The 57,056-nt window shown below is 75.2% G+C and carries 52 protein-coding genes and 1 pseudogene (1 of these 53 running past the window's edge); 14 read left to right on the forward strand and 39 right to left on the reverse strand.

The features are described from left to right. Nucleotides 1–91 precede the first annotated feature (91 nt). From M8330_RS15045 to mraZ, 17 genes are all read right to left on the reverse strand, one after another. Nucleotides 92–886: a DivIVA domain-containing protein gene (locus tag M8330_RS15045; protein ID WP_250827994.1), complete on the reverse strand. Its 795-nt coding sequence runs from the start codon at nt 884–886 to the stop codon at nt 92–94. 257 nt (nt 887–1,143) lie between these two features. Further along, nucleotides 1,144–1,446: a YggT family protein gene (locus tag M8330_RS15050; protein WP_250056345.1), complete on the reverse strand. Its 303-nt coding sequence runs from the start codon at nt 1,444–1,446 to the stop codon at nt 1,144–1,146. A 163-nt stretch (nt 1,447–1,609) separates the two neighbouring features. Then, nucleotides 1,610–2,110 carry a cell division protein SepF gene (locus M8330_RS15055; protein ID WP_250056347.1) on the reverse strand — a complete coding sequence of 167 codons (501 nt, stop codon included), beginning with the start codon at nt 2,108–2,110 and terminating at the stop codon, nt 1,610–1,612. Nucleotides 2,111–2,169: 59 nt separating this feature from the next. Continuing rightward, entirely contained in the window at nt 2,170–2,889 is a 720-nt protein-coding gene (locus M8330_RS15060) for a YggS family pyridoxal phosphate-dependent enzyme (protein WP_250827995.1), read from the reverse strand. Further along, a complete protein-coding gene (gene pgeF / locus M8330_RS15065; RefSeq protein WP_250827996.1) occupies nt 2,886–3,644 on the reverse strand; it encodes a peptidoglycan editing factor PgeF in 759 nt (252 codons plus the stop codon). The genes M8330_RS15060 and pgeF overlap by 4 nt, the downstream gene beginning before the upstream one ends. A gap of 4 nt (nt 3,645–3,648) precedes the next feature. Then, nucleotides 3,649–4,860, reverse strand: a complete 1,212-nt coding sequence (gene ftsZ, locus M8330_RS15070; RefSeq protein WP_250828039.1) for a cell division protein FtsZ — start codon at nt 4,858–4,860, stop codon at nt 3,649–3,651. A 270-nt stretch (nt 4,861–5,130) separates the two neighbouring features. Next, the gene (locus M8330_RS15075) at nt 5,131–5,880 is read right to left on the reverse strand and encodes a cell division protein FtsQ/DivIB (protein WP_250056353.1); all 750 of its coding nucleotides are present in this window, start codon (nt 5,878–5,880) and stop codon (nt 5,131–5,133) included. Between the two features lies 1 nt (nt 5,881). Then, entirely contained in the window at nt 5,882–7,324 is a 1,443-nt protein-coding gene (gene murC, locus M8330_RS15080) for a UDP-N-acetylmuramate--L-alanine ligase (protein ID WP_250827997.1), read from the reverse strand. Then, on the reverse strand, nt 7,321–8,406 hold the full coding sequence (gene murG, locus M8330_RS15085) for an undecaprenyldiphospho-muramoylpentapeptide beta-N-acetylglucosaminyltransferase (protein ID WP_250827998.1): 1,086 nt from the start codon (nt 8,404–8,406) through the stop codon (nt 7,321–7,323). The genes murC and murG overlap by 4 nt, the downstream gene beginning before the upstream one ends. 27 nt (nt 8,407–8,433) lie before the next feature. Beyond that, on the reverse strand, nt 8,434–9,720 hold the full coding sequence (gene ftsW / locus M8330_RS15090) for a putative lipid II flippase FtsW (RefSeq protein ID WP_250827999.1): 1,287 nt from the start codon (nt 9,718–9,720) through the stop codon (nt 8,434–8,436). Nucleotides 9,721–9,905: 185 nt separating this feature from the next. Beyond that, complete coding sequence (locus M8330_RS15095) at nt 9,906–10,937, reverse strand: Mur ligase family protein (RefSeq protein ID WP_250828000.1); 1,032 nt, start codon at nt 10,935–10,937, stop codon at nt 9,906–9,908. Beyond that, nucleotides 10,934–12,022 (reverse strand): phospho-N-acetylmuramoyl-pentapeptide-transferase, encoded by a 1,089-nt coding sequence (gene mraY, locus M8330_RS15100; protein ID WP_250056363.1) that lies wholly within the window; start codon nt 12,020–12,022, stop codon nt 10,934–10,936. The genes M8330_RS15095 and mraY overlap by 4 nt, the downstream gene beginning before the upstream one ends. A gap of 128 nt (nt 12,023–12,150) precedes the next feature. Then, nucleotides 12,151–13,767 carry a UDP-N-acetylmuramoyl-L-alanyl-D-glutamate--2,6-diaminopimelate ligase gene (locus M8330_RS15105; RefSeq protein ID WP_250828001.1) on the reverse strand — a complete coding sequence of 539 codons (1,617 nt, stop codon included), beginning with the start codon at nt 13,765–13,767 and terminating at the stop codon, nt 12,151–12,153. Between the two features lie 22 nt (nt 13,768–13,789). Continuing rightward, complete coding sequence (locus M8330_RS15110; protein WP_250828002.1) at nt 13,790–15,592, reverse strand: peptidoglycan D,D-transpeptidase FtsI family protein; 1,803 nt, start codon at nt 15,590–15,592, stop codon at nt 13,790–13,792. Between the two features lie 128 nt (nt 15,593–15,720). Further along, on the reverse strand, nt 15,721–16,368 hold the full coding sequence (gene ftsL / locus M8330_RS15115; protein WP_250828003.1) for a cell division protein FtsL: 648 nt from the start codon (nt 16,366–16,368) through the stop codon (nt 15,721–15,723). Continuing rightward, nucleotides 16,365–17,381 carry a 16S rRNA (cytosine(1402)-N(4))-methyltransferase RsmH gene (gene rsmH / locus M8330_RS15120; RefSeq protein ID WP_250828004.1) on the reverse strand — a complete coding sequence of 339 codons (1,017 nt, stop codon included), beginning with the start codon at nt 17,379–17,381 and terminating at the stop codon, nt 16,365–16,367. The genes ftsL and rsmH overlap by 4 nt, the downstream gene beginning before the upstream one ends. A 309-nt stretch (nt 17,382–17,690) precedes the next feature. Further along, nucleotides 17,691–18,110 carry a division/cell wall cluster transcriptional repressor MraZ gene (gene mraZ / locus M8330_RS15125; protein ID WP_250828005.1) on the reverse strand — a complete coding sequence of 140 codons (420 nt, stop codon included), beginning with the start codon at nt 18,108–18,110 and terminating at the stop codon, nt 17,691–17,693. 581 nt (nt 18,111–18,691) lie between these two features. On the opposite strand from mraZ, the gene M8330_RS15130 reads away from it, so the two are divergent. The 3 genes from M8330_RS15130 to M8330_RS15140 are packed head-to-tail and all read left to right on the forward strand — an operon-like array spanning nt 18,692 to nt 23,365. Further along, a complete protein-coding gene (locus M8330_RS15130; RefSeq protein WP_250056532.1) occupies nt 18,692–19,630 on the forward strand; it encodes an AAA family ATPase in 939 nt (312 codons plus the stop codon). 1 nt (nt 19,631) lies between these two features. Further along, on the forward strand, nt 19,632–20,942 hold the full coding sequence (locus M8330_RS15135) for a DUF58 domain-containing protein (RefSeq protein ID WP_250828006.1): 1,311 nt from the start codon (nt 19,632–19,634) through the stop codon (nt 20,940–20,942). Beyond that, nucleotides 20,939–23,365, forward strand: a complete 2,427-nt coding sequence (locus M8330_RS15140; protein WP_250828007.1) for a transglutaminase TgpA family protein — start codon at nt 20,939–20,941, stop codon at nt 23,363–23,365. The genes M8330_RS15135 and M8330_RS15140 overlap by 4 nt, the downstream gene beginning before the upstream one ends. A 156-nt stretch (nt 23,366–23,521) precedes the next feature. Here the strand turns inward: M8330_RS15140 and M8330_RS15145 are convergent, their stop codons facing one another. From M8330_RS15145 to M8330_RS15180, 8 genes are all read right to left on the reverse strand, one after another. Next, nucleotides 23,522–23,992: an SCO2097 family morphological protein gene (locus M8330_RS15145; protein ID WP_308196044.1), complete on the reverse strand. Its 471-nt coding sequence runs from the start codon at nt 23,990–23,992 to the stop codon at nt 23,522–23,524. Nucleotides 23,993–24,248: 256 nt separating this feature from the next. Then, complete coding sequence (gene dinB, locus M8330_RS15150) at nt 24,249–25,466, reverse strand: DNA polymerase IV (protein ID WP_250828008.1); 1,218 nt, start codon at nt 25,464–25,466, stop codon at nt 24,249–24,251. 108 nt (nt 25,467–25,574) lie between these two features. Next, nucleotides 25,575–26,330 carry a methyltransferase gene (locus M8330_RS15155; protein WP_250056383.1) on the reverse strand — a complete coding sequence of 252 codons (756 nt, stop codon included), beginning with the start codon at nt 26,328–26,330 and terminating at the stop codon, nt 25,575–25,577. Between the two features lie 43 nt (nt 26,331–26,373). Beyond that, a complete protein-coding gene (locus M8330_RS15160; RefSeq protein ID WP_250828009.1) occupies nt 26,374–30,606 on the reverse strand; it encodes a DNA polymerase III subunit alpha in 4,233 nt (1,410 codons plus the stop codon). Between the two features lie 269 nt (nt 30,607–30,875). After that, nucleotides 30,876–32,132 (reverse strand): endonuclease, encoded by a 1,257-nt coding sequence (locus M8330_RS15165; protein ID WP_250828010.1) that lies wholly within the window; start codon nt 32,130–32,132, stop codon nt 30,876–30,878. A gap of 128 nt (nt 32,133–32,260) precedes the next feature. Next, entirely contained in the window at nt 32,261–32,812 is a 552-nt protein-coding gene (locus M8330_RS15170; protein ID WP_250828011.1) for an SAV_6107 family HEPN domain-containing protein, read from the reverse strand. A 10-nt stretch (nt 32,813–32,822) separates the two neighbouring features. Further along, nucleotides 32,823–33,188 (reverse strand): DUF6504 family protein, encoded by a 366-nt coding sequence (locus tag M8330_RS15175; protein ID WP_250828012.1) that lies wholly within the window; start codon nt 33,186–33,188, stop codon nt 32,823–32,825. A 156-nt stretch (nt 33,189–33,344) separates the two neighbouring features. After that, entirely contained in the window at nt 33,345–33,839 is a 495-nt protein-coding gene (locus M8330_RS15180) for a hypothetical protein (protein WP_250056393.1), read from the reverse strand. Between the two features lie 81 nt (nt 33,840–33,920). Here M8330_RS15180 and M8330_RS15185 point away from each other — a divergent pair, with 81 nt between their 5' ends. From M8330_RS15185 to M8330_RS15195, 3 genes are read left to right on the forward strand one after another with little or no spacing between them, the layout of a single operon-like run. Then, nucleotides 33,921–34,466, forward strand: coding sequence for a YbaK/EbsC family protein (locus M8330_RS15185; RefSeq protein ID WP_250828013.1), 546 nt, complete (start codon nt 33,921–33,923; stop codon nt 34,464–34,466). Further along, nucleotides 34,463–34,933, forward strand: coding sequence for an MOSC domain-containing protein (locus M8330_RS15190; protein WP_250828014.1), 471 nt, complete (start codon nt 34,463–34,465; stop codon nt 34,931–34,933). The genes M8330_RS15185 and M8330_RS15190 overlap by 4 nt, the downstream gene beginning before the upstream one ends. Nucleotides 34,934–34,986: 53 nt before the next feature. Beyond that, complete coding sequence (locus M8330_RS15195) at nt 34,987–36,324, forward strand: phytoene desaturase family protein (RefSeq protein WP_250828015.1); 1,338 nt, start codon at nt 34,987–34,989, stop codon at nt 36,322–36,324. A gap of 84 nt (nt 36,325–36,408) precedes the next feature. Here M8330_RS15195 and metF read toward each other — a convergent pair whose 3' ends face one another. Further along, on the reverse strand, nt 36,409–37,302 hold the full coding sequence (gene metF / locus M8330_RS15200) for a methylenetetrahydrofolate reductase [NAD(P)H] (RefSeq protein WP_250056403.1): 894 nt from the start codon (nt 37,300–37,302) through the stop codon (nt 36,409–36,411). Between the two features lie 87 nt (nt 37,303–37,389). On the opposite strand from metF, the gene M8330_RS15205 reads away from it, so the two are divergent. Continuing rightward, a complete protein-coding gene (locus M8330_RS15205) occupies nt 37,390–38,535 on the forward strand; it encodes a polyprenyl synthetase family protein (RefSeq protein WP_250828016.1) in 1,146 nt (381 codons plus the stop codon). A 22-nt stretch (nt 38,536–38,557) separates the two neighbouring features. Here the strand turns inward: M8330_RS15205 and M8330_RS15210 are convergent, their stop codons facing one another. Both M8330_RS15210 and M8330_RS15215 read right to left on the reverse strand, forming a co-directional pair. Continuing rightward, nucleotides 38,558–39,037 (reverse strand): ribonuclease domain-containing protein, encoded by a 480-nt coding sequence (locus M8330_RS15210; protein WP_250828017.1) that lies wholly within the window; start codon nt 39,035–39,037, stop codon nt 38,558–38,560. A 22-nt stretch (nt 39,038–39,059) separates the two neighbouring features. After that, nucleotides 39,060–39,437: an Rv2175c family DNA-binding protein gene (locus M8330_RS15215; protein WP_250056409.1), complete on the reverse strand. Its 378-nt coding sequence runs from the start codon at nt 39,435–39,437 to the stop codon at nt 39,060–39,062. Nucleotides 39,438–39,596: 159 nt separating this feature from the next. On the opposite strand from M8330_RS15215, the gene M8330_RS15220 reads away from it, so the two are divergent. Then, nucleotides 39,597–41,660 (forward strand): PASTA domain-containing protein, encoded by a 2,064-nt coding sequence (locus M8330_RS15220; RefSeq protein ID WP_250828018.1) that lies wholly within the window; start codon nt 39,597–39,599, stop codon nt 41,658–41,660. Nucleotides 41,661–41,718: 58 nt separating this feature from the next. Here the strand turns inward: M8330_RS15220 and M8330_RS15225 are convergent, their stop codons facing one another. Further along, nucleotides 41,719–43,026: an MFS transporter gene (locus M8330_RS15225; RefSeq protein ID WP_250828019.1), complete on the reverse strand. Its 1,308-nt coding sequence runs from the start codon at nt 43,024–43,026 to the stop codon at nt 41,719–41,721. A 185-nt stretch (nt 43,027–43,211) separates the two neighbouring features. Between M8330_RS15225 and M8330_RS15230 the strand changes: the two genes are divergently transcribed. Continuing rightward, nucleotides 43,212–43,415, forward strand: a complete 204-nt coding sequence (locus tag M8330_RS15230; RefSeq protein WP_250828020.1) for a hypothetical protein — start codon at nt 43,212–43,214, stop codon at nt 43,413–43,415. 208 nt (nt 43,416–43,623) lie between these two features. Continuing rightward, a pseudogene (locus tag M8330_RS22705) lies at nt 43,624–44,541 on the forward strand (FIST signal transduction protein); the annotation flags it as partial. Nucleotides 44,542–44,799: 258 nt separating this feature from the next. Here the strand turns inward: M8330_RS22705 and M8330_RS15240 are convergent. From M8330_RS15240 to M8330_RS15250, 3 genes are all read right to left on the reverse strand, one after another. Beyond that, the gene (locus M8330_RS15240; protein WP_250828022.1) at nt 44,800–45,714 is read right to left on the reverse strand and encodes a deoxyribonuclease IV; all 915 of its coding nucleotides are present in this window, start codon (nt 45,712–45,714) and stop codon (nt 44,800–44,802) included. A 49-nt stretch (nt 45,715–45,763) separates the two neighbouring features. Beyond that, nucleotides 45,764–46,756: a threonine aldolase family protein gene (locus M8330_RS15245; protein ID WP_250828023.1), complete on the reverse strand. Its 993-nt coding sequence runs from the start codon at nt 46,754–46,756 to the stop codon at nt 45,764–45,766. Nucleotides 46,757–46,892: 136 nt separating this feature from the next. Continuing rightward, a complete protein-coding gene (locus M8330_RS15250) occupies nt 46,893–48,293 on the reverse strand; it encodes a class II 3-deoxy-7-phosphoheptulonate synthase (RefSeq protein WP_372490230.1) in 1,401 nt (466 codons plus the stop codon). A 97-nt stretch (nt 48,294–48,390) separates the two neighbouring features. On the opposite strand from M8330_RS15250, the gene M8330_RS15255 reads away from it, so the two are divergent. Beyond that, complete coding sequence (locus M8330_RS15255; protein WP_250056417.1) at nt 48,391–49,212, forward strand: DUF1028 domain-containing protein; 822 nt, start codon at nt 48,391–48,393, stop codon at nt 49,210–49,212. Between the two features lie 2 nt (nt 49,213–49,214). Continuing rightward, a complete protein-coding gene (locus M8330_RS15260; protein ID WP_250828024.1) occupies nt 49,215–49,874 on the forward strand; it encodes a hypothetical protein in 660 nt (219 codons plus the stop codon). A gap of 29 nt (nt 49,875–49,903) precedes the next feature. Here the strand turns inward: M8330_RS15260 and M8330_RS15265 are convergent, their stop codons facing one another. Genes M8330_RS15265 through M8330_RS15275 form a run of 3 tightly spaced genes read right to left on the reverse strand, consistent with a single transcriptional unit; the run spans nt 49,904 to nt 52,156 of the window. Continuing rightward, nucleotides 49,904–50,821: a hypothetical protein gene (locus tag M8330_RS15265; RefSeq protein WP_250828025.1), complete on the reverse strand. Its 918-nt coding sequence runs from the start codon at nt 50,819–50,821 to the stop codon at nt 49,904–49,906. Then, entirely contained in the window at nt 50,818–51,348 is a 531-nt protein-coding gene (locus M8330_RS15270; protein WP_250056423.1) for a flavin reductase family protein, read from the reverse strand. Before M8330_RS15270 ends, M8330_RS15265 begins: the two co-directional genes overlap by 4 nt. Before the next feature lie 25 nt (nt 51,349–51,373). Further along, a complete protein-coding gene (locus M8330_RS15275) occupies nt 51,374–52,156 on the reverse strand; it encodes a lysophospholipid acyltransferase family protein (protein WP_372490232.1) in 783 nt (260 codons plus the stop codon). A gap of 173 nt (nt 52,157–52,329) precedes the next feature. On the opposite strand from M8330_RS15275, the gene M8330_RS15280 reads away from it, so the two are divergent. Then, nucleotides 52,330–53,157, forward strand: a complete 828-nt coding sequence (locus tag M8330_RS15280; RefSeq protein WP_250828026.1) for an alpha/beta hydrolase — start codon at nt 52,330–52,332, stop codon at nt 53,155–53,157. A 4-nt stretch (nt 53,158–53,161) separates the two neighbouring features. Next, nucleotides 53,162–54,109, forward strand: a complete 948-nt coding sequence (locus M8330_RS15285; RefSeq protein WP_250828027.1) for a hypothetical protein — start codon at nt 53,162–53,164, stop codon at nt 54,107–54,109. Here the strand turns inward: M8330_RS15285 and M8330_RS15290 are convergent. From M8330_RS15290 to M8330_RS15305, 4 genes are all read right to left on the reverse strand, one after another. Next, entirely contained in the window at nt 54,042–55,151 is a 1,110-nt protein-coding gene (locus M8330_RS15290; RefSeq protein WP_250056426.1) for an ROK family protein, read from the reverse strand. The genes M8330_RS15285 and M8330_RS15290 overlap by 68 nt on opposite strands. A gap of 5 nt (nt 55,152–55,156) precedes the next feature. Then, complete coding sequence (locus M8330_RS15295) at nt 55,157–56,098, reverse strand: ROK family glucokinase (RefSeq protein WP_250056427.1); 942 nt, start codon at nt 56,096–56,098, stop codon at nt 55,157–55,159. Continuing rightward, the gene (locus M8330_RS15300; RefSeq protein ID WP_250828028.1) at nt 56,095–56,586 is read right to left on the reverse strand and encodes a hypothetical protein; all 492 of its coding nucleotides are present in this window, start codon (nt 56,584–56,586) and stop codon (nt 56,095–56,097) included. The genes M8330_RS15295 and M8330_RS15300 overlap by 4 nt, the downstream gene beginning before the upstream one ends. Nucleotides 56,587–56,691: 105 nt before the next feature. Beyond that, a protein-coding gene (locus M8330_RS15305; RefSeq protein ID WP_250056429.1) for an SRPBCC family protein crosses the window boundary here: on the reverse strand, nt 56,692–57,056 show its 3' portion. Its footprint extends 73 nt past the window's final position; the window shows 365 of its 438 coding nt (coding positions 74–438); the start codon falls outside the window, past its right edge — the gene reads right to left on this strand; it ends in the stop codon at nt 56,692–56,694.

Genomic DNA, 57,056 nt, shown 5'->3' on the forward strand with positions numbered 1-57,056 from the left:
CTGGGGGGGCGGGCGGGGGCCTGTGGTCCCCCCCGCGCCCCCCCCGGGGCCCGGCCCGGGGCCCGCCCCTCGACGGTGTCGCAGGAGGGACTCAGCCCTCGTCCTCGCCCAGGATGGAGCGCAGGCGCTTCGGCTGGTGCGACTCCTCCGCGTACGGGGTGTCGCCCTGGCCCTTGAGGGCCTCGAGCTGCTGGGTGAAGTAGCTCTTGAGGCGGGAGCGGTACTCGCGCTCGAAGGAGCGCAGGTTCTCCACCTCGCCGGAGAGCCGGTCCCGCTCGCGCTCGAGCTCGCCGAACATCTGCTGGCGGCGCTCAGCGGTCTCGGAGTCCAGCATGGAGGCGCGGGTGCGGGCGTCCTGCTCGAGGCGGTCCGCGGTGCTGCGGGCCTCGGTCTCGAGGCGCTCGGCCCGGGTGCGGGCGCTGCCGACGATCTCGTCGGCCTCGTTCTTCGCGTGCTCGACCATCTGCTCGGCGTTGGTCGTGGCGATCTCCAGCAGGCGGGCCGCGGCGTTGGACGCCTGGGGCACCGTCTCGACCCGGATGGTCTCCATGCCACCCACCGGCACGGCCGCGGGTGCGGGCGCGGCGGCGACCGGCGCGGGGGCCGGCTCCGGCTCGGGCTCCGGCTCGGGCTCCGGGGTCGGCTCCGGCTCGGCCACCGGCTCGGGGGCCGGCGGGGTGTAGGCCTGCGTGGCGGGGCCCGCGGCCTGCGCCTCGCTCAGCTGCGTACGCAGGTCGTTGTTCTCGCGGGTGAGGCGAGCGAGCTCGGCCTCCACCTCGTCGAGGAACTGGTCGACCTCGCCCATGTCGTAGCCCTCGCGGAGCCGGACAGGAGTAAAGCGCTTGTTGCTCACGTCCTCGGGCGTCAGCGGCATGACCTCACCCATTCAATGCTCGTGGTGCCGTGCCCCTGAGCAGCGTCGGAGGCACCTGTCGAGGAGACAATAGCGCCCTCGGTGGGGCACGTGTGACAGCCGGGGCACCCAACACGTCCAGATCCCCTCCGGATCGTGTCCGGAAGGACTCCGACACGGCTCCCCCAGCCGACTGGGAGGCACCTGTGAGACACCCGCCACCCGGGCAGGACCCGGGCGTGGCTCAGGTGTCGGGCCGACTCGCATGCCGGCTCAGGTGCGGGCGCGACTCAGAGGAAGGGGCGGATCAGCAGCGCCTGGTTGAGGGCGCGCAGGACGTACACGGCCACCAGGACGAGGATGAAGCTCATGTCCAGGGCGATGGAGCCCAGGCGCAGCGGCGGGATGAACCGGCGCAGGAACATGATCGGCGGGTCGGTGACCGAGTAGACGACCTCGAGGATCACCAGGACGACACCGGTGGGGCTCCAGGAACGGGCGAAGACCTGCACCCAGTCCACGATGAACCGGACGAGCATCAGGAACAGGAAGATGCCCAGCAGCCAGTCGATGATGGTGCCGATGATCAACACGGCCTCGTCCTCCTCGTTCTCGACGGGCCGTGCACGCGGCCCGGCACCCGTCAGGGCGTCGGTACTGCCGCCAGTCTAGGTGGACGGCCCCAGCCGGGGCCGCCCGGGTGCTGCCCCGGACGCCGCCGGGGACACTGCCCCGGGCGACGGCCCGGGGCCGGATTCAGCTCTGGTTGAAGAAGCCGTTCTCCGCCATGCGCTCCTTCTCCTCGGCCGTCACGGTGACGTTGGCCGGGGAGAGCAGGAACACCTTGTTGGTGACGCGCTCGATGGTGCCGCGGGTGGCGAAGACCAGGCCGGCGGCGAAGTCGACGAGCCGCTTGGCGTCGGCGTCGTCCATCTCGGTGAGGTTCATGATCACCGGGGTGCCCTCACGGAAGTTCTCGCCGACCGTGCGGGCCTCGTTGTAGGTGCTGGGGTGCAGCGTGATGATGCGGGACAGCTCGGACACCACTCCGGTCGGGCCGGTCGCCGGACGGCGACGCTCGGCGAGGTCGGCCACGGGCGCGGGACGCGGACCGCGGGCGGGCTGGGACTCGTGCTGGGCGTACGCCTGGGGCGCACGCGTCTCCTGCGTGTCGTCGGCCTCGTACTCGTCGTCGTACCGGCCGGTGTCCTCGACGAGACCGAGGTACTCACCGATCCTGCGCATCGCGCCGCTCATGACTTCGTCCTCCGATGATGTGTGCCTCGCTCTCGCGACGCACGGGTCCTTGGTTGAAACTAGTGGGTGGAAGGCCGCGATCCGAGGATTGCGGAGCCGACGCGCACGTGTGTCGCGCCGGCGGCGACGGCCTGCTCGAGGTCGCCGCTCATCCCTGCCGAGCACGTGGTCGCGCCCGGGTGGTCGGCCAGGAAGCCGGCGCGGATGCCGGCCAGCCGGTCGAAGGCGGTCGCCGGGTCCTCCCCCAGCGGCGCCACGGCCATGAGGCCTGCGAGCACCAGGTGCTCGCAGGCGGTCACGGCGTCGGCGAGGGCGGGCAGGTCCTCCGGCTCCACGCCGGCGCGGTCCGCGCCCACCTCCGCCCCGTCGGTGCGGCCCGAGTCGAGGCCGACCTGGAGGAGCACCTCGAGGGCGACCCCTCGCTCACCGGCGGCACGGTCCAGCCTGGCGAGCAGCTTGGCCCGGTCGACCGACTCCACGACGTCGGCGTACGCCGCCACCTGGCCGGCCTTGTTGGACTGGAGCCCGCCGATGTAGTGCCAGCGCAGCCCCAGGTCCTCGCAGTCCGCCTTCTTGTCCCGGGCCTCGGGGTGGCGGTTCTCCCCCACGTCCGTGACGCCCAGGCCCGCCAGGAGCCGGACGTCGGAGGCCGGGAAGAACTTGGTGACCACGACGAGCGAGACGCTGCCGGGCTCGCGCCCCGCGGCCCGCTCGGCGTCGGCGACCCGTGCCCGCACCCGGTCCAGGTTGGCGGCCAGCTCGGCCTCGCGGGCGCTCACGCGGCCCCCTGCTCGGCAGGCACCAGACGGACGAGGCCCGCCAGCCGCCCCGCGCCGGCACCGTCGCGCCGGTGGCTGTAGAGGTCGGCGCTGGTGCGGGTGCAGGTGGCGGCCTCGCGCAGCACGGTGACGCCGCAGCGCTCCAGCTGGGCCGCGACCCCGGCGCCGAGGTCGAGCGACGGGGTGCCCCACGAGGTGGTCGCGCGGGTCGCCGGCTCGGTCGCCACGACGTCGTCCTGCATGTCCTGCGGGACCTCGTAGCAGCCGCCGCACACGTGCGGGCCGATCCAGGCCGTGACGTCGACGGCGCCGAGGGCGCGCATCCGCTCCACGGTGGCCACGACGACCTGCCGCTCCACGCCCGCCCGCCCGGCGTGGGCGGCACCGACCACGCCGGCGGCGGGGTCGGCCAGCACCACGGGGACGCAGTCGGCGGCGCGCACCATCAGGACGAGGTCGGGGCTGGTGGCCACGATCCCGTCGGCCTCGGGCCGGGCACGGTCCGGGTCCGGCTCGGCCACGTCCACCTCGCACCCGTGCACCTGCACGAGGTCCGCCAGCTGCGCGCCGGGCGCGAGCGCGGCGAGCAGGCGCCGGTGGTTCTCCGCGACGGCCGACGGGTCGTCGGCCGAGGCGATCGCCAGGTTGAGTTCGTCGAACGGCGGCGCGCTGACGCCGCCCCACCGGTCGGTGAAGGCGACGTCGACGCCGGGTCCGCCGTCCGGCGGGCTCAGGCGGGTGCGGAAGTGGAACACGGGCTCACTTGAGGAAGTCGGGGACGTCGAGGTCGTCGTCGTCGAACTGGACCGGCTGGGGCGCGGGCCGCGGCGTGGTCGCGCGGGTCGCCTGGGTCGGCTCGGCGGACGGCCGGGCCTCGACCTGCGGACGCGCGGCCGGCCGCTCCACGGCCTCCGCCTCGCGGCGGGCAGCCTGCGCGGCGGCGACGGCGGCGCGCGTCTCCTCCTGCGTCTGCGGCTTGGTCTCCTTGCGCAGCACCGTGCCCTCGTCCCGACGCTTCGGCATGCCGCCGTCGAAGCCGGCGGCGATGACGGTCACGCGGACCTCGTCACCCAGGGCGTCGTCGATGGTGGCGCCGAAGATGATGTTGGCGTCGGGGTGCACCGCGTCGGCCACGAGCGCGGCGGCCTCGTTGATCTCGAACAGGCCGAGGTCGGAGCCGCCGGCGATCGAGAGCAGCACGCCGTGCGCGCCCTCGATGGACGCCTCGAGCAGCGGGCTCGACACGGCCATCTCCGAGGCGGCGACCGCGCGGTCGTCGCCGCGGGCCGAGCCGATGCCCATGAGGGCGGAGCCGGCGTTGGCCATCACGGACTTCACGTCGGCGAAGTCGAGGTTGATCAGGCCCGGGGTGGTGATCAGGTCGGTGATGCCGGAGACACCCTGGAGGAGCACCTGGTCGGCCTGCTTGAACGCGTCGAGCACCGAGACGTTGCGGTCGCTGATCGAGAGCAGCCGGTCGTTCGGGATGACGATGAGGGTGTCGACCTCCTCGCGGAGGCGCTCGATGCCCTCCTCCGCGGAGCCGGCGCGGCGGCGGCCCTCGAAGGCGAACGGACGGGTGACGACGCCGATGGTCAGCGCGCCGAGCGAGCGGGCGATGCGGGCCACGACGGGCGCGCCGCCGGTGCCGGTGCCGCCGCCCTCGCCGGCGGTCACGAAGACCATGTCGGCGCCCTTGAGCACCTCCTCGATCTCGTCCGCGTGGTCGTCGGCGGCGTTGGCCCCGACCTCGGGGTTGGCGCCGGCGCCGAGGCCGCGGGTGAGCTCGCGCCCGATGTCGAGCTTCACGTCGGCGTCGCTCATGAGCAGCGCCTGCGCGTCGGTGTTGATGGCGATGAACTCGACGCCCTTGAGGCCGACCTCGATCATCCGGTTGACGGCGTTGACGCCGCCGCCGCCGATGCCCACGACCTTGATGATCGCCAGGTAGTTCTGTGCTGCTGCCACGATGGCTGCCTCTCGCTGGTCGTGGTCCGGCGGTGCCTGCCGGACTCGGGTGCTGTGCTGTGCGGACTTGCTGTGCTGCTGGGTGGTGCTGGGTGCTGCCGGGTGCGCGTGCTGCGCGACGTGTGCCGAGTCGGTCGCCGGGACTCTCAACCCTGACCCTCAGCCTGAGGGTTATAGTTATGTCAACCTCGTCGTGGGCACGACAGTAGGCACCGCGGCGCCACGGATCGTGGAGCCACGCCCGGCGAGTCGGGCGTCATTTCCGACGCGGGCTCAGTCGCTGGTGGTCGGGGTGCCGGGCACCGAGACGTCGTAGACCGACGCGTCCTGCTCCAGCAGCACCGCCAGCACCTCGGCCTTGGTGGCCGAGTCCGACGACGAGCCCCACACGACCGTGCGGCCCCGGGTCATCGCGAGCACGACCTCGTCGGCCGAGCGGACCTCCACGTAGCGGACCTGCTCGGCCAGGTCGTCGGGCAGCGAGACCACCACGCCGGCGGCCTCGCGCAGCGCGGTGGCGGTGACGGTGCCCGAGGTGCGCACCGCCGGCAGCGGGTCGGTGACGCCGGCCGGGGCCGGGAACACCACGCCGTCGCCGTCCAGGGCCCGCACGGCGGAGCCGATGGTCACCGCGGCGACCGGCTCGCGCTCGGTGACGCTGACCAGGAGGGTGTGCGGCCAGCGCCGCACCACGTCGGCGGAGGCGACGGCGGCCAGGGCCTCGACCCGGCGCTCGACCGCGTCGGTGTCGACCGAGACCAGCGCTCCCCCGGTGCCGACGCCGGCGGCCTGCTCCACGTGCGAGGCGCTGAGCAGGTCGGTGCCCTCGACCTCGACGTCGTCGACGGCCAGCCAGGAGGAGAACCACAGGGCGTACACGCCGAGGACCACGAGCCCGAGCGCGAGCACGGCCAGCGCCACGAGGCGCCACACGCCGAGCCGACGGGCGAGCCGACGGCGGCGGAACAGCCGCTGCTCGCGGTCGGCCGCGGCCGGCCGCGACGGTGGGCGGGCCTGCGCCACCTCAGCCCTCCCCGGCCCCGGCACGGCCGGGGTCCAGGATCTCGAGCACCTGGGGGCCGACACCGGTGATGGTGCCCGCCCCGAGGGTCAGGACGACGTCGCCCGGCCGAGCACGCCGCACCAGCTCGGCCGCCACGTCCGCCAGGTCCGGCACGAGGGCGACCCGGTGCGGGGCCAGCGGCACCGCCTCGGCCACCAGCGCGCCGGTGACCTCGGGGTCCGGGTCCTCGCGGGCCACGTAGACGTCGGTGACGACGACCTGGTCGGCGGCGCCGAGCGCGCGGCCCATGGCGGTGCCGAAGATCCGGGTGCGGCTGACCAGGTGCGGCTGGTAGGCCACGACCACGTTGCCCTCGCCCGCCAGCGAGCGGGCTGCCTCGAGGTCGCCCGCGATCTCGGTGGGCTGGTGGGCGTAGGAGTCGTAGACGGCGATGCCGGCGGCCTCGCCCTTGCGCTCCATCCGTCGGCCGGTGCCGGTGAAGGACTCCAGCCCCGCGGCCAGTGCCGCGAACGGCAGGCCGAGCCGGAGCCCGGCGCCCAGGGCGCCCAGGGCGTCGAGCACGTAGTGGCGGCCGGGGATGCGCAGGGTGACCCGCCCCAGCTCCTCGCCGTCGAGCACGGCGGTGAAGGAGGAGGTCGAGCCCACGAGCGCCACGTCGACGGCGCGCAGGTCGGCGTCCTCGCCGGTGCCGAAGCCGGTGACGGCGAGGCCCCGCTCGCGGGCCACGTCCGCGAGGGCGGCCGCTCCGGGGTCGTCGGTGCAGGTCAGCAGCAGGCCCTCGGGGTGGAGGCGGCCGACGAACTCGGCGAAGGCGGCGCGGTAGGCCTCCTCCGTGCCCCAGGTGTCGAGGTGGTCGGCCTCGACGTTGGTGACGACGGCGGCCCAGGGCGAGTAGACGAGGAACGCCCCGTCGGACTCGTCGGCCTCGGCGACGAACAGGTCCGAGGCGCCGGCGTCGGCGTTGCGACCGGTGGCCGTGAGCACCCCGCCCACCGCGTAGGTGGGGTCGGCGTCGGCGGCCAGCAGGGCGGAGGTGAGCAGCGAGGTGGTCGTGGTCTTGCCGTGCGTGCCGGCCACGGCCAGGACGCGCCGGTCGGCCATCACGGCGGCGAGGCCGGCCGAGCGCGGCAGCAGCCGCAGCCCGCGGGCCCGCGCCTCGGCCACCTCGGGGTTGTCCTCGCGGGCGGCGGTGGTGACGACCACCGAGTCGCCGGGGCCGAGGTCGCCGAGGTGGGCGGCGTCGTAGCCGAGGTTGCAGGTGACGCCCAGCTCGCGCAGCGCAGGCAGGAAGGCGGTGTCGTTGTCGTCGGAGCCGGTGACGGACACGCCCTGCTGGGCCATGATGCGGGCGATCGCGGAGAGCCCGGCGCCACCGATGCCGACGAAGTGGACGCGGCCCAGCTCGGCGGCCGGGAGGATCTGCTCGGGGACGGGGAGCCTCATGCCGCGCTCCCCCCGGCCGCACCGGCGGCCAGCACCAGGCGGGCCAGCTGCTCGTCGGCGTCACGCGGGATGAGGCCGGCGGCGGCCCGGCTCATGGCCTCGAGCCGTGCGGGGTCGGTGAGCAGCGGCACGACGTGCTCGCGCACCCAGCTGCTGGTCAGGTCGGCGTCGTCGACGAGCAGCGCGCCGCCGGCGTCCACCACGGCGGTGGCGTTGAGCCGCTGCTCGCCGTTGCCGATCGGCAGGGGGACGAACACCGCGGGCAGGCCCACGGCGGCGGCCTCGGTGACGGTGTTGGCCCCGGAGCGGCAGACGGTGAGGTCGGCCGCGGCGAGCGCGAGGTCCATGCGGTCGCAGTAGTCGAGCACCACGTAGGGGGTGTCGGTGGGCGCCGGGTCGGCGCCACCGTGCTTGCCCTGGACGTGCAGCACCTGGACGCCGGCGGCCGACAGCGCCTGCGCGGCGCCGGAGACGGACCGGTTGAGGCTCGCGGCGCCCTGGGACCCGCCGGTGACCAGCAGGGTCGGCCGGTCGAGGTCGAGGCCGAAGAAGGTGCGTGCCTCTGCGCGGACCGCGGCGCGGTCCAGCGTGGAGATCATCCGCCGGATCGGCAGCCCCGTGTACGTGCCGTCCAGCGGGGTGTCGGGGAAGCTCGTGGCCACGGTGCCGGCGAACCGGGCGCCGATCTTGTTGGCGATGCCCGGGATCGTGTTGCCCTCGTGCACCACCAGCGGCAGGCCGCGGCGACGGGCCACGAGGTAGGCCGGCACGCACACGTAGCCGCCGTAGCCGACCACCACGTCGGGGCGCACCCGGTCGAAGACCTGCGCGGTGGCGCGCACGGCGCCGAGCAGCCGCGACGGCACGCGCGCGAGGTCGGCGTTGACCCTCCGCGGCAGCGGCACCGGCGGCACCAGCTCCAAGGGGTACCCGGCGGCGGGGACGACGGTGGTCTCCAGCCCCCGGGGCGTGCCGAGGCAGGTGATCTCGACGGACGGCTCGAGCCGCCGCAGGGCGTCCGCGGTGGCAAGCAGGGGCGAGGTGTGGCCGGCGGAGCCGCCGCCGGCGAGGAGGATGCGCATCGGGTCAGAACCTAGACGACGGGCGGGTCAGGCGCGGGCGCCAGGGTGGGGGCCAGGGTGGGGGCCGGTCTCCGGCACGGGCGTGCCCTTGCGGGCCGCCTTCCGCGCCGCCAGCGCCGCGGCGGCCGCGGGCTCCCGGCGGGCGAAGCCGACGACGAGCCCGAGCGCCGCCAGGGAGGGCACCAGCGAGGAGCCCCCGTAGGAGATCAGCGGCAGCGGGATGCCGATGACGGGCAGCAGCGCCAGCACCATGCCGATGTTGATGACGGTCTGGCCCAGCAGCCACACGACGATGCCGAAGGTGGCGTAGCGGATGAACGGGTCCACGGCGGTGGCGGCCACGCGCAGGGCGGCCCAGGCGATGACGACGAAGAGGCCGACGACCAGGAGGGTGCCGATCAGCCCCAGCTCCTCGCCGAGCACCGCGAAGATGAAGTCGGTGTGCGCCTCGGGCAGGTCGCCCCACTTCTGGATGGAGTGGCCGATCCCCTCCCCCAGGACGTTGCCGGAGGCCAGCGCGTACAGGCCGTGCGCCGGCTGCCAGCCGGTGTCGTGGAAGTCCTGGAACGGGTCCACGAAGTTCAGCAGCCGCGCCATCCGCTCGGTGTCGACGGTGGCCAGGTAGAGCGCCCCGGCGGCGACCACGGACAGGGCGATGCCGAAGTAGCGGAACGGGGCACCGACCACCCACAGCAGGCCCAGCAGGATCGCGAAGAACACCAGCGCCGTGCCGAGGTCGCGGCCCAGGATGACGAGCAGGGTCGCCAGGGCGGCGCCGGGCACGACCGGCACGAACAGGTGGTGGAGGCTGTCGAGCCGCCGCTCCTTGTGGGCGTAGACGGTGGCAGCCCACAGGATGAGCGCCAGCTTCGTCAGCTCGGCGGGCTGGATGCGGATGGGGCCGACCGGCAGCCAGTTGCGATTGCCGTTGACGGTGACGCCCAGGAAGATCGTCGCGACCAGCAGCAGGCAGCCGAGCGCGAACGCGAGGGGGGCCACGCGCTTGTAGAAGCCGATCGGGAGCCGGCTGGCCACCCAGGCCAGGGGCAGGGCGATGGCCAGCCACATGATCTGGCGCTTGACCACGGCGTAGGAGTCGCCGCCGTTGTACTTGTAGGAGTACACGCTCGAGGCGCTGGCGACCATGATCACGCCGATCACCAGCAGCAGGGCGGCGGCGCCGAGCAGCAGGTAGTACGGCGTCAGCGGCCTGGCGAGGGCGTCGGCGACGGTCTCGCGGACCGAGCGCAGCAGGCCGGTCCGCTCGCCCCGGGGTGCCGGCACGAGCCGGGTGTCGTCGGCGGTGCTGCTCACCGGCGCCTCCTCACGGCTGGGGTCGGGGCCGGGCCCCGACGGAGTGTGCACGGACGTACCCATGCGTCACACCAGTCTCAGGCGTCACCTCGCCGAACCCGCGGAGGCGGTGCCGGTGTGTCGGTGCCGGCGTGTCGGTGCCGGTGTGTCGGCGCCGGCCTTCCTCGGCGCCCGCACGGCAGGGCTCAGGACGAGGCGGAGAGCCCGTCGCGCACCGCGGCCTGCGTGGCCCCGGCGGCCCGGGCGAGGGCGGCGGCCGCCAGGGCCTGCCGCACGTGTGCCGGCTCGGCGTCCGGCAGGTCGCCCACCGCGCAGAGCTCGGCGGCGCTGGTGGAGCGCTCCTCGATGAAGGCGCGGTCGACCAGCAGGTCCTCGACCAGGCCCAGCATCGAGACCCCCGGCATGCCGAGGGTGATCCCGACGGCCCGGGCGCCCTCGACGACCTCGGCCTCGCGCACGAGGTCCTCGGTCGAGGCGTCCTCGACGTCGTAGACGCACGCCACCCGGGTGTGGGTGTAGGCGCGGCCCAGGTCGGCCGCCAGCGCGGCGGGGACGTCCTCGGCCAGGCCGGCGTAGAACTCCTCGTGCTCGGCCGCCGTGTCGAGCACGACCGCCGCGAGCGGGCTCATCGACGTCGTGCCGCGCAGCTGCAGCGCGGTGAGCGCCACCGGGAGCACGTCCCACGGCTCGGGGTCCATCACGGCCTCGACCAGCGGCAGCCCGCCGTCGCCCGCGGCGACCGTGCGGACGCCGCCGGCCAGCAGGATCGTCTCGGTCAGCCGGGCCGTGCGCGCCCGCCCGCTCCCCGCGACCACCAGCCAGGGGGTGTCGTGCTCGGGGTGCCGCAGCCGCCACGCGAGCTCGACCTCGCCCCACACCGGCACGGCGCGCGCGTGCGCCTGCACGACCAGCGGCGCGTCGGTACGCCAGTCGGGCGAGACCACGAGCAGGTCGACCTCGTCCGGCAGCACCGCCGTCGTCCCCGCGCCGAGGGCGATGCTCGCGCCGAGGACGCCGAGGAGCTCGGCCCGCTCGGCCACCTCCGCGGAGGCCTCGCCGAACTCCTCGGCCGTGCGCTCGTCGACGGCGGTGACGGTGGCACCCAGGTGCAGGAGGTTGTCGGCGGCCGCGAAGCCGGCCGGGCCGAACCCGGCGACGACCACGCGGACGCCGGCCCAGGAGTCCAGCCGGCCCAGCGTCAGCGGGTCGGGGCTCACGTGCCCGCCACCCACTCGGCGTAGAAGATGCCGGTGCCGGCCGCGACGCAGATGCCGGTGATGATCCAGAAGCGGATGACCACGGTGATCTCGTCCCACACCATCTCGAAGTGGTGGTGGATCGGGGCGATGCGGAACAGGCGCTTGCCGGTGCCTGTGACGCGCCGGGTGACCTTGAACCAGCTGACCTGGAGCATCACCGAGACCGTCTCGAGCACGAAGACGCCGCCCAGGATGATGAGCAACAGCTCGGTGCGGGTCAGGACCGCCAGGCCCGCCACCGCGGCGCCGAGCGCCAGCGAGCCGGTGTCGCCCATGAAGATCTGCGCCGGTGCGGCGTTCCACCACAGGAAGCCGAAGCAGGCGCCGGTGATGGCGGAGGCCAGGACCGCCAGGTCCAGCGGGTCCCGCACCTCGTAGCACTGGCCGTAGTCGATGCTCGACTGGCCGCACCACTGGTTGTTCTGCCAGATGTTCACGATCGTGTAGGCGCCGAAGACCATCACCGACGCACCGGTGGCCAGGCCGTCCGCGCCGTCGGTGAGGTTCACGGCGTTGGAGCCGCCGATGACCATCACGAGGATGAAGACGGCGACGACGGCGGCCGGGAGCGTCAGCCAGGACAGGTCGCGGATGAAGGAGATGGCCGCCGAGGCCGGGCGGACGCCGCGGTCGTCCTCGAGCCACGGGCTCAGCGCGAGCCCGGCGAAGACGAGGCCGACGATGGTCTGCCCGACGATCTTGGCCTTGCTGCGCAGGCCGAGGTTGCGCTGCTTGTAGATCTTGATGAAGTCGTCGAGGAAGCCGACGAGGCCGGTGCCGACGAAGAGGAACAGCAGCAGCATCGCCGAGGCCGTGGGCATCGAGCCGGTGATCAGCTTGGCCAGCAGGTAGGCGAGGACCGCGGCGGCGATGATCGCCACGCCGCCCATCGTGGGCGTGCCGCGCTTGGTGTGGTGGCTGGTGGGGCCGTCCTCACGGATCTCCTGCCCGTAGCCGAGCCGGGTGAAGTAGCGGATCGCGTACCGCGTGCCCAGCAGGGACAGCAGCAGCGAGAGCCCACCGGCCAGCAGGATGGCGCGCATCGAGGCCTCTCTCTTTCGTCCTTCGTGGTTCTCCCGGCCCCGAGGGGCCGCTGGCATTCTGGCCCACCCGGGCCGAGGGACCTACTCCTGCGACCCGCGTGACGACGCTCACGGGTGCCGGCCGCGGCTCAGCCTGCGGCGATCTCCTCCAGCAGCTCGGCGGCGACGACGCGGTCGTCGAACGGGTGCACCACGTCGCCGATCATCTGGCCCGTCTCGTGGCCCTTGCCGGCCACGAGCACGATGTCGCCCGGGCGTGCCATCCGCAGCGCGGTGGCGATCGCCTCGCGGCGGTCGCCGACCTCGAGCACCTCGGCCCGGGTCTGCGCCGGCACCTGCTCGGCACCGGCGAGGACGGCCGCGCGGATGGTCGCGGGGTCCTCGGAGCGGGGGTTGTCGTCGGTGACGACCAGGACGTCGGCGAGCCGGGCGGCGATCTCGCCCATCACCGGCCGCTTCCCGGTGTCCCGGTCTCCCCCGGCCCCCAGCACGACGAGCACGCGGCCGGTGGCCAGCGGGCGCAGCGCCGCGACGGCGGCCTCGACGGCGTCGGGCTTGTGGGCGTAGTCGACGACCACCTCGAAGCCGGGCGCACCGGGCACGCTCTCGAGGCGCCCGGGGACGCCGGCCAGCCCGGCGATGCCCGCGGCGACGGCCGCGGCGTCGAGGCCCGCCTCGGCGGCCACGGCCACGGCGGCCAGGAGGTTGGAGACGTTGTACGCGCCGGCCAGCGGCACGCCTGCGGCGAACGGCTCGCCCGTGGGCGGGTGCACGACCACGTCGGAGCGGCTCGGCGCGGTCCGCACGTCGGAGACGCGCCAGTCGCCGCGCGGCCCGTCCACGAATTCGGCCGGGTCGGCCGGGTCCGTCGGGTCGACCGCGCCGGTGCTGAAGGTGACCACCGGCAGCGTGGTCTCGGCAGCGAGCCGGCGTCCGTGCTCGTCGTCGGCGTTGACCACGGCGCGGCGGGCGCGCTCGGGGGTGAACAGCGAGGCCTTGGCTTGGAAGTAGTCCTCGACGCTCGGGTGGAAGTCGAGGTGGTCGCGGCCGAGGTTGAGGAAACCGGCGACGTCGAAGACGACGCCGTCGACGCGGCCGAGGACCAGGGCGTGGCTGGAGACCTCCATCGCGCACACCTGCACGCCCTGCTCGACCATGACGGCGAAGAGGCCGTGCAGGTCGGGCGCCTCGGGCGTGGTGAGCGCGGTGGCGACGTCGATCCCGGCGATCCGGGTGCCGACGGTGCCGACCACGGCGGTGACCAGGCCGGCGGCGGCCATGCCGCCCTCGAGCAGCCGGGTGGTGGTGGTCTTGCCCTGGGTCCCGGTCACGCCGATCATCCGCAGCCGTCGGGCGGGCTCGCCGTAGACGTACGCGCTGGCGCGCCCCAGCAGGGCCCGCGGGGAGGCGACGACGAGGGTGGGCACCTCCTGGCCCGCCGAGGCCAGGCGCTCGGCGCCGTCGGTGTCGGTGAGCACGGCGACGGCGCCGGCCTCCAGCGCCTGCGCGGCGAAGTCGGCGCCGTGGGCGCGGGCGCCCGGCAGGGCGGCGTAGAGGTCCCCGGGGCGCACGCGCGAGGTCGCGAGGGTGATGCCGGTGAGCACCGGGCCCTCGTCTTGCCCTGTGCCCGCACCACGGAGGTGGGCGGAAGGGTCGAGGTCGGTCAGGTGCTGGGCGAGGCTCGCCAGCGGGGAGCGCGGCGGGTCGAGCGGGCGGGGGTCCAGGGTGCGGGTCTCGTCAGTCACGGCCGGGCCACCCTACGAGACGTCACGAGTCGTCCCCGGTGCCCCACTCGACCGGGAGGTCGGAGGCCTTCGTGCCGGTCGGCGCGACGGCGTAGCGACGCAGGGCGTAGCCCATGATCTTGCTGAAGGCCGGGCCGGCCACCGAGCCGCCTCCGCCGCCGTTGGTCGGGCCCTGGACGACCACGTACACGGTGAAGCGCGGGTCGTCCGCGGGGGCGAAGCCGGCGAAGGAGACGGTGAAGGAGCCGTCGTAGCAGCCGCAGTCGGAGTTGGCCCGCTGGGCGGTGCCCGTCTTGCCCGCCACGCGGTAGCCCGCGACCTGGGCGCCGGGCGCGACGCCGGCGTCCGGGTCGACGACGCGCTCCATCATCCGGGCGGTCTGGGAGGCGGCCGAGGCGGAGATGACCCGGTGGGTGGTCGTGGTGCCGGTGCCGACGGTGTCGCCGGCGTCCGTCGTGGCGCTGCCCGAGACGAGGCTGGGGCTCACGTACACGCCGCCGTTGGCCACGGTGTTGACGGCGGCCGCCATCTGCAGGGCGTTGACCGACACGCCCTGGCCGAAGGCGACGCGGTCCTGGGTGACCGACGTCCACTGCGCGAGGGACGGCAGGATGCCGGCGGACTCGCCGCTCACGCCCACGCCGGTGACGGCGCCGAGACCGAACTGCTTGAGGTAGCGGCGCAGCTGGCCGTTGCCGAACTTGTCGGCGGTCAGCACGGTGCCGATGTTGGAGGACTTGGCCAGCACGCCGGCGAGCGTGAGCTGGAGGTCGCCGTGCTCCCACCAGTCGTGGATGGTCGTGCCCAGGCGCGAGAGGCTGCCGGGCACGGTCAGCTTGGTGCGCGGGGTCACGAGCCCGGCGTCGACCGCGGCGGAGAGGGTCAGCACCTTCTCCACGGAGCCCGGCTCGTAGACGTCGGAGAGCGACCGGGTGCCCAGGTCGTCGGAGTCCGCGTCGGTCGGGTCGCTCGCGTCGTAGGTCGGGTAGTCGGCCAGCGAGAGCACCTCACCGGTGCGGGTGTCCATCACCACCGCCACGCCGGACTCGCCGCCCGAGCCCTCCACGGTCTGGCGCAGCACGCGCTGGGTGTACCACTGCAGCTCGCGGTCGAGGGTGGTGGTGAGGTCCTGGCCGTCCACGGCGTCGATGGTGGTGGACTCCCCCAGCGGCGTGCGGGTGCCGCCGGCCGAGGAGTAGGTGGTGGTGCCGTCGGTGCCCGAGAGCAGCCCGTTGAACGCCAGCTCGAAGCCGGCCAGGGGCGTGGTGACGCCCTCGCTGTCCGGGGTGCCGAGGAAGCCCACCAGGTTGGCCGCCACGTCGCCGGCCGGGTACTCCCGGATCGGGTCGCGCTGAGTGGAGAGCCCCGAGAAGCCCTTGTCGGCGGCCGCGGCCACCACGGCGGTCGCCTGGGCAGCCGGCACCTCGCGGGCCACGTACTGGAAGCGGGTGTCGGTGCGCCGCAGGCGCGAGAGCACCGTGAAGTAGTCGACGTCGAGGCGGCGCGCGAGGAAGCGGGCGAGGGCCGGGGCCCGGTCCGCCTCGTTGCCCTCGTCGTCGGTGTTCACCAGCAGCGGGTCGGCGATGATCATCTTGCCGTCGGCCGACTCCGCGAGCAGCTCGCCGTTGCGGTCGAGGATGTCGCCGCGCTGGGCCGGCAGCGTCACGGTCTGCAGGCCCTCGTCCGCCGCCATCGCCGCCAGGTCACCGGGGTCGATCGCCTGGAGCTGGACCAGGCGCGCGGCGAACACCGAGAGCACCATGGCGATGACCACGAACCCCCAGCGCAGCCGGACGACCGGGCTGGCGCGACGCAGACGGGGCACGGGACTCCTCGAACGGGGTGCAGTCATCGGTGGTGCTGATGAACGGTGGTGGTGCGGGTGGTGCTGGTGGTCCTTGATAGCGCGTGGACGGGCGCGCCCCGGGGACGCTCGCCGTGCGAGGGCCCGGGTCAGTCCGTGGCGGTCGCGGCGCTGTCGTCGGTGGGCAGGGCGGACTCCCCCGCCGACGCGCGGGCGCGCTGCTTCTTCTCGGACTTCTCGTTCTTCTTCTCGGCCTTCTGCTTCTTCTCCGACTTCTTCTCCGACTTCTCGTCGGCCTTCTCGTCGGTCGACCCGCTGCTGGTCGTGGCCGGCGCGGCCTGCCACGAGGAGGGCACCCGGGTGGCCTTCTCCCGCAGGTTCAGCGACGCGCCGACCGACGCGCCGGCGACGTCACCGCTGACGGCGCCGTCGGAGAGGGAGAGGAAGAGCGGGGCGGCCGGGATCTGCATCCCGAGGCGCTGCGCCTTGCGGGCGATGGTCTCGGGGTCGCGCAGCGTCTCCAGGTCGGTGGAGAGCGCCTCCTCGCGGGCGGAGAGGGTGGCGGCCTTGTCCTCCAGCGCGTCGGCCGCGAACGCGGAGGACTGCAGCGAGGTGTTGAACATGAGCAGCCCGATCACCCCGCCGAGCAGGAGGCCGGCGACGAGCACGGCGAACGGGGCCCGCGGGGCCCGCGTGCGGACGGCCGGGACGACGCGGAGGCGGGTGCTCTCGACCGCCCGCTCGTAGGCCTGCTCGGCGAACCGGGGGACGCGGAGGGCGGAGGTCTGCTGGCTCATCGGGCTGCTCCACGGCTGGGTCGGGGGGAGGTCTGCTGGGGTCGGACCCGCTCCGCTGCGCGGAGACGGACCGAGGCGGCGCGGGGGTTGGACCGGGTCTCGGCCTCCCCCGCCTTCTCGGCGCCTCGCGTGACGAGGCGGAAGGGGGGCTCGCTGCCCTCGGGCACGAACGGCAGGTCCGGCGGGACGTCGCTGCGGGTCACCTCGGTGAGGGCCTGCTTGGTCAGGCGGTCCTCCAGCGAGTGGTAGGACTCCACGACCACGCGGCCGCCGACACCGACGACGCCGAGCGCGGCCGGCAGCGCTCGCCGCAGCACCGCCAGCTCGTCGTTGACCTCCATGCGCAGCGCCTGGAACGTCCGCTTGGCCGGGTGGCCGCCGGTGCGCCGCGCCGGGGCGGGGATCTCGGCGTAGAGGAGCTCGACGAGCTGGCCGGACCGGCTGAAGGGCTCGACCTCGCGCTCGCGGACGATCGCGCCGGCGATCTTGCGGGCGAACTTCTCCTCGCCGAAGTCGCGGAGCACCCGGGTCAGCTCGGCGGCCGAGTAGGTGTTGAGCACGTCGGCGGCGGTGCGGCCCTCGGTGCCGTTCATCCGCATGTCCAGCGGGGCGTCCTCGGCGTAGGCGAAGCCACGCTCGCGGCGGTCCAGCTGCATGGAGGAGACACCGAGGTCGAACAGGACGCCGGCGGCGACGCCGTCCGGGGCCTCGTCGGCGACCACGTCGGCGATCTCGTCGTAGACGGCGTGCACGCCGGTGAACCGGTCGCCGAAGCGCGCCAGGCGCTCGCCCGCCAGGGCCAGCGCGTCGGGGTCGCGGTCGATGCCGACGACCCGGACCTCGGGCAGGCGCTCGAGGATGCCCTCGCTGTGGCCCCCCAGGCCGAGGGTGCAGTCGACGACGACCGGGCGGCTGCCGGCGGGCGCGTCGGCGACGGCGGGGCCGGTGAGCAGCTCCACGCAGCGCTCGAGGAGCACGGGCACGTGCTCGGGAGCGCGCTCAGCGGCGGCCACGGAGGCTGCTCCTGGGCGTGTGCTGCATCGTCTCGACCCGATCTGTGCTCCGCGGGCCGGTGGGACGGCTCGCGGCTGGTGCTGGTGGGGGAAGGTGGAGGGGGTAGCCGTCGGGCCTGGTCCGTGCCCGCTCCCAAGCTCGTGCTCCGCGACCGGGGAAGGTGTCTCGGAGCGGTGCCGTCCGGTGCCGGGGAAGGTGCCCCGGGCGGCAGGTGGAGCGGGCCTGGACCAGGCCCGGCGGTGTCCCTCTTCGGTTTTCTCTGGTGCTGCTGGGTGCTGCTGGTTCGTGCTGCGACGGCCGGCGGTAGCTCAGGCCTCCGCGGGTTGCTCGTCGAGGTCCGTGAACTTCTGCTGAGCCCCGGTCTGGTACTGCTCCCACCGCTGCGGGCTCCAGATCTCGACGCGGTCACCCACGCCCACCACCACGACGTCCTTCTCCAGCCCTGCGCTCACGCGGAGGAAGAGCGGGATGCCGATGCGGCCCTGCTTGTCCGGGACCGTCTGCTCCGCCCCGCCGAACAGCACGCGCCGGTAGTCCCGACTGTCCTTGTTCGTCATGGGCTGGCTCTGGACCCGGTTGGCCTCGGTCATGAACGTCTGCTCGGGCCACACGGTCAAGCAGGACTCCTGGCCCTGCGTGATCACGAGGCCGTCGCTCAGGCCGTCCCTGAACTTGGCCGGGAGGACGAGGCGCCCCTTCTCGTCGAGCTTGGGGGTGTGGGTGCCCATGAAGAACACGTCGCACCTCCATCGGAACGCCTAGTTCCTCCACTTCGCCCCACTGTATCCCACTTTCCTCCACCGTCAACCACCTTTCCCCCCACCTCGCTCCCCCATGCCCCACCCGACCCCTGCCGCACCTGCATCAGTGCAGGTCAGCGCCGTGGGAAGGCGGTGGAGGGCGGTGGGTCGCCCCACTCCCCGCACGGCCGGTCCGGGCTCGGAGGAGCGTCGTGGACGGGGCGTGGCGGGTGGATCCGGGCCGATCGGGGGTCGGCGTGGGGGTGAGTGGGGGGCCGGCGTGGGACGTGGTGGGGGGCGGTGGGAGAGCGTGGGAGGTCGAGGGGGGGGTACGACCGGGGCCCCGATCCCCGAGGTGTCGTCGTGGCGTTGACGCCCCACGGGTTGCACCGAGGACCTACCGTGGAGCCCACCTCGGACGCGGCTCGCGCGGCCCGGGGACGAGGCCATTCCCCGTTCGGAAGGACCCCCTGCCCGTGGACTCCCCGGTCACGACCACCAGCCAGCCCGACGCCCGCCCCGCCGGCGGCGCCCGCCAGGCGGCCGACGTCCACCTCGACCTCGCCGACGTGGCCACGGTCGCCGGTGCGGTGCGGCAGAACGTGGAGCGGGTGATCGAGGGCAAGACCGAGATCGTCGACACGGCGCTCGTGGTGCTGCTGGCCGAGGGGCACCTGCTGGTCGAGGACGTCCCGGGCGTGGGCAAGACGATGCTGAGCAAGGCGCTGGCCCGCAGCATCGACTGCTCGGTGCGGCGCATCCAGTTCACCCCGGACCTGCTGCCCTCCGACGTCACCGGGGTCTCCGTCTACGACCAGGTGAACCGCCGCTTCGAGTTCCGCCCCGGTGGCGTGTTCGCCAACGTGGTGGTCGGCGACGAGATCAACCGCGCCTCCCCCAAGACCCAGTCCGCCCTCCTGGAGTGCATGGAGGAGCGGCAGGTGACGGTCGACAACACGACCTACTCCCTCGAGCGTCCATTCATCGTGGTGGCCACGCAGAACCCGCTGGAGATGGAGGGCACCTACGCGCTACCCGAGGCCCAGCGCGACCGCTTCATGGCGCGGGTGTCGATGGGCTACCCGGTGGAGAACGCGGAGCTGGCGATGGTCCGCAGCCACACCGGCGGCGACCCGCTCGGTGACCTGGAGCCGGTCACGGACGCCGCGCAGGTGCGCGCCATGTGCGACGCGGTCTCGGGCGTCTACGTCTCCGACCCGGTGCAGCGCTACGCGGTCGGCATCACCTCCGCGACGCGCCGCCACGCCGACCTGGCGCTCGGCGCCTCTCCGCGCGCCACGCTGCACCTGGTGCGCGCCGGCCAGGCGCTGGCGGCGCTGAGCGGCCGGGACTACGTGCTCCCCGACGACCTGACCGAGCTCGCTCCCCGCGTGCTGACCCACCGCCTCGTCACCACCGTGGAGGCCACCATGGGTGGTCGGGACGCCGGCGCGGTGCTGGGTCGGGTGCTGGCCGCCGTGCCCGTGCCCGACGGTCACGGCGCCTGACGTGCTCGAGGCACTGCGCGGCCTCACGCTGCGCGGCCGCGCCCTGCTGGCCGCCGGGCTGACCTGCGTCGTGGCGTCGCTCCTGCTGGGGCTCCCGGTGCTGGTGCGCTTCGGGGCGGTGGCCGCGGCCCTGCCCGTGATCACCGTCGTGCTCGTCGGCCGCACCCGCTACCGGCTCGGGCTGACCCGGCGGGTCTCCCCGGAGATCGTGCCCGCGGGCACGCCCGCGACCGTCTCGCTCACGGTCACCAACGACGCCCGGCTCTCCACCAGCGTGCTGCTGCTGGAGGACCAGGTCTCCTACGTCCTGGGCCCGCGGCCCCGGTTCACCGTGACGGGCGCCGGCCGGGCCTGGCGGCGCGAGGTCTCCTACCAGGTGCGCTCGGACGTGCGCGGCCGCCACGTGGTGGGGCCCATGACGGTGCGCGTGTGCGACCCGCTGGGCCTCGTCCGGCTGGGCCGCACGTTCACCAGCACCGCGCCGCTGGTGGTCACGCCCCGGGTGCGACCGCTCGCCCCGCACCCGGTCGGTGGGGCGTCCGCCGGCAGCGGCAACCAGCGCCCCCGCTCGTTCACCAGCGGCAGCGCCGAGGACGTCACGGTGCGCGACTACCGCCGCGGGGACGACCTGCGGCGCGTGCACTGGCCCAGCTCGGCCCGCACCGGCGAGCTGATGGTCCGCCGGGAGGAGCAGCCCTGGCAGCAGCGCGCCACCGTGCTGGTGGACAACCGCGCCGGCGTGCACGCCGGCCGGGGCGCCGCCTCCTCGCTGGAGGTCGCGGTGACCACCGCCGCCTCGGTGGCCGTCCACCTCGCCCAGCGCGGGTTCGCCGTGCGGCTGGTGACGGCCCGGGGCGAGGAGGACGGGATCGCCTGGCACGACCACGTCGCCGGCACCGACACCCGCGCGCTGCTCGAGGCGCTCGCGGTGCTGCCCACCGAGTCCGGCTCGCGGATGGCCACCGGCTGGCTGACCCAGCCCGGCCACGACGGACTGGTCGTGGCGGTCCTCGGCGCCCTGCCCGGGGAGGACACCGGCCTGCTGCGGCGCGTGCGGGCCGCGGCCGGCGCGGGCCTCGCCGTCGTCCTGGACGTCGGCACGTTCGGACCCGTCCCGCCCGAGGCCGCCACCGGCCCCGAGGCGGCGTCCCTGCTCACCGCCCAGGGCTGGACCGCCACCACGCAGCAGGCCGGGGAGCCCGTCGAGCAGGTCTGGGACCGGCTCGCCGCCCCCGGCGCCCGCAGTGCGCGGGCCACGTCCGCACCCACCGCGGGCACCACCACGGGCACCACCACGGGAGGCCCCGCGTGAAGCAGCGCCCCGGCATCGTGACCGCGCTCGTCCCGGCCCTGCTGGCCGCGGGAGCCACCTGGCTGGCGACCTGGTCGTGGCGCGGGTTCACCACCGACCCCTGGCAGCACCTGTGGCCACTGGCCGTGCTGGCGGTGCTGGTCGCCCTCGTCGGCGGGCTGGGGCGCGCCTCCGGGCTCGCCAGTCCCGTGGTGCTGCTCGGCCAGGTCGTGCTCGGGGCGGTGGCGGTCTCCTACCTGCTGACGGGTGCGTGGCTGCCCGTCGGCGCCGGGTGGGACACCCTGGACGAGACGGTGCGGCAGGCGGTCTCCGCCGCGCAGGCCTACGGCCCACCTGTGCCCGCGGAGGCCGGGCTCGACCCCCTCCTCGTGCTCAGCGGCTGGTGGTGCCTCCTCCTGGTCGACGCGGTGGCCGGGGGGCTCGGGCGCCCGGCGGTGGCGGCGCTGCCGCTCCTGGTCGTCTTCGCCGTGCCCGTGAGCATCCTGGGCTCCCAGCCGGAGTGGTGGGTCTTCGCCGGGGTGGCGGTGGCCTGGACGGGCCTGCTCTTCCTGGACGCCTCGAGCGACGTGGCGCGGTGGGGCGGCGTGCTGGACGACGGCGACGGACGGGTCGCGGCTGCCTCCGTGGACGAGCCCGCCGCGGAGCCGGGCACGACCACCGTGCACGGTCCGCGGGCCTCGGACGCGCTGGGCGTGCGCTCGGCCGGCGTCCGCGCCACCGCGCTGGGCGTGGGCACCGGTGCCGTCGTGCTCGCGCTGGCGGTGCCGGCGTCCCTGCCCGCCCTCGACGTGCACCTGCTCGACTACGGACCCGGCGCCGGCGGCGACGACGGGATCAGCATCGAGAACCCCATGACCGACCTGCGGCGCGACCTGCGGCGCCGGGACGACGTGCCCCTGCTCGACGTCCGCACCGACGACCCCGACCCCTCCTACCTGCGCGTGGCGGTGCTGAACCGGTTCGGCGCCAACGAGTGGACCAGCGGCGACCGGTCGATCCCCACCGACCAGGTCGCGGACGGGCAGCCGCTCGACGTCGCCGGGGTCGGCGCCACCGTGGACCGCACCACCTACCGCTACCAGCTCGAGGCCCGCGACGCGTTCTCCTCGCGCTGGCTGCCGACCTACGCGCCCGCGACGTCGGTGAGCGCGACGGGCGACTGGCGCTTCGACACCGCCACCGGCGACTTCATCGCCGCCGACGAGGACCTCACCACCGCCGGGCTGACGTGGTCGACCAGCGGCGTCGAGCTGGACCTGGAGCAGCAGCGGCTGGAGTCGGCCGTGGCCGTGCCCGGCGCCGTCGACCCCATCTTCACCGAGCTGCCCGACAACGTGCCGGGCATGGTCGGCGACCTGGCCCGGGAGGTCACGCAGGGCCAGACCCGCCCCTTCGGGCAGGCCGTGGCGCTGCAGGACTGGTTCCGGCAGAACTTCGACTACTCCCTGGAGAACGTGCCTCCCGGCAACGGCGTGGACGAGCTGGTCGCGTTCCTCTCCCCCGGCGAGGGCGGCCGGGTCGGCTACTGCGAGCAGTTCGCCTCCGCGATGGCCGTGATGGCCCGCGAGCTCGGCATCCCCTCCCGGGTGGCCGTCGGGTTCCTCTCCCCCGAGCAGCAGCGCGACGGCACGTGGGAGTACTCCGCCTACGACATGCACGCCTGGCCCGAGCTCTACCTCCCCTACGCCGGGTGGGTCCGCTTCGAGCCGACCCCGCCGACCCGGGCCTCCGGGGTGCCCTCCTACGCGGAGCCGACGGCGCCGGACGCCCAGCCCACCGCGTCCGCCGGGGCCTCCGACACCCCCAGCCAGCAGGCGTCGGCCCGGCCGGACCGACCCACCTCCGAGCCCACGGTGGCGCCGCGCCCCGAGGCGGCCACCCCGACCGCCGACGAGGAGCCGGGCGTCGGGCTCGCCCCCGTGCTCGGCGGCCTGCTCGGCCTGGTCGCGCTGGTCGGGCTCGCCTCCGCGCCGGCATGGCTGCGCGCGCGGCGCCGGCACCGCCGGCTGCGCGGCGGCCCGGAGGACTGGTGGGACGAGCTCGCGGACGGCACCCGTGACCTGGGCCTGCCCTGGCCCGACGGGGCTTCGCCGCGCAGCGTCGGTGCCCTGCTCGGCTCGCGCCTCGCCGACCCCGACGACGACCGGGAGCGGCCGGTGCTCGGGCCGGAGCAGAACCCGGAGGCCGCGGCCGCACTGGGCCGGCTCGTCTCCCGGATGGAGCGCTCGCGGTACGCCCGCGGCGGGTCCGGTGACGGCTCCGGCACCGAGGGCTCCGCGGACGTGGCGGTGGTCGTGGACGGCCTGGCCGCCGGGGTCCGGCGCCGGGCCCGCTGGGCGGCACGCTGGACGCCGCGCAGCCTGCTGCGACGCTCCGGCAGCACCCCGGCGGCCGACCGGGGCCCGCTGGACCGGGTCGGCTGAGGCCGCACCACCCGGGCCCTCCCGGCTCGTCCACGCGACGGGGTGGGGAACGGGCGAGGCGGGGAACGGGCGGGACCAGAACGACGCAGCCCCCGTCGGTCCGTGGACCGACGGGGGCTGCGGTGGCTCAGGAGCGCCGAGCGCTCGAGGGGCGGGTCAGAACCCGCCGTTCTGCTGGTCGCGGCGGCGGCGCCAGCGCTGCTCCATCCGGTTCATGAAGCCACCGGACGAGGCGGGCTTGGAGCGTCCGCGGGAGGGACGACCGGCGCGACCGCCGTCGACCACGCCGAGGCCACGCTTGCCGCGGGCGGGCTCACCGGCGGGGCCGGCGTCCTGCTGCCTGACGGCGGGCGCGGTGTTCTGGTTGCGGAGGGCGTTGAGGCCGACGAGGGCCGACGCCAGCATCACCACGAACCCGGCGACGCCGAGCGGGATGATGTTCGTGATGGCTCCGGCGAGCAGCACGCCGATACCGAGGACGAACACGAGGCCGGCCACGAGGGCCCGCTGCTGCGCACGACGGCGCAGGGAGGTGCCCCGCAGGGTGTGGACGAGCTTCGGATCCTCCGCGGAGAGGCCGCGCTCGATCTGCTCGAGCATCCGGAGTTCCTCTTCCGAGAGTGGCACCGTTTCCTCCCAGGTGGTGAAAGACCACCGGCCTCGTGCAGACCGGTGGCGGGGTCAAGTGTAGGCATCCGCCAGGCGACCACGGTAGGCACGAGGTGAAAATTCCCACGTCCGAGTCTGCTGGAGGGCCACCTGGGGACCATCCTGCGCCGCCACGGCCCGGTACGGCAGGTCCGAACGTCCCCTCCGGCGTCCCGCTCGCCCCACGCGTCCCGGCAGCCCCGACCGCCCCGCCGGCCCCGACCCACCCGCGGACTCAGCCCAGCAGGCTGGCCGGTCGCACCGCCGCGTCCCCGAAGCGCCGGGTGGCGCGGTCCATCGCCCGGTCGGCCTCCGACCAGCCGTGCTCCCGCTCGCCGAGCAGGTGCTGGTGGTGCACCTGCTCGCGGGGCAGCAGGTTCTCCACCCGCACCCCGACCAGGCGCAGCCGGGCCCGCTGCAGGCCGAGGGCGTCGTAGATCCCGACCGCGGCCCGGTAGACCTCCTGTGTGACGTCGGTGGCCTCGGACAGGGTGCGGGAGCGGGTGATGGTGGTGAAGTCGGCGAACCGGACGGTGATCGCGACCGTGCGCCCCGCCACGCCGGCCACCCGCATCCGCGTGGTGACCCGGCTGGTCAGCCGCAGCAGCTCGCGCAGCACCACCTCGCGGTCGTCGACGTCGCGGGAGAACGTCTCCTGCGCGCCCATCGAGCGCTCCGGGTCGCCGCCGCCGTTGCCGAACACCCCCGAGCGGCCGGGGCTGACCTCGCGCCGGTCGGTGCCCCACGCGAGCTCGTGCAGGTGGGTGCCGAGCGCGTCCCCCAGCGCCCGGCGCAGCGTGCCGACCGGCGTGTGCGCCACGTCCCCCACCGTGACCAGGCCCAGCCGGTGCAGGGAGGCACGGGTCTTCTCCCCCACCCCGTACAGCTCGCCGACGTCGAGGGGGTGCAGGAAGGTGGTGACCCGCTCGGGGGGCACCACCACGACGCCGTCCGGCTTCGCCCGCTTGCTGGCCAGCTTGGCCACCGAGACCGTGGCGGCCACGCCGACCGAGCAGGTGATCCGCTGCTCGTCGTGGATCACCGCCCGTACCTGCTCGGCGATCACCGCCGGCGGCCCCAGCCGCCGCACGGCCCCGCGGACGTCGAGGAAGGCCTCGTCCATCGAGAGCGCCTCGACCAGCGGCGTGACCCGGCGGAAGACCTCCATCACCGCCGAGGAGACCACCGAGAACTCGTCGTGGTCGGGGGCGATGACGACCGCGTCGGGGCACAGCCGCCGCGCCCGGGTCGAGGGCATGCCGGAGCGCACCCCGTACACCCGCGCCGGGTAGTTCGCCGAGAGCACCACCCCGCGGTGCCCACCGCCGACGATGACCGGCACGTCCGCGAGGTCGGGCCGGTCGCGCGTGGCCACCGACGCGTAGAACGCGTCCATGTCGACGTGCAGGATCGGCGTGGCGACCGGCTCCTGCCCCTGCACCCGGGCGGTCATCGGGCGGCCCCGGACGGCTCGGACGCCTCGGCCGGCTCGGACGGCTCGGTCTCGCGACAGGACTTCGTCCTTCCTCGACCAGCGGCGGTGGGCCGTCGGTCGAGGAGGTCAGCCCCGGGCGACCAGGTGCAGCTGCGTGGCGAGCGGGAGGTACTCGGGGCGGTCGGCGACGGCGCGCTCGAGCTCGACGAGGGCGGCGGTGGAGCCGGTCTCCAGCTCCAGCAGGTGTCCGGGGACGAGGTCGGCGAAGACCCGCACGCCGTGCACCGAGACGACCTCGAGGCCGGCGGCGCCGACCAGGTCGACGACCTCGTCGCCGGTGTAGCGGTGCCCGGTGCGGCCGGGGTCGCCGGAGACCGGCGCGAGGAGGTCCTGCGCCTGGGCGAAGTGGCCGGCCATGGCCCGGGCCAGGACGGCGGCGTGGCGCTGGGCCACGAGCAGGCTGAGGGTGCCGCCGGGCCGCAGCACCGCGCGCAGCGCGGCGAGGGCGGCGGCGGGATCGGTGACGAACTCCAGGACGCCGTGGCACAGCACGACGTCGGCGCCACGCCCCTGCGCACCGGAGCCGACCAGGTCGGCCAGGTCGCCGAGGTCGCCCTGGTGGGCGTCGACCTCGACGCCGGCCTCGCGGGCGCGGCGGGCGAGCGAGGCGAGGGCGTCGGGGCTGGGGTCCACCACGGTGACGCGGTGGCCGAGGCCGGCCACGCGGACGGCCGAGCCGCCGGTGCCGCCGCCGATGTCGAGGACGTCCAGCGCCGCCCCGTCCGGCCGCTCGAGCACGGGGGCCAGGTCGTCCCACACGACCGCGGTGCGCACGGCCGCGCGCCGCTCGCTGGTGCTGGGTGCGTTCGGGGTGCCCGCCATGACGCCCACCCTAGAGCCTGGCCCGGGGCCCGATCGACCGGGCTCATCCGGGGCTCCCCGGGCTGCGGTGCCAGAGCTTGCGGGCGACCTGCTGCGGGATCTGCTTGGCGTCCTCACCGGCGGGCTTGACGTCCGCGTACGGCGAGAGCCTGAACCCGCTGGAGTGCACGAGGACGCGGCGGCGACCCATGCCGCCGGCCGCACCGGGGCTGCGGCGGTCGGGACCGTCCGGCCCGCCGGAGCCGTCGGCAGCCGCCACCCCGGCCCCGCGCATGTCGCGATCGGAGACAGGCCCCGAGACAGGGGGCGCGGCCATGACCGGGCGCGAGGACCGCGAGGCGGCGGCCCCCTCACCGGCCCGCTCGTCACCGGGGGCGAGCGCGCCGAACCCGCCGGGCACCACGGCCATCTGCTCGCGCACGGCCTCGATGCCGTGCAGGCGCCACGTGTCGTGCAGCGCGGGCAGCTCCCAGCAGCCGGTGGCGCGCAGCGAGACGCCGCGGTGGCCGGTGCGGCGCAGCTCCCCGCGCACGACGAGCAGCCAGGAGCTGAACACGGTGGCGGCGTAGGGACCCTGGGCGTCCTCGAAGAAGGTGGCGTCCAGCGGGCCGGTGCCGTCGTCGAGGGTCAGGAAGACGACGCGGCGCCCCGAGCGGATCGGTGGGGTCTGGGTCGCGACCTTCACCCCGGCCACGAGCAGCTCGGACTTCGAGCGCTGCCCGAGCAGGTCGGTGGCGCGGGTGGTGCCGAGCTCGTCGAGGAACCGCTCGTAGGTGCTGACGACGTGCCGGGAGGCGTCCAGGCCGAGGATCTCCAGCTCGGCGCGCATCCGCTCCTCGGCGGTCATCTCGGGCAGGCCGGAGACGACGCCCTCGACCGAGGCGTCGCCCAGGTCGAGCGCCATCTGCACCGAGGAGACCGGCTCCGGCGGCGGTGCGCTGCGGGCCTGGGCGCTGGAGCGTCCCCACACGCCCTCGCGCTGGGGCACCTCGGCGCGGCCGAGCGAGCCCCGCTCCTCCCCCAGATCACGGGGGCGGACGGCGGCCCGGGCGTCCGAGGCGCCGGGCAGCTCGACCCCGCGCGCGGCCTCCCGGGCACCGGGCTCGGTGCTGTTGCGCGCGGCCGCGGCCTCGACGGCCGAGGCGGCACGGGTGCGGGCGTTCGGGGCCTGGCGGTGGCTCTGCCACGCCTTGCGTCCCGCGAGGCCGCGCCCGCGGGAGGCGCGCTCGGCCGACCGGGCCTGCCGGTCCAGCTCGGAGACCCCGAGCAGCAGGTCGCGCCGGGTGGTGGTGCCGCGCCGGCCCACGCCGTCGTCCGCGCTCAGGTCGAGGCCGTAGACGGAGTCGAACCCGCCGGCCAGCACCAGCCGCTCGACCACCGGCCGCGAGACGCGGGCGCGGTGCCAGAAGTCGGTGAGCGAGGCGTAGGGGCGGGCCGCGACGATGCGTCCGACCTCGGCCTCGCTGATCCCCTTGACCTCCGAGAGCGCGGGCCGGATGCCCCACGGGCGCCCGTCGGGGTGGCCCGGGTCGCGGGTCGGGTCGGGCGCCCACTCCTCGCGCGGCACGAGCCGCTCGACGGCGTAGTCGGTCTCGGAGGCGTTGACGTCCAGCGGCAGCACGGTGACGCCCTGGCGGCGCGCGTCCTCGAGGATCAGCCGCTTGGGGTACATCCCCGGGTCGTGGGTCAGGACGCCGGCCAGGAAGTGCGCCGGGTAGTGCGCCTTGAGCCACGCCGACTGGTAGGTGGGCAGGGCGAAGGCGGCCGCGTGCGCCTTGCAGAAGCCGAAGGAGGCGAACGCGGCCAGCACCTCCCACAGCTCCTCCACCGCCGCCAGCGGGACGTCGCGGCCCAGGGCGCGGGGGAAGAACCACGTCCGCACCTCGGCCATCCCCTCGGCGTCCCCGAGCGCGCGGCGCTTCTCGTCGGCCTCGGCGAAGGAGATGCCGGTGAACGCGGCGATGATCTCGATGACCTGCTCGTGGAAGACCACGACCCCGCGGGTGCCCTCGAGGATCGGGCGTAGCAGCGGGTGGGCGTAGCGCGGCTGCTTCCAGCCGTGCTTGACGTCGAGGTAGGGGGTGATCATGTCGCTCTTGACCGGCCCGGGGCGGAACAGCGAGATGTCGGTGATGACGTCCTCGAACGTCTCGATGCCGGACTTGCCGACCAGCTCGCGCTGGCCCGGCGACTCGATCTGGAAGACCCCGAGGGTGCGCGAGGAGGAGATCATCGCGTAGGTCGCGGGGTCGTCGAAGGGCACCTGGGCCTCGTCGTCCACGTCGACGACGACCTCCTCGGTGCGCTCGATCGCGGCCACGGCGTGCGCCATCGCCGACTGCATGCGGATGCCCAGCACGTCGAGCTTGAGCAGGCCGAGGTCCTCCACGTCGTCCTTGTCGAACTGGCTCATCGGGAACCCGGCGTAGCTGGCCTCCACGGGCGTGCGGTCGAGCAGCGTGGCGTCGGAGAGCAGCACCCCGCACGGGTGGACGGCCACGTGCCGGGGCAGGCCGTCGAGCCGCTCGACCAGCGCGAACAGCAGCTCCAGCCGGGTCTCCCCCAGCCCGCTGGCCCGCAGCTCGGGCAGCTCGGCCAGGGCCGCGCGGGCGTCGCGGGCGCGGATGTGCGGGAAGGCCTTGGCGATCGCGTCGACCTCCAGCGGCGGCATGCCCAGCGCGGCGCCGACGTCGCGCACCGCGTGCCGGACCCGGTAGGTGTCCATCATCGACACGCACACGCAGCGCTCGCCGCCGAAGCGGTCGAGGATCGCCTCGTACATCCGGGTGCGCTGCGCGGACTCCACGTCGACGTCGATGTCGGGCAGCGCCTGGCGCAGCGGGGACAGGAAGCGCTCCATCAGCAGCTGGTGGCGCACCGGGTCGACCCCGGAGATGCCCAGCAGGTAGGTGACGATGCTGCCGGCGCCCGAGCCGCGCGCCGCCACCCGTACCCCGTGGTCGCGGATGAGGTCGGTGACGTCGGCGACGGTGAGGAAGTAGGAGGCGTAGCCGAGGTCGCGGATGATCGCCAGCTCGTCGTCCAGCCGCTTCCACACCACCGCCAGGCCCTGGCTGCCGTAGCGGGTGCCGATGGCGGCCTCGCAGCGGGCGCGCAGCAGCCCGTCCGCCCCCGTCTCGCGCGGGTCGATCGCCAGCCCGTCGACGTTCGCGAGCTCGAACTCCGGGAAGTGCACCTCGCCCAGCCCGAGGTCGGCGCGGACGTCGAGGGCGCACCGCTCGGCCAGCGTGCGGGTGCGTGCCAGCAGCTGCCAGGCGCCGGACTCCCCCACCCCGGCCGCGTGCGCGACCTCGGCCGCGACCCGGCTCATCTGCGGCCCGGACTTCAGGTGCCCCTCGGCGTTGCCGCGGTCGACGTGGCGGCGGTCGAGCGCGACCAGGCGCCGTGCGGCGTCGAGGACGTCGGCCACCGCCGCGTCGCCGCGGTCGGCGTGCCGGACCTGGTTGGACAGGATGCTCGGCAGCCCCTGCTCGGCGGCCAGGTTGAGCATCCGGGCCGCGTGCGGGGTGCTGCCCGGCCCCCAGCCGCGGGTGCCGTGCGCCCCGTCGGCCGTGCCCGGCCCGCCGGCACCCAGTAGGTGCGAGACGACCTCGACGACCAGGCAGCCGCGCGGCACCAGCGCCCGCCAGCGGGCCACCTCGGCGCGCGCCAGGTCGGGGCGCCCCGCGGTGACCGCGCGACCCACCGACGACGACGGGCCCAGCAGGACGACGACGTCCCCCGCCCCGAGCAGGGCGGCGACCTCGGGGTCCTCCGGGTCGAGCACCGGGGCGCCGCGCTCACCGGCCAGGTGCGTGGCCGAGGTGATGCGGCAGACCGCCGCCCACCCGGCCCGGCCACCGCCCGGCCCCGAGGACTGCGCGAGCAGCGTGACCCGGGGCAGCCGGGCGTCGCGGAAGGCACCGCCGCGCACCGGCGTCCTGCTCCCCCGAGATCCCACCCGTGCCCCTGCGCCACCCGGGACGTCATACGAGCCGGAGGAGCGTCCCTGCGCTCCGTATGACGTCCCGCGGCGGTTCCGGGTCGGGTCGGCGGGGTGGTAGGCGAGGTCGACGCCGAGGACGGGGCTGATCCCCGCGACGTGGCAGGCCTTGGCGAACTTCACCGCGCCGTAGGTGCCGTCGCAGTCGGTGAGCGCCAGCACGTCCATGCCGTGGGCGGCGGCGCGGTCCACCAGCACCGGCGGCAGCGAGGCCCCGTGCTGGAGCGAGTAGCCGGAGGCCACGTGCAGGTGGACGAACGGGTCGGTGGGCACGTCGGGACTTCCCCTCATCGACGTCGGCTCGACCCCGGACAACGACAGGTACAACGACAGGCACGAGGCCCCCGAAGTCGCCTTCGAAAGAGCCGCGCTCCCGATCGAACAGATGTTCGATCGGGAGCACTGAAGGTAACCCCATCCACCGACACCGCGCCAACTACCCAGGTGGGTGCCCTCACCCCTCCCTCACCGCCGAGTCGGCAGCAAGTTACTGCCGACTCGGCACGGGGTGGGGAGGGAGTGGCGGGAGGGGCGGAGGAGGCTCAGCCCCAGATGGCGTCCGCCCACTCGGGGTGGTCGACGAACGGGTTCCGGTTGCCCTGCCACGTGGTGAAGATCGCGTCGTTGCGGGCCATCTCGAAGGCGTCCGGCGGGTCCTCGGCGTTCCAGGCCAGCAGGACGGAGAGCCGGCCGATGTGCGGGGCGGAGCCGTTGCCGACCAGGTCGTTGACCTCGAGGTCGGCGAAGCCGTCGTCGCCCTCGTAGCGCACCGACATGTAGAAGATCATCCGAGCCACGTCGCCCTTGACCGCGTCGCGCGGCTCCCAGGAGTCGGAGTCGGCGTAGTTGCCGGGCGCCTCACTGTTCTCGGTGCCGCCCTCGTCGAAGTCGAGGTTGCCGCGGGCGGAGTTCACCGTGACGTCGGTGGGCCGCAGGTGGTGGACGTCGGTGCCCGGCCCGGTCGTGGTGCCGAAGTCGCCGTGGCTCTTGGCCCACACGTGCTCGCGGTTCCAGTCGTCGACGCCGCCACCGTTGGTGTTCTTGGGCACCGAGTCGCCGGTGTAGAGCTCGATGACGTTGTTGCTGTTGGCCGGGTCCTCGTCGGTGTCCTTGAGCGCGTCCCAGACCTGGGAGTAGCTCAGCCGCGTGACGTCGGTGGAAATGATCTCGTGCAGCTCGGCCTCGAGCGCGGAGCCGCTCAGCCCCAGCGCGGAGGCGTAGTAGGTGTCGTCGTAGTCACCGGTGCCGCCGGTCGGCTCGCTCGTGGGGCTGCCGGTGGGGCTGCTGGTGGGCGTGGGGCTGGACGTCGGCGTGCCGGCCGCGAGCGCGAACGCGCTGGGGCTCTTCAGCCCCGGCGCGGAGAAGTAGGCGGTGAGGCTGCCGGTGACGTCGATCCTCGTCCCCATCAGGTCGGGGTTCGAGGCCAGGCCCCAGCCGCTGCGCCAGGCGCTGGTGACCTGGACGTAGAGCATCGCGTCGGTGTCGGTCTCGCCGGGGCTGTCGGCGAGCGCGAGCGCGTAGTCGTTGGGGAACCCGCTGGTGACGACCGTGTCGGTGGAGGTCGGCTGCCCGACGACGTAGCCGCGGACGGTCGCGGAGGCCCCGCCCTGGCTCGACCGGGCCTGCGCGACGGTGAGCGTCGTATCGGCCGCCCGTGCCGTCGAGCCGGGCAGGGCGCCGGTGGAGCCCGCGAGCACGGGTGCGAGCACCAGGGCCGCGCCGAGCGTGAGGGCCGTGAGGAGGGTGGCGAGCAGCGGGGCTGCGGGGAGGGGCGCCCGACGGCGCGACCGGAGGTCCATGAGCGCACTCCACCGCCTCGGGCCACGGCGCACCAGAGCGGCACAGGCTCCTGTTCTCGCACTGCACGGACCTGCAGGTCCGTGCAGTGCGAGACGTCAGGTCGCGGGCCCGGCCGACGGGCAACAGGTCAGCCCGCCATCCCCCCGACGGAGCCGCCCGCCATGCCGCCCGCCGTGCCGCCGGCCTGGGCGAGCCGCACCACGACGGGCCGGTGCGGCACCAGCCCGAGGCTCTGCTCGACGACCGCGAGGAACCTGTCGGCGTCGCGGACCAGGTCGTCGGCCTCCCGCTCGGTGACCGCGCGGCGCGAGCCCGCCTCGGCCGCGGCCCGCTTGGCGGCACCTGCGGCGAAGAACTGCGCCCACTCGCCCAGCTCGGGGGCGACCTCGGCCAGCAGCACCCAGGCGCTCTTCTGCGGGCGTCGGCGGGCGCCGGCGTCCGGCCTGGCGCGGGCGGCGAGCAGCGCCGCCGCGGCCCGCAGCGCCCCCACGTGGGCGCTCGCGTAGCGCAACGCCACGTCGGTGGCGGTCACCGCCTCGGCGATCGAGTCGGCCGAGCGCAGCAGGTAGGAGTGCGTCGTGGCCGGCAGCAGGTGCGGCGGAGGCGCCTCCACCCAGGGGCTCTCGCCCGAGCGTGCGCGCGCCCGCGTCGTGCGGGCGGGTCGTCGTGTGGTGCTCATGCGTGCCTCCTCAGTCCGCGCAGCCGACGAGCTGCCAGCGGCCGTCGGCGGTGTCGAAGGACAGCTCGACCACGCCGCCGCCGGTCACCGCGCCGCGGCCGACCTCGACGCGCCAGCACTCCCGCTCGACCAGCAGCCGCTCCAGCACGGAGCCCTCCGGTGTCTGCGCCGCCGCGGAGGGCATCGGCTCGTCGGTGCCGCGCAGCGCGTCCGCCTCGCCACTGCCCCACCAGGCGGTCGTCTCGATCCACCGGGCCAGCACGGCGCGCACCCGCCACAGCCGGCCGCGCCACAGCAGCTGGGCCGGGCCGTCCTCACCGGGCCACCCGGGCACCTCGCCGCGTCGGACCTCCACGTCCTCCTCGTACCGCCTCATGCGCACACCTCGTTCCCCGACCCTGCCATCGTTCGAACGGCCGTTCGAACTAGGAAGGACGATAGAGGGGACCTCCGACAGCGACAACCGCCTCCCCCCGAGGACGGGGAGAGGCGGTCGTGGGCGGGCGGTCGGGCCGCTCGGGGCGGGCGTACGTCAGGAGTGCACGTAGCGGCGCGTGTCGTGCAGGAAGCGCGAGGACGGCGGGGTCCAGGCCGCCACGAGGATGCCGGCGATCACCACGAGCCCGGCCACGCCCAGCGCGACGAAGGTGGCCGGCGGGGCCACGCGGATCGCGGCGCCGGTGCCGACGGCGACCAGCAGCAGCACGGCGGTGAGCGCGTACCGCGCCCACGGGTTGCCCTCGAAGAAGAGCAGCGTGAGCACGCCGAGCAGCAGCACCAGCACGATGAACAGCACCAGGGTCACCGGGAAGAACTGCGGCACCGCGATGGGCTGCTCGTCGATCAGGTAGTCCAGGCCGGCGGTCTGCACGATCTCGCGGGCCTCGCGGTGCCCCTCGGCCCAGCTGAGCACCAGGTTCCGGTTCAGCACCCGCACGAGGACGACGGCGAGCAGACCCAGCAGGGTCAGCAGGCCGAAGAGCATCAGGGTCAGTCGCACGGTCGCCGGCCGACGGGGTGCCTCCACGGATGGTCCTTCCTCTCGCCGGCGGCGCCCACCCGGGCAGCCAGGACGTCCGGCACTGCCCCTGACTCTAGGGTCAGGTCCATGAGCACGCAGAACTCCGACGGCTCCCCCACCCGGCAGCCCACCGAGGAGCACCCCGGCATCGCCCGCTTCCGCGCGGCCCACGCCGAGCGCGGGGGCACCGGGGAGGTCGTCGTCCTGCCCGAGGGCGTGCACACGGCCGCGCTGGCCGCCGAGGCGCTGGGCTGCGAGGTCGGGGCGATCGCCAACAGCCTCCTGTTCGAGGTGCCCGCCGAGGGGGACGGCCAGGAGGACAGCGGCGGCCGACCCGTCCTGGTGCTGACCTCCGGCGCCCACCGGGTCGACGTGGCGGCCACGGCGGCGCGCCTCGGGGTGCCGCGGCTGAAGCGGGCGAGCCCCGCGTTCGTCCGCGCGCACACCGGCCAGGTGATCGGCGGGGTCTCCCCGCTCGGGCACCCCGCCCCGGTCCCCACCTACCTGGACCCGTGGCTCGAGCGGCACCCGGTCGTCTGGGCCGCGGCCGGTCACCCCGCCGCGGTGTTCTCCACCACCTTCGCCGAGCTCGTGGCACTGACCGGCGCCCCGGTCGTGGACGTCGAGCCGTGAGCGACCTCCCGGTCGTCACCGCGCTGCACCTCGCCCCGCGGCACCACGCACCGACCGAGCAGGTCGACGCGATCGCGGTCGAGGCCGGGCGCGGTGTCGTCGGCGACCGCTACCACGGCAGCCGGCACCGGCACGTGAGCGTGCAGTCGGCACCGAGCCTCGCCGAGGCCGCCGGCGTCCTCGGCGCGCCGGTGGAGCCCGGCGCCACCCGGCGCACCGTCACGGTCTCGGACGGACGGGTGCCCACCGAGCCCGGGGCGGTGCTGCGCCTGGGCGACCCGGCCCGCCCCGACGAGCAGGTCGTGCTGGAGGTCGTGCGGGTCGCGGCACCCTGCGCGCTCATGGAGACCAGCGTCGGCCCGGGCGCCAAGGCGGCGCTGCGCCGACGGGCGGGCTCGGTGCTGCGGGCACTGACCTCGGGCACCGTGCGCGTCGGCGACCCGGTCAAGGGGCTGCTCGGCGACTGACCCGGCCGCTCCCCCTACCCTTCCCCCGTGAGCCGGACGGTGGGGAGCGCGCAGTGAGCAGGGTCGTCGTGGTCGGCGCCGGGCTCGCGGGGCTCGCCGCGGCCCTGCGGTGCGCGAAGCAGGGCCACGAGGTGGTGCTGCTCGAGCGCGGCACCACCCTCGGCGGGGCCCTCGGCACGGTCGCGACCGACGGCTTCACCTGGGACGCGGGGCCCGACCGGACCCTCCTGCCCGCCGTCGTCCGCGACCTGTTCCGCAAGACCGGGCGACCGCTGGAGCGCGAGCTGGACCTGGTGCCGCTCGAGGCCCACCGCGAGCACCGCTTCCCCGACGGCACCGCCGTGCGGCTCGAGGCCGGCAGGGCGGCGGCGATCCGCGCCGTCGAGACGCTGAGCCCCGGCCTGGGCCGCGCCTGGGCCGCGCACGTCGGCTCGTACGCGAGCACGTGGGAGGCCCTGCGGCCCACGTTCGAGCACCCGGTGCCCGACGCCGGCCCCGGTGAGGAGGCGGCACGCCTGCTGCGCTCACGGGCCTCGCTGGCCCGGTCGCTGCGCCGGGCGCTGCCCGACCCGCGCCTGCGTGCCGTGGCCGCACACCCGTTCGTCGCCGACGGCCACGACCCGCGCGAGGTGCCGGCCTGGGCCGGCCTCGTCACCTACCTCGAGCAGACCTTCGGCACCTGGACCCTGCCCGGGGGGCTGGCCCTGCTGGGCGAGCACCTGGCCGCGCGGCTGCCGCTGCGGGGCGTCGACGTGCGCACCGGGGTGCGCGTCACCGACCTGAGGGTCGAGCCGGGGCGCCGGGCCGTGCGCGGGGTGGTCACCGACGCCGGCGACGTCGACGCCGACGTCGTCCTGCTCGCCACCGACCCCCGCACCCTGCCGGTCGGCGCGGCCCTGCTGCCGGGGCTGCGCCGCACGCTGCCCGCCCTGCCTCCGCGCGTGGTGCACCTCGGCCTGGAGGGCAGCGAGACCCTGGACGCCGAGACCGTGCTGCACCCGGTGCACGAGGGACGACGCGGACGGCCCGGCGACCCGCTGCTCGTCGTGCGGCCCGGCGGGACGGCGCCGGCCGGCCGCACCGCCTGGACGGTGCACGTGCGGGGCACCCTCCTCGAGGACGTGCCCACGGCCCTGGCCCGGCACGGCCTCGACGTCCGCGACCGGGTGGTGGCCACGCTCGACCGCAGCCCCACCGAGCTGGTCAGCGCCTGGCACGGCACCCCGCTCGGGGTCCGCTGGGCCGGCCCGCGCACCCTCGCGCAGCGGGCCGAGGTCCGCACGGGGGTCGACGGGCTGCACGTGGTCGGCGCGCACGCCGCGGCGCTGCCCGGGCTCCCGTTCGCGGGGCTCACCGCGGCCGTGGCCGCCGAGCTGGTCGGCAAGGCCTGAGACCGGAGGCCTCGGAGGTCTCGGCGTGCGCTCGCAGGCTCGCTGCTCGCCCCCCGGTGGGTCGCCGGCCACCACCGGGGAGGCTCAGGCCCGGGTGACGTCCAGCTTCTCGAAGATCTCGCGCGTCGCGCGGGACCGGTTCAGCGTGTAGAAGTGCAGCCCGGGTGCCCCGGCGTCGAGCAGGTCCTGGCACAGCTCGGCCGCGATCGCGATGCCCTCGGCGCGCATCGAGACGGGGTCGCCCTCGTGGGCGGCGATCCTGGCCACCACGTCCTCGGGGACCTCGGTGCCGATCAGCTCGCCCTGGCGGCGGACCGCCGCGAGGTTGAGGATCGGCATGATGCCCGGCAGCACCGGCAGGTCGACGCCGCGCTCGCGCACCCGCTCGACCAGGTCCACGTAGTCGGCGGCGCGGAAGAACATCTGGGTGACGGCGAACTCGGCGCCGGCGCGCGCCTTGAGCGCGAGGACGTCGGCGTCGTGGTCCAGCGACGGCGAGGAGGGGTGGGTCTCGGGGAACGCGGCGACACCGATGCGGAACTCGCCCTTGGCTGCGGCCATCTCCACCAGCTCCGAGGCGTGGGTGAGGCCACCGGGCGTCGGCGTCCACGCGGCCCGCGGCCCGTCCTCCGGGTCGCCGCGCAACGCCATCACGTGGTGCACCCCGGCGGCGGCGTAGTCGTCGAGGATCTGCCCGAGCTCCTCGCGGGTGTGCCCCACGCAGGTCAGGTGGGCCATCGGCAGCAGCGTGGTCTCCTCGGCGATGCGCCGCGTGATGCGCAGCGTCCGGTCGCGCGAGGAGCCTCCGGCGCCGTAGGTCACCGAGACGAACGTCGGCTGGTAGGCCTCCAGCTCGCGGACGGTCTGCCACAGCTGCGCCTCCCCCGCCTCGTCCTTGGGCGGGAAGAACTCGAACGAGAACGAGCGCCGACCCTCACGGATGAGGTCGGTGAGTGCGCGTCCACGGCCGATCGTCATGCCCACGATTCTAGGGAGCGGCCCGGGGTTTCCCCGCTTCGCCGTCCACCTCCGGCGTCCGCCCGTGCACCGTCTACGGTTACCTGCGTGACCCCCGACGCCTCCCCCGACGTCCCGATTCCCGAGCAGGCCGACGCCCGGCCGTGGGACGCGGCCGCGTTCCGCGCACGGGTGCAGAGCGCGCTCGAGCAGTTCCTCGACACCCAGGCCGAGCGCCTCGCGCCGCTGGGCCCCGACGCCGACCGGCTGGTCGCCGAGGCCCGCGCCGTCGTCTCGGGAGGCAAGCGGTTCCGTGCCGCCTTCTGCTGGTGGGGCCACCAGGCCGTCGCGGGCGCGTTCGCGGAGGGAGAGAAGGAAGGCCAGGCGGACGCGGCGCACGAGGACGCCCTGGTGCGCGCCTCGGCCGCGCTGGAGCTGCTGCACGCCAGCGCCCTCGTGCACGACGACCTCATGGACGCCTCCGACACCCGCCGTGGCCGCCCTGCGACCCACCGCGGATTCGAGGCCGAGCACCGCGCCGACGCGTGGCGCGGCGACCCCGAGCAGTACGGCGCCGCGGCGGCGATCCTGCTGGGCGATCTGCTGCTGAGCTGGTCCGACGAGCTGCTGCGCACCTGCGGCCTGCCCACCGAGCGGGTCGCCGCGGCGCTGGCGGTGCTCGACGCCTGCCGCACCGAGGTGATCGCCGGACAGTTCCTCGACGTCTCCGTGCAGGCCCGCGGCCGCGCCGACGTCGACGCCGCGATGACCGTCCTGCGCTACAAGTCCGCCAAGTACTCCATCGAGCGCCCGCTGCACGTGGGGGCGGCCCTGGCCGGGGCGGACGAGGCACAGGTCCGCGCCCTCACCGGCTTCGGCCTGCCCCTGGGCGAGGCGTTCCAGCTGCGCGACGACCTGCTGGGCGTCTACGGCGACCCCGCCACCACGGGCAAGCCCGCCGGTGACGACCTGGTCGAGGGCAAGCGCACCGTGCTGGTCGCGCTGGCGCTCGACGCCGCCTCCGAGGAGGACGCCGCGCTGCTCGACCGCTCGCTGGGGCGCCCCCTGACCGACGAGCAGGTCGACCGGCTGCGCGCGGTCATCACCGAGGCCGGCGCCGCCGCCCAGGTCGAGGAGGTCATCACCGCGCTGGCCGACCGAGCCGTGGGCGTGCTGCGGAGCAGCGGCTTCGACCCGCGCGCCATCGCGGTGCTGACCCAGCTGGCCTCGGCGGCCACCCAGCGCGCCCTCTGAGCGCGGGTCGGCCGCGCGGGGCTCAGGGGCCGACGCGCAGGAAGGTCCAGCCCCCGTCGGCGGACCAGTACCACTCGCCGGCCTCGCCACGCACCAGCTGCTCCGTGCGCGGCTCGACGTCGGCCTCGGTCACCGGGTAGAGCACGTAGTAGCCCTCGGCCTTGGCGGGGAGGAGCCCCGCGCCGTTCGAGAACGGCTCGCCGTCGACACCCGTGCTCGCCAGCGTCCCGTCGGTGTGCCGGGCCATCACGTCGAGCGCGGCGTCCGGCAGGTCCGTGGCGGCCACGTAGCGCAGCCCGGACTCCGGGTCGGTCTCGGCCAGCGCGCCGGTGGAGACCACCGCGCCCTGCTCGGCCCCGCCCGTGCCGGTGGGGGTGCCCGGCTCGCGCCCGGAGATCAGCCAGATGCCGATGACGACCACCAGCACCAGCACGATCGCGAGCGCGCCCGAGGGCCCGCCCCGCTGGGGGCGGACGTTCTCGGGCTGGAGCCGGTAGACCATGTCTCGTGCGCCGTGGGGCGCCTCAGAAGGCCATGGCCTGCGCGCGGCGCTTGACCTCGGAGCCGCGGTTCTCGCGCAGCGCGTCGATCGGGCGACCGGGCAGGTCGGCGTCCAGGAAGATCCAGGCGATGCACTCGCGGTCGTCGTAGCCGTTGTCGTGCATCATCGTCAGCAGGCCGGGCAGGCCCTTGACGGGCTCCCCGGTCTCGGTGTCGATCAGCAGCGCGGGCACGCGCTGCCCGGCCTTGGGCCACGGCACGGCGCCGGCCAGCTGGTGTTCCTTGATCATGGTGCGGACCTTCGCGGGGGTCACGCCGAGGAGCTGGGCGGCCTCGGACCACTCCAGCCAGTCCTCGACGAGCACCGCGAGGTCGTGCTCGGCCAGGGGCGTCTCGCTCATGGGTCCATGCTCCCACGACCGGCACGTGCGTCCACCTCCCCGGAGCCCTCCCCGGGACGCGCCCCCGGGGCGGGGCGTCGTACGGCGTGCTTGCAGCGGCACGGAGCGCGCGGACCGTACGATTGCGGCTCACCCGAGCGAGGCGGAGAGGAGCCCGACGTGCCCGACCCGGGAGATCCCCTCCTCGGCCGCGTGCTCGACGGCCGCTACCGCGTCGACGTCGCCGTCGCCCGGGGTGGCATGGCCACCGTCTACGAGGCGCACGACCTGCGCCTGGACCGCACCGTGGCCGTCAAGGTCATGCACGTGGGTCTCGGCGACGACGGCGCCTTCGCCGCCCGCTTCGTCCGCGAGGCCCGGGCGGCCGCGCGCCTGTCCCACCCCAACGTCGTCGCCGTCCACGACCAGGGGGACGACGGCGGCACGCTGTTCCTCGCCATGGAGCTGGTGCGCGGGCACACCCTGCGCGAGGTGATCGGCAAGGAGGCGCCGATGGGCCCGGCCCGCGCCCTCGCGCTGCTGGAGCCGGTCGTCTCCGCGCTGGCCGCCGCGCACCGCGCGGGCGTCGTGCACCGCGACGTGAAGCCGGAGAACGTGCTCATCGCCGACGACGGCCGGATCAAGGTCGCCGACTTCGGCCTGGCCAAGGCCGTCGGCACCGACACCCAGCACACCGCGACCGGCGGCATCCTCATCGGCACCGTGTCCTACCTCGCGCCCGAGCTGGTCGCCGAGGGCGTCAGCGACGCCCGGGCGGACGTCTACGCTGCCGGCGTCCTGGCCTACGAGCTGCTGACCGGCCGCAAGCCGCACGAGGGCGAGACCCCCATCCAGGTGGCCTACAAGCACGTGAACTCCGACGTGCCCGCGCCCTCGGCGCTGGTGCCGGGCCTGCCGGACTTCGTCGACGCGTTCGTCGCCCGCGCCACGGCGCGCGACCGCTCGCAGCGGCCCGCCGACGCCGGCGTGCTGCTGCACCACCTGCACCGGGTGGCGCACGCGGTGGCCGAGGGCAGCCGCAGCGACCCCGAGCTCACCCAGGACCTGGCGCCGCTGCGCCTGGGCACCGTGCCCATCGCGCTGGCCGGCGCCGCCGCACCGGCACCCACCGAGCACCGCCTCGACGACTCCTCCCCCCAGGTGCTGGAGCCCGAGGAGCTCGACGACTTCGCGCGGGGCTACCCCGTGGACACCGGCGCGACCCACCGTGCCGAGGCGACGGAGGAGACCACCGTCGTCCCGTCCGTCCCGGCAGCGGCCGCCGCACCGGTGCCCGCCGTCCGCCCGGCCCCCGAGCCGCCCGCGGAGCAGCACGCCCCGGCCCGCGGGCCCCGGCGTCGTCGTCGCGGGCTGGTCCTGCTCGTGCTCGGCCTGGTGCTGGCCGTCGGCGTCGCCGCGGGCGCCTGGTGGTTCGGCTGGGCCCGCTACACGACCGTGCCGGCGGTGCTGGGCCAGACCCGGGCGGCCGCCGTGGCCGAGCTCGAGGACGCGGGGTTCGACGTCACCGTGGGCGACCCCGTCTTCAGCAACACCGTCGAGCAGGGTCGAGTGGTCTCGGCCGACCCCGGGGCCGGGCAGCGGCTGCTGCCGGGGGCGAGCATCGAGATCATCGTCTCGCGCGGCGTCGAGGAGTACCCGGTGCCCGACGTGGTCGGCTCCGCCCTCCAGGCGGCCCGGCGGGCCGTCGCGGGCACCAGCCTCGCCGTCGGCGACGTCGTCCGCCGCTACTCCGAGACCGTCGCCGAGGGCGACGTCATCTCCACCGACCCGCGGGCCGGGGTCGTCCTGCGCCCCGGCGCGAGGGTCGACCTGGTGGTCAGCAAGGGCCGCCGCCCCATCCCCGTCGGCAGCTGGGTGGGCAAGGACGCCGAGGTCGCCACCGCGCGCCTGGAGAAGCGCGGCCTCGTGGTGGACGCCTCCACGGAGGTCCACGACGACACGGTGCCCGAGGGCGCGGTGGTCTCGCAGTCCCCCACCGACGGCACCCTGTACCGCGGCGAGACCGTCTCGCTCACCGTCTCGCTGGGCCCCGAGATGGTCGAGGTGCCCGGGGTGCGCGCCCAGGGCGTCGACGCCGCGACCGAGACCCTCGAGGCGGCCGGCTTCGTCGTCGAGGTCGAGCAGGTCTCCGACTACCTCGGCCTCGGGTTCGTGTACCGCACCGACCCGTCCGCGGGAACGATGCTGCCGAAGGGCAGCACGGTGACGATCTTCATCATCTGAGCGCCACGCCCGGGGCACCGGGCGCGCTCCGGGATCACAGCCGGGCTCAGACCCTGGCTCAGACCCTGGCCGGCTCCGGGGCGACCCGGGCGAGATGACGCTCGGCCGCGCGCGCGGCCGGGTGCAGCCCGACCGCGGCCACCACCACGAGCGCCAGCAGCACGCCCCACCCCCACGTGCCCTGGCCCATGGTCAGCCACGTGAACGCGGCCGGCGCCCAGACGTTGCCGGCGGTGTAGCCCAGCTGGGCGACGCCCTGGTACTCGCCGCGACGCTCGGGGTCGGAGAGCTCGGCCTGCAGGCCCCACTGCCCGGCCGACTGCCACAGCTCGGAGCCGGTGATGGTCACGTGGCCGAGGACGAGCAGCAGCACGGTGGCCCACCCGAGCGTCTCGTGGGTGGTGAGGAGCACCAGGAAGGACAGCAGCAGGCAGGCGGCACCACGACGCTCGGAGCGCAGCGAGCTGGCGACGTCCGCCACCCCGCGCGAGGCGGCCACCTGCAGCGTCACGGCCATCACCGTGTTGAGGCCGAACAGCACGGCCACCAGCTCGCGCGGCGCGTCGGTCTCCTGGACGACCCAGACGGGCACGACGACGTTGAGCAGCACCTGGTGGGAGCCGAGGACGCCGTCGAGCACGCTGGTCAGCAGGAAGCCCCGGTTGGCCAGGGCGCGGCGCGGGTCCCGCGAGCGTCGCCACCAGGCACGGCCCTCGCCCTGCGCGGCCGGCCGGGCAGCCGCCTCCCGGCCGGGCTCGCGCACGACGGGCAGGCGGGCGACCAGCACGGTGTTGACGAGCAGGACGGCGGCGGTGAGCAGCGGCAGCGCCTGGACGAGCGTGAGCCCGGGAGCGGCCAGCGCGAGGCCCGCCGCGAGCGCGCCGAGGCTGTAGCCGACGTTGCGCGCGGCGCGCATGTAGGCCAGCGACCGGACGCGGGTCTCGCGCGGGAAGACGGCGAACCGGTAGGCGTTGCGGCCCGACCGGGCCCAGCTCTCGGCCACCTCCAGGGCCACCGCGACGACCAGGAACGAGGCCAGCCCCCCGGCCAGCGGCCAGGCGGCGAACACGAGCGCCTGGGCCAGGCTGCCGAGGATCCAGGTGCGGCGGGTGCCGACCCGGTCGGCGAGGCGCCCCAGCGGCACCGCGACCAGGAACGTCACCAGCCCGGCGACGGTGAGGCCGAGGCCGACCTCGGTGCCGGTGAGCCCCACGACGCGGATGAGGTAGACCGCCGAGCCCGCGAGGAACGTGCCCTCGGCGAACGCGGAGAGCACCGACTGGTAGCTCATCGCCCGCACCAGCGGGTCGTCGCTGAGCACCCGGTCCCGCAGTCGTACGGCCCAGCCCCGAGCGTCCGTGCTCATCGACACCTCTTTATCTCGACATCAAGTATCTCGATGTGAAGATATACCCGAGCGTCGGGGACCAGGGAATCCTGGACGGGGTCGGTCGGGCAACCGCATTCTGTCTTCACGCGGTCTTCACTCAGGCGCCTGGCGGGTCCGGCCGAGTGAGAGGGGTGACACCCGCCTCACCGTCGAGGAGAACCATGGCCGCCTCGAACCTCGAAGGCCTCTACCGCGAGCTCCAGTCCCAGTTCACCGGGCACGAGCTGATGCTGAGCCCCGTCTGCACCCGCGTGCTGCTGCGCACCGGCGTCAACCTCAAGGCGCTCCGCCCCGACCAGGCCGCCGACGCCGCGCTGCTCGGCAGCGTCCGCGCCGTGCTGGCCGAGATGGGCTACGCCGCCTGACCAGCGGGCCTCCCCGTCCACGGGGGCGCGCCCGTCGGCGCCGCTCCCCCTCCCTTCCCCTCGAGGAGACCTCGTGACCCAGACCGTCCCGACCGCACCCCGACCCCGCGTCAGCGGTGCCCGCGCGACCTCCGTGCACACCTCCGGCCCCGCGAGCGAGGTCGTCGCCACGCTGAGCGACCGCCTGGCCGCGCAGGCGCCTGCCGCCGTGTGGTTCTTCGCCTCCTCCGACCTCGAGGCCGCCGACCTCGCCGCGCCGCTGGCCGCGGCCCTGCCCGGTGCCGTGGTGACCGGCTGCTCCACCGCCGGGGAGTTCACCGAGTCCGCCGGTGGCACCGGCGGGGTGTCCGCGTTCGCGCTGCCCGCAGCCCACGTCCTGCGTGCCGAGCCCGTGCTGGTCGACCTCGCGGCCGGCGTGCGCGAGGGCGTCGAGGCCGCCGTCGCCCGGCTGGAGACCGCCGTCGGGCCGCTGCGCGACCTCGACCCGACCCGGTGGGTGGGGGTCCTGCTGGTGGACGGCATGCACGGTGCCGAGGAGGCCGTGAGCGCCGCCCTGGGCAACGCCGCTCCCCTGCTGCACGTGGTCGGCGGCTCCGCCGGCGACGACCTGAAGTTCGAGTCCACCTGGGTCAGCGTCGGCGAGCAGGTCTCGACCCGGGGTGCCTCACTGGTCCTGCTCGAGCTGGCCGTGCCCTTCGCCGTCGTCCGCACCGCCTCGTTCCGCGAGCTCGGGCGCAGCGTCACCGTCACCCGCGCCGACGCCGCCACCCGCACCGTGTGGGAGCTCGACGGCCGCCCGGCCGTCGAGGCCTACGCGGACGCCGTGGGCTGCGAGGTCGACGAGGTCGGCTCGGAGCAGTTCATGCGGCACCCGCTGGGGCTGATGATGGACGGCAAGCCGTTCGTCCGCAGCCCGCAGCAGGTCGTCGACGGAGGCGGCATCGTCTTCTACTGCGAGGTCCTCGAGGGGATGTCCGTCGAGGTCCTCGACGCCACGGACATCGTCAGCGAGACCCGGCTCGCGCTGGAGGCGACCCGGGCCGAGCTGGGCGGGGAGGTCTCCGGTGCGCTGCTGTTCAACTGCATCCTGCGGCGCCTGGACCTCGACGCCCAGCACGCGCACGAGTCCTTCCGCGACGTCTTCGCCGACATCCCCGCCGCGGGGTTCCACACCTACGGCGAGACCTGGATGGGCCATGAACCAGACCCTCACCGGCCTCGTCCTCGGCTGAGGGCCCTGGGGGCTCGGAGCCCCGGGGACGTCTGCCCCCTGAGACTTCTGCCCTGCGTCCCCGGGACGGTGCGCAGGTGCAGAGGACGAGACACGGCCCGACCGCGCGGAGCAGCGCGGTCGGGCCGTGACCATCTCCCGACGGGGTGGACCTCAGCCCAGCGCCCGCTCGCGCAGCTTCTTGAGCAGCTCGATGTCGCGGGTCTCCTCGCGGCTCCCCGGCGTCTCCAGGACGAACGGGACGCCGGCCAGCGCCGGGTGCGCGAAGAGCTCGGCGAACGCGTCCTCGCCGATGTGGCCCTCGCCGATCTTCTGGTGCCGGTCCTTGAACGCCCCGCGCACGTCCATCGAGTCGTTGGCGTGCACGAGCCGCAGGCGGTCCGGTCCGCCGATCTCCACGATCCGCTCGACCGTGGCCGCGGCGCCGCCCGCCTCGTCCAGCGGGGCGCCGGCGGCGAAGACGTGGCAGGTGTCCAGGCAGACGCCGGCCTTGGGGTGCATGTCCAGGGCACCCAGGTAGTGCTCGAGGTCGTCGACGCCGGCGCACAGCGAGCGGCCCTGTCCGGCGGTGGGCTCCAGCAGCAGCCACGGGGCGTCGTCCCCCAGCGTCTCCAGCACCGGCAGCAGCCCCTCACGGACCTGGCGCATCGCCGCGGCGAACCGCTCCTCGCCGGCGGCCGGGTCGTGGTCGACGAACGAACCGGTGTGCACCACCACGCCCTCCGCGCCGATCTCGACCGCGCGGCGCAGGTTGTGGGCCACGACCGCGACGGACTTCTCGTAGGTCGCCGGCGTCGGGGACCCCAGGTTCACCAGGTAGGGCGTGTGGATGAACGAGCGCACGCCCAGCTCGGCCGTGCGCTCCTTGAACGCCGCGTCCTCCGCGGGCTTGCCCGCCGAGAGCGCCCAGCCACGGGGGTTGCCGACGAAGACCTGGAGCGTCTCCGCGCCCAGCGCCAGCGCGTCGACCAGCGCGCCGCTCGCCAGGCCCTTGCCGACCGTCACGTGGGTGCCGATCGGGTTGCGGAGGGTCTGCTCGCTGCTGTCCAGCCGCTGCGTGGTGCTCATGGGCGCAGTCTCCCCCGCGACCCCCGGCACCGCCGAGTCGGCGGGAGCCTCAGAGCGAGGCGAGGACGCCGGCGGCCTTCTCGGCCTGGGCCCGGGAGACGTCCAGGTGGGTGACCGCGCGGACCGTGCGCGGGCCGACGGCGGAGATCCGCACCCCGGCCTCGGCGGCCCGGGCGACGAACGCGGGGGCGTCGGGACGCTGGGCGACCACGATGTTCGTGGGGCAGGTGGCCGGGTCGACGCCCAGCGCCTCCGCCAGCAGCCGGGCGTGCGCGTGGTCCTCGGCGAGCCGCTCGACGTGGTGGTCCAGCGCGTGCAGGCCGGCGGCGGCGAGGATGCCCACCTGGCGCATGCCGCCGCCCAGGCGCTTGCGCCGCACCCGGGCGGTCGCGACCGCCTCGGCCGTGCCGACCATGAGCGAGCCGACAGGCGCGCCCAGCCCCTTGGAGAGGCAGACCGCCAGCACGTCGGCGACCTCGCCGTACGCGCTCAGCGGCGTGCTGGTCGCGACGTGGGCGTTCCAGAGCCGGGCACCGTCGACGTGCACGGCCACACCCGCCTCGTCCGCGAAGGACCGCAGACGGCGCAGGTCCTCGATGTCGGTGACGGTGCCGCCGGCGAAGTTGTGGGTGTTCTCCACCGAGATCGCGGCCGTCGCCACGAAGTAGGGGCCCATGTCGGGGGCGAGCATGTCGGCGATCTGCTCGTGGTCCGGGGCGCCGGACGGGTGGCGCCAGGTGCGCATCGTGACCCCGGTGACCGCGCCGTGCGCACCGAGCTCCGCACGGGCGATGTGGGCGCTGGCCTCGCACAGCACCTCCTGGCCCGGCTCCACCACGGACGCCACGGCCAGGACGTTGGCCAGCGAGCCGGTGGGGGTGAAGACGGCCGCCTCCTTGCCGAACAGCGCCGCCACGCGCTCCTCGAGCGCGTTGACGGTGGGGTCCTCCCCGTAGACGTCGTCGCCCACCTCGGCCGCGGCCATGGCCGCGCGCATCGCCTCGGTGGGTCGGGTCAGGGTGTCGGAGCGCAGGTCGATCACTCCCGCATCCTCACACCGGGCCGGACGCGGCGACGCCCCGCCCCCTCGTGGGAGGGGACGGGGCGTCGGTGCGGACCCGGCGGTCTCGAGGCTCGGGCGTGGACGCCCTCACACCTCGACCACCGGTGGGCCTCGCTCAGGCCTGCTGGTCTCGGAGCATCTCCGCGACGAGGTAGGCCAGCTCGATGGACTGCACCCGGTTCAGGCGCGGGTCCACGACCGACTCGTAGCGGTGCGCGAGCCCCTGCTCGTCCAGCTCCTCGCCGCCGCCGATGCACTCGGTGACGTCGTCACCGGTCATCTCGACGAGGATGCCGCCGGGCCAGGTGCCCAGGCCGCGGTGCACGTCGAAGAAGCCCTGGACCTCGTCGATGACGTCGTCGAAGCGCCGCGTCTTGTAGCCGGTCGAGGAGGTGAAGGTGTTGCCGTGCATCGGGTCGCAGACCCAGGCCACCTGGACGCCCTCGGCGGTGACCTTCTCGACCAGGCCGGGCAGCCCGTCGCGCACCTTGTCGGCGCCGAAGCGGGTGATGAAGGTGAGACGGCCGGGCTCGTTCTGCGGGTTCAGCTTCGCGGCCAGGGCGAGCGCGTCGTCGGCCGTGGCGGTCGGGCCGAGCTTGCAGCCGATCGGGTTGCGCAGGTGCCGGAAGTACTCCACGTGGGCACCGTCGAGGTCGCGGGTGCGCTCGCCGATCCACACGAAGTGCCCGGAGACGTTGTAGCTGCCCTGGGTGCGCGAGTCGACGCGCGTCATCGCGTGCTCGTACTCCATCAGCAGCGCCTCGTGGCTGGAGTAGAAGTCGACCCGGCGCAGCTCGTCGGGGTCGGCGCCGATGGCCTCCATGAACGCCAGCGCCTTGTCGATGTCGTGGGCCGTGGCCTCGTAGCGCTGACCGGCCGGCGAGGACTTCACGAAGTCGGTGTTCCAGGTGTGCACCTGGCGCAGGTCGGCGTAGCCGCCGGTCACGAACGCGCGGACCAGGTTCAGGGTCGCCGCGGAGGCGTTGTAGACGTCCAGCAGCCGCTGCGGGTCGGGGATGCGGGACTCGGGGGTGAAGTCGAAGCCGTTGACGGCGTCGCCGCGGTAGGCGGGCAGGGTGATGTCCTGGCCGTCGACCGTGCGGGTCTCCATGTCGGAGGAGCGCGGCTTGGCGTACTGGCCGGCCAGCCGGCCGAGCTTCACGACCGGCACGGAGCCGGCGTAGGTGAGCACGACGGCCATCTGGAGCAGCGTGCGCAGCTTGTTGCGCACGTTGTCGGCGGTCACGCCGTCGAAGGTCTCCGCGCAGTCCCCGCCCTGGAGCAGAAAGGCCTCGCCGCGGGTCACCGCGGCCATCTTGGCGGTGAGCTCGTCGCACTCACCGGCAAAGACCAGCGGCGGCATCGTGCGCAGGCGCGCGACGGCGCTGCTCAGCGCCTCCGCGTCCGGGTACGTGGGCTGCTGCTTGGCGCCCATGGCGTGCAGGGCGTCGAGGGTGGGGATCGTCACCCGGCCAGGGTACGCGCGGGTAGCCGGGCCCCGGTCATCGTGACGCATGCCGGACGAGGCGCGGACGAGGCACGCACAGGGCCCCGAGCACGACCCCTCGGGCGGGCGGGGCGCGGCCGGCCACGCCCTGAGTAGGGTCCGGCCCATGACCTTCTCGATCGTCGCCCGGTCCGCCGACGGTGAGTCCTGGGGCGTCGCCGTCGCGTCCAAGTTCCTCGCGGTCGGCTCCGCCGTCCCCGCCGCCGTCGCCGGCGTCGGGGCCATCGCCACCCAGGCCGCCGCCAACGTGGCCTACAAGGGCCTCGCCCTCTCCCACCTGGCCGAGGGCGCCACCGCCGAGGTCGCGCTCGCCTCCCTGCTCGAGGACGACGAGGGCCGCGAGCACCGCCAGGTCGGCCTCGTCGACGTCGACGGCAACGCCGTGACCCACACCGGCTCCTCCTGCCTGGACTGGGCCGGAGGCCTCACCGGCGACGGCTACGCGATCCAGGGCAACGTGCTCACCGGCCCCGAGGTCGTGCAGGCCGTCGAGTCCGCCTTCCTGGCCGCCGACCCCACGCTCCCCCTGGCCCACCGGCTGCTCCGGGCGCTGACCGCCGGCGACGAGGCCGGGGGCGACCGCCGCGGCCGCCAGTCCGCCGCCCTCTTCGTCGTCCGGGACGAGGCGGGGTACTCGGGCTTCGACGACGTCGCGGTCGACCTCCGCGTCGACGACCACCCCGCCCCCGTGACCGAGCTGGCCCGTCTGCTGGACCTCAACGACCTGTACCTGACCGCCTCGACCGAGGAGGAGAAGGTGCCGATGACGCCCGACCTCGAGGCCGAGCTGCTGGCCCACGCGCAGGCCTCCGGCCAGGAGACGATCGCCGCCTGGGTGGGCTGCGAGAACTACGAGATGCGCGTCGCCGAGGACCTCTCCTGGGTCGACCGCCGCGTCCTCGCCATCGTGCGGGGCGAGGGCTCCTGAGCGTGCCCGCCCCGGCCGCGCTCGGCCTGGACCTCGCCGTCACCGGCGTCACCGCCGTCCTCCTGGACGCCGGCGGCGCGGTGCTGGCCACGCCGCAGGCCGCCCCGCTGGCGACCCGGACCGCGCAGGGGCCGGCCGGCCCCGCCGAGGTGCTGGGCCTGGACGCCGTCTGGCGCGCCGTGGACGAGGCCGGCCGGGCCGTGCTGGCGGGTCGCACCGCCGCGTCCCCGCTGCCCACGGGCGTCGCGGTGGCCGCCGAGGTCTGGTGCTGCTGGGACGCCGAGACCCTGGGCTCGCCCCTGCCGGCGCTGACCGGCGGCGTCGGGCCGGCCTGGTGGGCGGCCGACGCGCCCCGCACCTGGGAGGAGGTGGCCGCGGAACGTTACGTGCTCGGCGACCTCGGCAGCTGGCTGCTGGCCCGGGCCACCCGCGGCGTCGAGCACCTCACCACGACCGCTCTGGCCCGTCGTCCGGCCGACGTGCCCGTCGAGGCGCTGCCCGAGGAGGCCCCGGCCGTCACGGTGCTCACCGACGCGCCGGCGCTCCTGGGCACCGCGCTGCGGGTCGGCGCGCTGCTGGACCGGAGCGCGCTCGACGGCGGAGCGGGCGAGGAGCCCGCGGTGGCCGCGGCCCGCGTGGTGCTCCCGGGCCCCAGGGGCTGAGCCGGCAGGGCGCTCCCCCGGCCGCTGCCTCAGCCCAGGCGGTCGAGCGCGGCGCGGGCCTCGTCCCGCTCGCGCACCGCGTCCTCGAGCAGCACGGTCTGCTCGTCCCGGGCGTCCTCGGCCTCCTCCAGCTCGGCGTCGGCCTCGTCGGCGGCCGCCTCCAGCTCGGCCGCGCGACGGCGCACCTCGTCGAGCTGGGCGGCCAGCTCCATGGCCCGGGCGTTGAGCCGGTCCACGTCCGCCTGGGCCTCGGCGTGCTCGGCCTCCACCGCGCTCACCACGGCCTCGGCCTCGGTGAGCGCGTCCTCGGCCTCGCGGCGGGCCTTGGCGTCCGCCTCGGGATCGGGCACGACGCGCAGCACGGGTGGCGACCCGCCCTCGTCGTCGGTGCCGCCGGTCACCGGCGCCGCCCGGTGCCCGAGCGCGGCGGGCAGGGCCACGGCGGCGGAGACGTCGACGGCCTCGACCCCGGTGCTGGCCAGGGGCGCCACCAGCAGCCCGGAGCGCACCGCCTCGGCGCAGCCGGGGTCCACCATCGCGGCCGTCAGCGTGGCCTCGACCTGCGCGGCGACCGCCTCGGTGACCCGCAGCCCGTGCTCGCGGGAGCGTTGCCGGGCGGTCGTGGTGACGGCCGCGACCAGCTGACGACGCTGCTTGGTCAGCTCGCGCAGCGCGTCCCCCGAGAGCGCGGCCTGGGCCTCCCGCAGCGCCTCGCCGAGGGCGAGGACCTGGTCGACCTGCTCGCCCTCGACCCGCACCAGCAGGTCGACGACCCAGGCGGCCGTGGCGGGCTTGCGCAACGCCTTGAGCCCGGCCGCGAGCGCCGTGCCGCGGTGCTCGCGCACCAGGGCGTCGCGGGCGGCGGTGAACTCCCCGAGGCCGAGCGCGTAGAGGCCGTCGGCGAGGGTCAGCAGCTCGTCGGGGGCCGGCGCGTCGGCGTCCGTCACGAGGGCTCCGGCCAGCGCAGGTAGCGACCGCGCCGGTGGGCCAGGGGCTGGTCGTCGGCGGCGTCGTGCCGCTCCTCGCCGACCTCGGCGTGCTCGAGGACGCAGGTGACCTCGGCCGACCAGCCGACCTCGCGCTCGGACTCCAGCCGCACCCCCGCCCACGCGGCCGCGTCCGCGGGGCGCGGGCCCCACGCGGTGTCGGTGAAGGTGGCGGCGCGGAAGGGGCCACCGGGGCTCGGGGCGAGGCCGGCGAAGACCTCGGCGAGCATCCGGTCGCGCCAGGAGAGCAGCGAGACGGCGGCGGTGCCGGTCTCCCGCAGCTCCTCGGTGAGGTCGGCGTCCGGGTCGAGCAGCGCCAGCAGCCGGGGCGGCTCGCCGTGGGCGAGCAGCAGGGAGGTGACGGTGAGGCCGGCGCGGGTGGCGCCGTCTCCGGCGCACCACAGCGACACGGACCCGCCCAGGCGCCCGCGGAAGCGGCGCACCGGGTCGTCGTCGGTGGCGAACGGGTGGGTGGAGTGGATCGTCACGCAGTGCTCGGCGGGTGGCCCCGGGTCAGGAGGCCTTGCGCTGCTCGTGCGCGGCCTCGATCGCGGCCTCGGCCTCGGCCCGCTTGGCCTCCTCCTTGGCGCGCGTGGCGTACATGTCCACGTACTCCTGCCCGGAGAGCCGCATGATCTCGTACATGATCTCGTCGGTCACCGAGCGCAGGATGTAGCGGTCGTTGGCCAGGCCCTCGTACCGGCTGAAGTCCAGGGGCTCGCCGAAGAGGACGACGGGCCGGGTGAACGCGCCGAACTTCTTGCCGGGGGGTGCCACGACGTCCGTGCCGACGACGGCGCACGGGATGACCGGGACGCCGGTCTCCAGGGCGAGCCGGGCCACGCCCGTCTTGCCGCGGTACAGCCGACCGTCGTGGCTGCGGGTGCCCTCGGGGTAGATGCCGAACAGGCCGCCCTCGGCGAGGACGCGCTTGGCCGACAGCATGGCGCCGGCGGCCGCGTCGGCGCCGGACCGGTCGATCGGCACCTGGCCGGACCCGGAGAAGAAGGTCTTCTGGAGCCAGCCCTTGATGCCCGTGCCGGTGAAGTACTCGGCCTTCGCGACGAACGTGACACGCCGCGACAGGGTCAGCGGCATGAACAGCCAGTCCGCGTAGGAGAGGTGGTTGCTGGCGAGGATCGCGGGGCCCTCGAGCGGCACGTGGTCGGCGCCGGTGACGCGGGGGCGGAAGACGGCGCGCAGGAACGGTCCCAGAGCGATCCACTTCAGGAACCAGTAGAACATCCGCGCACCTCCGCCGAGCCGGGTCGAGGTGACGGACCCCGTGTCCGTCACCCGCACCCTAGAGCAGAACCGTCCGGGGTCCACCCCCCGCCTCCGGCCGGGCCGACCACCGGGCCGACCACCAGCCGACCACCGGGCCGACCGCCAGGCCGACCACCGAGCCGACCACCGGGTCGTGCCCCACGCCCCTGGCGTCGGCCTCCGCCGTGCCCCAGGATGGGCGTGTGCCACCTCACACGACCCCCGCGGACGGGCCCTCGTCGGGCGCTCCCGCGCTGCTGCCCGGGGCCGAGCCCTGGTCCCGTCCGCCCCGGCCCCGAGAGGGCGAGCCCCGCGTGGGCGTGCTCGTGCAGCACGGGTTCACCGGCCAGCCCGCCGCGATGAAGCCGTGGGCCGAGGAGCTGAGCGCACGGGGCTGGGCGGTGGAGGTGCCGCGCCTGCCCGGTCACGGCACCACCTGGCAGGACTGCAACACCACCGGGTGGGACGACTGGTGCGCCGAGGTGCTGGCCGCCCACGACCGGCTGCGGGCGACCTGCGACGTCGTCGTGGCCGCCGGGCTGTCGATGGGCGGGGCGCTGGTGCTGCGCCTGGCGGCCGACCGGCCCGACGCGGTCGACGGCGTCGTCCTCGTGAACCCGGCGGTGGCCACCCACCGCAAGGACGTGCTGGCCCTCCCCCTCCTCCAGCACGTGGTCGGCTCGTTCCCCGGGATCGCGGGCGACATCGCCAAGCCGGGCGTCAGCGAGCAGGGCTACGACCGCACGCCGCTGCGCGCGGCCGCCTCGATGATGCGGGGCTGGGCCGGGGTCCGGCGCGACCTCGGGCGGGTCACGGCACCCGTGCTGTACCTGCGCTCGGACGTCGACCACGTGGTGGACGAGGCCTCGGAACCGATCATCACCGCCGGCGTCGCGGGGCCGGTGACGCGGGTGGCCCTGCCGGACTCCTTCCACGTCGCGACCATCGACCACGACCTGCCGAGGATCGTCTCCTCCTCGATCGAGTTCGTGGAGGGCCTGCCCTCGGTGCGCACCCAACGCCTAGGCTGAGCAGGTGGGTCAGTGGAGCGACGAGGACGACGAGGCGTGGCGCTCGATCGTGGAGAACTACGGCGAGCGGGTGACCATCGACGCCGAGCCCGACGTGAGCCCCGACCAGCTCCGTCGGATCGAGGACGCCCGCCGCGAGCGTGAGGCGCGGGCCCACCGCCCGAGCATCTCCGACCCCGACACCCACCTCTTCGACGAGTCGGAGGACGAGCCGTCGGCGGACGCCGACCCGACGGGCAGCGGCGACCGTGCCGAGCCCACCGAGGCCGTGCTCCCGCCCATCGCCGACCCGCCCGCACCGTCGCGGCCGGGGGCCGACACCGCCGACCGGGACGACCCCGCCCCCGCGGCCGGGAGCGACGCCGCGAACGAGGCCCCGCACGAGCGCCCGACCGAACGGCCGGGCGGGTCCGCGGCCGACGCGGCGCCCGCGCCCTGGGCCGCCCCGGCGCCTCCCCCCGAGGAGCTCGCGGCCGAGGCACGGGCCGGGGAGCACCCCGAGCTGGCCGACCTCGAGGGTCGCTGGGCCGCCGGCCAGGACGCGGACGCAGGAGCGGACGAGGGGGCAGGTCGCACCGGCAGCTGGTTCCGGCGGCGTCGCGAGTCCCGTGCCGAGGAGGCGCGCCGACGCGAGCGCGCGGAGGCGGAGTCCGAGGGCTGGGGCAGCTGGGCGGACCCGCTGCCGAGCACGGCGGACGACGTCGAGCCGGCCGACCGGTTCGTGCCGCCCGCCCCGACGCCGATCACGCGGCCGGAGCCGGACCTGGCACTGGCCTGGGCCGGGGTGCTCGGCGCACCGGCCCTGCTGCTGGTGGTCCTGCTGACCGGCCTCGGCCTGCCGACACTGGTGGGCTACCTGGCGATCGGCTGGTTCGTCGGCGGGTTCATCTACCTCGTCGCGAGGATGCCCCGCGAGCCGCGCGATCCCTGGGACGACGGCTCGAGGCTCTGACCCGCGGCGCCGGCGCGGCCGGGCCACCCAGGCGCACGCCGCGGCGCGGTCGGGCGCCTCGTCCGAGGCCCTCGCGCACCATCGAGGCCGCGCCGACGACGCCCGCCTCGGGCCCGAAGCTGGCGCGCAGCACGGGCGGGACGACGCGGTCGGCGGCACCCACGAGCGAGTCGGCCAGGGCCGTGCGGGCCGGGCCGAGGAGCAGGTCCTCGGCGGCCGAGACGCCGCCGCCGATGACGACGACCTCGGGGTCGTAGGCGGCGACCAGGTTGGCGACCCCGATGCCCAGCCACTCGCCGACGGCGGCGAACGCGGCGAGGCTGACCGGGTCCCCGAGCCGCGCGGCCTCGGTGATCATGGGGCCGGTGACCGCCTCGGCGTCACCGTCGGCCAGGCCGAGGAGCGCCGGTGCGGCGCCCCCGTCGGCGAGGGCGGCGCGGACGTGGCGGACCAGCGCGTTGCCGGAGCAGTACTGCTCCCAGCAGCCCCGGCCGCCGCACTCGCACTCGCGGCCGCCGGGCACGACCTGGGCGTGCCCGAACTCCCCCGCCATGCCGTTGCGGCCGCGGTGCAGCACGCCGTCCAGCACGACGGCGCCGCCGATGCCGGTGCCGAGGGTGATGACGAGCGCGTCGTGGGCGCCGACGGCGGCGCCGTAGTCGGTCTCGGCCCGGGCGGCGCAGTTGGCGTCGTTGTCCAGGAACACCGGCACCTGCCAGCGCTCGGCGAGCCGCGCGCGGACCTGGTGGCCGCGCCAGGGCAGGTGCGGGGCGAACATGACGCGCTCACCGGTGGAGTCGACGAAGCCGGCGGCGGCCAGGCCGACCCCGGCGACGCGGCGGCCGGCTGCCACCTCGGTGACCGCCTGGGTGAGCGCGGCCTCGACGAGCTCGACCTCGACCCGGCGTCCGGGCGTGGAGGCGTGGGCGACCGAGAGGACCTCGCCGTCGGGCGCGATCTCGGCGGCCATGACCTTGGTGCCACCGACGTCGACGCCGATGACGACGGGGCGCAGGCCTGCTCCGGTGTAGGCGAGGGGCAACAGACTCACCTCCGGGCCAGGTCCGCCGCGCCGATCAGCCCGGCACGGTTGCCCAGCTGGGCCTTGCGGATGGACAGCTCGGGGCGGTGGCCCCGGCCGGCGAGCTGGCTGCGGAAGGCGCGGCGTGCGGGCTCGAGGAGCAGGTCCTCGGCCTCGGAGACGCCGCCGCCGATGACGACGACGGCCGGGTCCAGCACCGCGGTGAGCGAGGCGATGCCCTCCCCCAGCCAGCGGCCGAGCTCGGCGAGCTGCTCGGTCGCGAAGGGGTCCCCGGCCTGGGCGGCACGGGTGATGAGCGGCCCGGAGATGCGGTCGACGTCCCCGTCGGCCAGGTCGAGGACCTCGCGGGCCAGCAGCGAGCCGCCGCGGGCGGCGTCGCGCGCCTCGCGCACCAGGGCGGAGCCGGACGCGTACTGCTCGTAGCAGCCGCGGTTGCCGCAGCCGCACAGGACGCCGCCGGGCACCATCCGCATGTGGCCGATCTCCGCGCCGACGCCGAAGGCGCCACGGTAGAGCTCGCCGTCGAGGACGAGCCCGCCGCCGATGCCCGTGCCGACCGTGACCAGCAGCAGGTCGTCGACGTCCTCGCCGGCGCCGAAGCGGAACTCGCCCCAGGCTGCGGCGTTGGCGTCGTTCTCGACGACGACCGGGAGGCCCAGGTCGGCCTCCAGCGCCGCCCGCATGGGCACGTCGCGCCAGGCGATGTTCGGCGCGAACATGACGTTGGAGCGTGCCTTGTCCACGTACCCGGCCGCGCCCACGCCCACCGCGGAGACGTCGTGGTCGGCGCACAGCGCGCGCACCAGGCCGGCGACGGCCTGCTCGATGGCCTCGGGGTCCGACGCCGGGGAGTCGACGCGCAGCTCGGCGAGGATCGTCCCGTCGGGGTCCACGACCCCGCCCAGGATCTTCGTCCCGCCGATGTCGATGCCGCAGGTCAGGGTCACTGCTCCTCCTCCAGGGGCGCCCCGTCGTGGGGGTCGTGCCCGGGCGCGGGGTCCGCTGCCCGGTCGGCGCGGCCCTCGCCCGCACCCTCCGCATTGTGTCCTGCCGGGGTCGGGTCGCCGTCCCCGGGTGAGGTCCGGGACGCCTCGGGGTGACCCGGGTCTGCCTGCCCGGCCAGCAGCCCGACGGCCGCGGCCAGCAGCGAGGAGCCGGCCTGGGCCAGGTGCGCCCGGACCTCCGGGGTCACGTGCCGGGCCAGGTCGGCACCGCGGCACACCGGGCACCAGCCCAGGCACTGGTGCTGCCCGGGTCCGGTGCTCCCACCGTCGCCGGGGCCGTCGCCGGAGCCGTCCCCGGAGCCCTCGGCAGGACCGGGACGAGGACCAGGACGGTCCTGCGCGTCGCCGCCGGCTGCAGCGCCGTCGCCGCCCCGGGCGAGGTCGGTGAGCACGCCGAGCAGCAGCCGGGCCTCCTCGGCGAGGGAGCCCACGGGCTCCTCGGGCCGGTCCTGCCCCGCCGGTGCGTCCGCCCGGCCCACGTCGTCACGACCGTCCGGGTCCTGCCCGTCGGTCCAGGTGCTGGCGCCGATGGTGGCTCAGGCCCCCTGCTCGACGCGCTTCTTGAGCCCCTTGAGCGCGGAGTCGATGAGGATCTTCTCGCCCTTGCGCTTGAGCATGCCGATGAGCGGCAGGCTGACGTCGAGGGCGAGGCTGTAGGTCACCTCGGTCGAGCCGCCGAGGTCGCGCAGCTCGTAGGCGCCGTCGAGCGTCTTGAGCATCCCGCCCTCGACGAGCGTCCAGCGGACCTCGCTGTCGCCGTGCCAGGTGTAGCCGAGGGTGTACTCGTCCTTGATGGGCGAGACGTCCACGGCGAAGAAGACCTGCTCGGCCCGGCCGTCGGGCCCGGTGGAGAGCACCTCGACCTTGGTCATCCCCTTGGCCCAGTCGGGGTAGGAGTCGA

The sequence above is a fragment of the Nocardioides bruguierae genome, assembly GCF_023656415.1.
Lineage (GTDB): Bacteria > Actinomycetota > Actinomycetes > Propionibacteriales > Nocardioidaceae > Nocardioides > Nocardioides bruguierae.

Excerpts from the sequence above, each read along its gene's own strand:
- M8330_RS15045 (WP_250827994.1), bottom strand. The coding sequence starts at position 886 with ATGGGTGAGGTCATGCCGCTGACGCCCGAGGACGTGAGCAACAAGCGC.
- M8330_RS15055 (WP_250056347.1), bottom strand. The coding sequence starts at position 2,110 with ATGAGCGGCGCGATGCGCAGGATCGGTGAGTACCTCGGTCTCGTCGAG.
- murC (WP_250827997.1), bottom strand. The coding sequence starts at position 7,324 with ATGAGGCTCCCCGTCCCCGAGCAGATCCTCCCGGCCGCCGAGCTGGGC.
- murG (WP_250827998.1), bottom strand. The coding sequence starts at position 8,406 with ATGCGCATCCTCCTCGCCGGCGGCGGCTCCGCCGGCCACACCTCGCCC.
- mraY (WP_250056363.1), bottom strand. The coding sequence starts at position 12,022 with ATGCGCGCCATCCTGCTGGCCGGTGGGCTCTCGCTGCTGCTGTCCCTG.
- ftsL (WP_250828003.1), bottom strand. The coding sequence starts at position 16,368 with ATGAGCCAGCAGACCTCCGCCCTCCGCGTCCCCCGGTTCGCCGAGCAG.
- mraZ (WP_250828005.1), bottom strand. The coding sequence starts at position 18,110 with ATGGGCACCCACACCCCCAAGCTCGACGAGAAGGGGCGCCTCGTCCTC.
- dinB (WP_250828008.1), bottom strand. The coding sequence starts at position 25,466 with ATGACCGCCCGGGTGCAGGGGCAGGAGCCGGTCGCCACGCCGATCCTG.
- M8330_RS15155 (WP_250056383.1), bottom strand. The coding sequence starts at position 26,330 with ATGGCGGGCACCCCGAACGCACCCAGCACCAGCGAGCGGCGCGCGGCC.
- M8330_RS15165 (WP_250828010.1), bottom strand. The coding sequence starts at position 32,132 with ATGGACCTCCGGTCGCGCCGTCGGGCGCCCCTCCCCGCAGCCCCGCTG.
- M8330_RS15170 (WP_250828011.1), bottom strand. The coding sequence starts at position 32,812 with ATGAGCACCACACGACGACCCGCCCGCACGACGCGGGCGCGCGCACGC.
- M8330_RS15175 (WP_250828012.1), bottom strand. The coding sequence starts at position 33,188 with ATGAGGCGGTACGAGGAGGACGTGGAGGTCCGACGCGGCGAGGTGCCC.
- M8330_RS15185 (WP_250828013.1), top strand. The coding sequence starts at position 33,921 with ATGAGCACGCAGAACTCCGACGGCTCCCCCACCCGGCAGCCCACCGAG.
- metF (WP_250056403.1), bottom strand. The coding sequence starts at position 37,302 with ATGACGATCGGCCGTGGACGCGCACTCACCGACCTCATCCGTGAGGGT.
- M8330_RS15210 (WP_250828017.1), bottom strand. The coding sequence starts at position 39,037 with ATGGTCTACCGGCTCCAGCCCGAGAACGTCCGCCCCCAGCGGGGCGGG.
- M8330_RS15215 (WP_250056409.1), bottom strand. The coding sequence starts at position 39,437 with ATGAGCGAGACGCCCCTGGCCGAGCACGACCTCGCGGTGCTCGTCGAG.
- M8330_RS15225 (WP_250828019.1), bottom strand. The coding sequence starts at position 43,026 with ATGAGCACGGACGCTCGGGGCTGGGCCGTACGACTGCGGGACCGGGTG.
- M8330_RS15230 (WP_250828020.1), top strand. The coding sequence starts at position 43,212 with ATGGCCGCCTCGAACCTCGAAGGCCTCTACCGCGAGCTCCAGTCCCAG.
- M8330_RS15240 (WP_250828022.1), bottom strand. The coding sequence starts at position 45,714 with ATGAGCACCACGCAGCGGCTGGACAGCAGCGAGCAGACCCTCCGCAAC.
- M8330_RS15250 (WP_372490230.1), bottom strand. The coding sequence starts at position 48,293 with ATGCGTCACGATGACCGGGGCCCGGCTACCCGCGCGTACCCTGGCCGG.
- M8330_RS15255 (WP_250056417.1), top strand. The coding sequence starts at position 48,391 with ATGACCTTCTCGATCGTCGCCCGGTCCGCCGACGGTGAGTCCTGGGGC.